This is a genomic window from Cupriavidus sp. 05N39, from assembly GCF_056397325.1.
This window is the reverse complement of the sequence record NZ_JBFTNE010000043.1, coordinates 1-57,671: the sequence shown is the minus strand read 5'-3', so window position 1 is coordinate 57,671 and position 57,671 is coordinate 1. Positions and strand designations below refer to the sequence as shown.

Here is a 57,671-nt window from a genome sequence, read left to right as displayed (position 1 = left end):
TCTCCAGCATCAGCGGCACCGTGGTGGAGCGCAACGTGGCGCAAGGCCAGGTGGTGCAGCCTGCCGACGCGCTCTACACCGTGGCCGACCTGTCGCGCGTATGGGTGGTGGCGGAGGTGCCGGAGCAGCAGGCGGCGCTGGTGGCCGAAGGCCAGAGCGTGGATATCGAGGTGCCGTCGCTGGGCAATGGCGCTGGCCAGAAGCAGATCACCGGCAAGCTCATCTACGTGGGCCGTACCGTGAATCCGCAAACGCGCACCGTGCTGGTCCGCACCGAACTGGAGAACCGCGAAGGACGCCTGAAGCCGGCCATGCTGGCCAGCATGCTGATTGCCAGCGCGCCGTCCGAGCAACTGGTGATCCCCGAATCCGCCATCGTGCGCGACGGCAACGACGAGCTGGTGTACGTGGAGCAGGCCGGTGGCCTGTACCGCCTGACCAAGGTCAAGCTGGGCGCCGAGAGCGACGGCATGCGCGTGGTGCAGGGCGGCGTGAAACCGGGCGACCGCATCGTGGTGGACGGCGCCTTCCATCTGGACAACGAGCGCAAACGCCTGGAACAGGGTTAATCGATCATGATGAAAGCCCTTGTGGAAGCCGCTATCAAGCAGCGGCTGGTGGTCTGCGTGCTGGCCGTTGTGCTGTTCTTCTTCGGCCTGCGCGCGGCGACCAAACTGTCGGTGGATGCCTTCCCCGATGTCACCAACGTACAGGTGCAGATCGCCACCGAAGCCACCGGCCGTTCGCCGGAGGAGGTCGAGCGCTTTGTCACCGTGCCGGTGGAAATGGCGATGACCGGGCTGCCCGGCCTGGAAGAGATGCGCTCGCTCAACAAGGCGGGCCTGTCGCTGATCACGCTGGTCTTCACCGATGCGACGGATGTCTACTTCGCCCGCCAGCTGGTGATGGAGCGCCTGATCGAAGTGGCCGGCCGCATGCCCGAGGGCGTGACGCCGGTGCTCGGTCCGGTCTCCACCGGCCTGGGCGAGGTCTACCAGTACACGCTGGACCGCACCGACGACGGCAACCGCGCGTTGACGCCCGAGGAGTTGTCCGAGCGCCGCATCGCGCAGGACTGGGTGGTGCGCCCGCTGCTGCGCTCGATTCCCGGCGTGGCGGAAATCAACTCGCAGGGCGGCTTCGTCAAGCAGTACCAGGTGCTGGTCAACCCGGACCGCATGCGCCACTATCAGGTCACGCTGCAGCAGGTCTACCAGTCGCTCGCGCGCAATAACGCCAACTCCGGCGGCGGCGTGCTGCCGCACTATGCCGAGCAATACCTGATCCGCGGCGTGGGCCTGGCCCGCGGCGTGGACGATATCGGCAGCATCGTGCTCAAGGAGATCTCGGGCACGCCGGTCTATGTGCGCGACGTGGCCAACGTGACCATCGGCCACGAGGTGCGGCAGGGCGCGCTGGTCAAGAACGGCGAGACCGAATCGGTCGGCGGCATCGTCATGATGATGCGCGGCGGCAACGCCAAGGAAGTGGTCAGCCGCGTCAAGGCCCGCGTGGCCGAGATCAACGAGCGCGGCATGCTGCCGGGCAAGCTGCAGATCGTGCCGTACTACGACCGCAGCGAGCTGGTGGATTCGGCGCTGTGGACAGTCACCAAGGTGCTGCTCGAAGGCGTGGTGCTGGTGGTGATCGTGCTGTTCCTGTTCCTGGGGGATGTGCGCTCGTCCGTCATCGTGCTGGCCACGCTGGTGCTGACGCCGCTGATGACCTTCATGGTGATGAACCAGGTGGGCTTGTCGGCTAACCTGATGTCGCTGGGGGGGCTGGCCATCGCCATCGGCTTGATGGTGGACGGCTCGGTGGTGGTGGTGGAGAACGCGTTCGAGCGGCTCGGCCATCGTGACAAGAGCGGCATGACCAAGACCGAGATCCTGGTCAAGGCGGTGCAGGAAGTGGCCACGCCGGTGATCGTCGGCGTGGGCATCATCATCCTGGTGTTCCTGCCGCTGATGACGCTGACCGGCATGGAAGGCAAGATGTTCGCGCCGCTGGCGTTCACCATCTCGATTGCGCTGGCGATTTCGCTGTTCCTGTCGCTGACGCTCTCGCCGGTGTTGTCGTCCTACCTGCTCAAGGGCGGTGCGGAGCACGATACCTGGCTGATTGCCTTCATGAAGCGCCACTACCTGCGCATGCTGCACTGGGCGCTGAACAATAGCCGCAAGACCGTGATTGGCGCGGTGATGGCATTCATGGCCACCGTCGCCATCGTGCCGCTGCTGGGCACGTCCTTTATCCCCGAGATGAAGGAAGGCTCGATCGTGCCCGCATTGGACCGCGTGCCCAATATCTCGCTGGAGGAGTCGGTCAAGCTGGAGATGGAGGCCAACAAGCTGGTGCTGTCGGTGCCGGGCGTGAAGTCGGTGGTGTCCGGCGTGGGCCGTGGCGAAAGCCCGGCCGACCCGCAGGGCCAGAACGAATCCACGCCCATCGCCAGCCTGAAGGACCGCGACGAGTGGCCCGACGGCTGGACCCAGGACGATATCGCCAACGCCATCCGCGAGAAGCTCAAGGCCATCCCCGGCGTGCAGATCGTGATGGCGCAGCCGATTTCCGACCGCGTCGACGAGATGGTCAGCGGCGTGCGTTCGGACGTGGCGGTGAAGGTGTTCGGCGATGACCTCGACAAGCTGCGCGAGCTGGCTGGCGAGATCGCCCGCGTGGCGGGCGGCATCCAGGGCTCGCAGGATATCCGCATCGAGCGCATCTCCGGGCAGCAGTACCTGTCGATCGAGATCGACCGCCAGGCCATTGCGCGCTACGGGCTCAATGCCTCGGACATCCACGACATCATCGAGATCGCCATCGGCGGCAAGCGCGCCACGGACATCTTCGAAGGCGAGCGCCGCTTTGCCGCGGCGGTGCGCCTGCCGGAAGAGTTCCGCGACAACGTGCAGGCCATCCGCCAACTGCTGGTGGCCACGCCCAACGGCGCCCAGGTGCCGCTGCAAAGCGTGGCGAAGATCGAAGTCACCGACGGCCCCGCGCAGATCAGCCGCGAAATGGCCAAGCGCCGCGTGGTGGTGATGATCAACGTGAAGGACCGCGACCTCGGCGGCTTCGTCGCCGAGCTGCAGCAGGCGGCGGACAGCAAGGTCAAGTTGCCGGAAGGCTACTACCTGGAGTGGGGCGGGCAGTTCCAGAACATGGAACGCGCCATGGGCCACCTGAAGATCATCGTGCCGGTGACCATCGCCGCGATCTTCTTCCTGCTGTTCCTGCTGTTCAACTCCGTGCGCTTTGCCACGCTGATCATCACCGTGCTGCCGTTTGCTTCCATCGGCGGCATCATCGGCCTGTTCATCACCGGCGAGTACCTGTCGGTGCCGGCCTCGGTGGGCTTTATCGCGCTGTGGGGCATGGCGGTGCTCAACGGGGTGGTGCTGGTGTCGTATATCCGCACGCTGCGCGATTCCGGACTGTCGCTGGACCAGGCGGTGATCCAGGGCGCGACCCAGCGATTCCGGCCGGTGATGATGACGGCCACCATCGCCATGCTGGGTCTGGTGCCCTTCCTGTTCTCCACTGGCCCGGGCTCCGAAGTGCAGCGTCCGCTGGCGGTGGTCGTGATCGGCGGGCTGATCACGTCGACCCTGCTGACGCTGGTGATGGTGCCTACGCTGTACCGCTGGTTCGATAACCGGAAGCCGGACCCGATGAAGGATGTGCCGGTGTAGTACAGGCACATCGCACAGTCAGGCAACGCCTCACGCGGTTTCGGTGGGGCGTTTTTCTTTGGGGCAAGCCGGCGCGCTAACGCATGACCCCGTCCATTCGATATCATGTGCGCTGCCGCGGACCAACGCGCAAAGCACGGCATGGCGTCGCACCGGGGCGGCGGGGCGCCGAAGCCTTTTACCGTAACGCCTCCAGGGAATCACGTGTCAGGGCCAGCATCAGCACAGATTGCGGAAGAATTCGAAGCCAGTGTGGAGGCAGCGCCGCCGGAAGTGCACGTCCGCCTCGACGGGCGCGTACTTCCGGAAGCCTGCGAACTCTGGCGCGCGGCGCTGGCGCCGCTCTTCGACGTCAGGATTGGCGCCGCGCAGGGCGCCTTCTCGGGTGAGTTGATGGCGTTGCATCTGGGCGACAGCCTGATCGCGCGCTGCGCCGGCTCCGTGGAGCATCGCTTCAAGCGCGGCATCGTCGAGATCCGGCGCAGCAATATCGACCACATCCTGATTCAGCTCTATGCCGCGGGCGGCGTTCAGGGCGAGTATGGCAACCGGGCGCTCAATGCTGGCGTGGGTTCGATCAGCGTGCTCGACCTGGGGCGGACGCTGGATAGCTGGACACCGCCGTTTGCCAATATCACCCTTACCGTGCCGCGCGATCGCCTTCCCGCGTCGCTGCGGAGCTGGAACCTGCACGGTACGGTGCTGGACGCCGGCCAGGGATCGGCGCGGCTGCTGGCGTCGCACCTGTCGCAACTCCTGCTGGCTGGCGACGCGCTGACAGGCGAGGAGAGGGCGGCATCGGTCACCGCGGCGCTGATCATGCTGGAGGGCAGTGGCGCCAGGCTTCGCGATAGCGAGCCCGACGTGCAAAAGGCGGCACGCCGCAGCATGCGCAAGCTGGTGCAGCGCTATATCGAAGAACACCTGACCGCGGAAGCGCTCTCGCCGGAACAGGTCGCCGGCGCTTTCCGCCTGTCGCGAGCCAGCCTCTACCGCCTGTTCGACGCCGACGGCGGCGTGAACGCCTACATCCAGGGCCGGAGGCTGGATCGCTGTTTCGATGAACTTGCCCGATCCAAGGGCAGCGGGCTCAGCATCGCCGAGCTGGCATATCGTTACGCCTATTCGAATGAGAGCACCTTCAGCCGTGCCTTCCGCCGCCGCTTCAGCCTGAGTCCGCGGGAGGTGCGCGCGCTCGCGGAGCATCCGCGCAACAGCTGGCCAGCGGCGCCGGCCGACGCAAGCGAAGCGACCACCATCAACAAATGGCTGGAGAGCCTGCGGGGCGAATTCACTGCCACCGGCAGCGGCGCCTGACGGTATCGGGGGCCGTCCGATGCCTGGCCCGGATGCCGCCTGGCGGCAAGGGCTCAGTCCTCGACTTCGATGACCTGCCCGCCGCACTGTATGTAGCACGCCTGGTAAGCGCTGTCGCAGCTGTAGGTCGATGCGTAGCTGGAGCAGTAAGCCTGCCGCTTGGTGCATTGCTCCTTGCCCTTGTCATTCGCGGAGGCGGCAAGGCAGGTGGCAAGGGTGTTGGCGCGCCGTGTTTCGCAGGCCTGCTCCTTGACGGCTGCGACCTGTTCCTTGCCGGTGATGCAGATCTRCTTGTTGGTTTCGCAGGTCGTCACGCATTGACGGCCCGCATCGGATTTTGGGGGGACGTACTTGTAGGATGTACATCCTGCCGCCAGGACTGCCAGGAGGAAGCCGCACAGGCTTCGGTATGGTCGTTGCATTTCCATCATCGGGAGCGCGCCACGGGGCGCCGGTGCATCGCGCCTGCCCGGCGCAAGTTCCCGGCTGGCGTTTCGGCGCCTGGAGCGCCCCGGCGCTTCTTCGGGGACCCCAGGCAGCCGTGGTTTTCAAACGAGGCAAAGCAGCGTGACTCCGGCCGTGAAAACCGCTCAGCGCACCTTGGGCTTGCCATACCGGATCGGCACATCGACCCCCGCCGCCGGCGGAAGCAGCGTCTTGAGCTGCTCCCTGGCAGCCGCCGCATCCTGGAAGGAAGCGAACGTCAGTTTGCTGATATTCATGTGATCGAAGTACTGGATGCCGGTGGCTGAGCGGCTTAGCTTGCCGACTTTCTGCTGGACTTCCTGGGTTGATACTTGCGAAACAATCACCTCGTTGTGGCTCTCGCCGACAACGCCCCGGTCGTTCACGACCAGCGTCACCGGGCTCCCCATGGCGCCCGCGCTCTTTGCCGTGGCCGAAGCCGGCAGCGTCTGGAACGACTGGCTGCCAAGACGAACGGCCGTCGTGCCCGCAAGGCTCTTCAATTCCGCGGGTGAAAGCTGCTGCCCGGCCACATAGGCCGACGCGCCCGCGTGGCACAGCGTGGCGGCGAGCGCCGCGGCGCCGCACAGCAAGACCCTGAGGGACAAGTTCTTTTTCATCATCATTCTCCTCGCCCCGTTATTTCGCGGCAATCACACGGTACTCAACAGCCAGGGGCTTGCTGAGCTTGACGCTGGCACCATCGGCTTCCGGCAGAAAGCTGCTGCATGCGCCGGGCGCGGCGGGGGCTGGCATCGCGCTGACTGCATACACCTCCCAATTTCCGGCGGCGTTCTCGCCATGGAATGCATAGCTGCCCAGCCCGTAGCTTTTCACTTCCGGCACGCCTGTGCTGTAGTAGCTGTTGTAGGGAACGGCGAGTGCGGAAATGGTCCCCGAGGGGGATTTGACAAAGATGCCAACGCTGCCGACGCAGATGGAGCCGCTCAGTCTCAGCTGCAGGGCATCCACCTTGTCATTGCCGCCGACCGTGAACTGCCCCAGCTTCTGGACCGAACCGTACTTGAGCTGCGCGCTATCCGCGAACGCCTTGGTGAAGCCGCCAATTTCCAGGGTTGCCGGCTTGTAGGCGCTGTATGCCTTCGCCAGCCTGACGGCGGCCGCGGCATCCGCCAGGCCGAAGCCGTACCAGTTCGAGTAGTAGTTGCCCGCGGCATTCTTTTGCCAGCCCAGATCCAGCCGCGCAGTCTGGCTGCCATCGACGAGGCTGGCATCATCACTGGCGGTAAATGTCCCCTGCTTCAGGTCAAGCCGGAAATTCCGGTTGTCGCGCGAGCCATAATTCGGATCGATTCTCCTGGCGGTCACGCGAAGAATCTCGCGGACGTCTCGCCACGTCAGGTTCGGATTTGCCGCCAGCATCAGCGAAACCACCCCCGAGATGGTCGGGGTGGCGGCCGAAGTGCCATTCATGCTGGAATAGTCGCAGTTCGGGTTATCTTTCTTGTTGGTCGCGGTGCCGCCAATGGTGAATGCATTGGCTAGTTCCAGGTAGTTGCGGCTATATCCTTTCGCGCAACTGGTCAGGTCGGTCGAGTAGATCGTCGGCCCGGAGCCGCCTTCTCCGTACTGCCCCTTCTCCCCATATTCACCACCGAGCCCGGTGATCCAGTTGACCGCTCCGGCGTTGGAGTAACTCGATTTGATGCCCTTGGCGTTGGCCGCGCCTACCAGGATGACGCCAGGCTCAAGCGCTTCCGTGTCGTTCGCGGGATTTTCGCAACTGAGGACGCCGCTTATCCCGTCGATATCGGGGCAAGACCTGGGTGTGTCGCCCCGGATGGCGTGGTACTCATTGCCCGATGCCTTCACCATGACCAGGCCCTTGCCGCTTCTCAGGTTCGGGAAGGCCCGGATGACGGCACTGGTCCCGGCTGCGGTGTCGTACTCGTCCGGCACCTCTGGATTCCCGCCATATGAGGCATTGATGATATGGGCATTCCGGGACCAGTCGGCGCCGCCGTAGGCCTGCAGGATGTCGGCACCCGCGGTGCCGATGAAGCGCGCGCCGCCCAGGGTGGCGCGGGGCGCGATGCCAATCACGCCCTTGCCGTTCTGCGCCGCGCTGATGATGCCGGCGACATGGGTGCCATGCGCGTCCGCGATGTTCATCGGGATATTGGCGGGCGTGGGGTTGCTGGTGCCGTCGTCAAAGTTGTAAGTCATCGACTTGTTCACATTGGCGACCAGGTCCTCATTGTTGATATCGACGCCATCGTCGAGAACCAGGACATTGACGCCCTGGCCCTTGATGCCCGCGGCATGCGCTTCTTCCACATTGAGGTCGGTGACGCCATCCGCCGTATCCGGGAATGACTTGAAGTAGCTGGTGGCCTGCCTGAGCGCCCATTGGTAGATGTACAGCGGCTCCGTGACCCCGGTCTGACAGGCAAACTTCGCATCGACACCGGTTTYGGTACAGCTCGACGCCAGGGGCACGGGTGTGGGCGCGGGCGCGGGCGTGGGCGCGGGCGTGGGCGCGCCGGGCGTCTGGGCGCTCGCAGCCGGGGTCTCCGGGTTGTCGCCCCCGCACGCCGCGAGCGCGGCGGCCGCCAGAAGCGTCAGCGATATCAGTTTCGTTCTTCTTTTCAGCATGAGATTACCCGCTCTAAAAATTGAGTTTTCACTACGCCATGACTGGTGCCGGGCGAATACCGCAGGAACTGCATGGTGTCGGCCAGCCGCGGCGATGCGATTGCGCGGACGCTGCCCGCCGCCATGCGGCGCTATGGACGAACGCCGAAGACGCGACCGGGCCGGCGCATGGAATTGCGCCGGACGCAAGCCGCGCTGCCTGGTTGCTATCGAGGGCCTTTTTTGGAATGGCCTGGTCGTGCGCGGCCTGCTGGTGGCAAGGGTGTCGTGCCCGCCATCGAAGGTCGCTTGCCAGTCAGGCCCGGGGCCGCGCTCTTTCTCTAGAGGGCTGGCGCGTACCTCGAACCGGCGCCAATTTTTGCAGAGTTATCGTTTCGGCACTTGACGCTGCGTCTCACAAAAACTGACGTTTCGTCTCACGTGGGGGTGTCGCGGGCGCTGGCAGGCAAGCATCGCCGGCACGGGACCCGGCGGGGCATGCGCGAGGGGTGCGCTCCGCCCCTGTCCGCTATGTCAGGAAGGGAACTTGCGCGGTATGGCGATAGGTTGATGCAGATGAAGCCAGAGGTGAGCCGAATCACCCGCCGCCGCGAAACACACGATACGAACCATCGACCTCCGGATCGTATTGATCGGCGCACCACTTCCAGACGTTGCCCAGCGTGTCGTAACGTCCCCGGTCATTGGGCCGCTTCCGACCGGCCTCTTGCGTGTTGCATCCGGTGTTTTCTCCATACCAGGCTATATCGGCGAGTTTTCCCCATGGTCTGGAAGGCTGGAAGTCTTTGGCAGGAGGTTGCAATACCGGACGGCATCAATCCATGATACGTTCTCCACCGGACATTGCGCGGCGGCATACGCCAATGGCCATTGGCACTGGCCCGGCACGTCCAGCGAACGCCTATCCGGCACCTTGTCGGCCGGGCTGAATTTATTGCACTTCTCTATCCCCAATATCATGAAACAAAAGCCCAAAGGGCAAAGCCCGCTGAAGCGGCATATCGCGGCAGGTTCGATCGTATTCGCAACGCTATTGGCAGGATGCGCCGCCCAGCCACCCGTGAGCGCCGTGCCCAACCCAGGCCCGCAAGGCAGCCGTGGCACGCCGGAGGGCTGCCAGGCCGACAAGCTTGCCGATGACGCGCTGATCGGCAAGAGCGAGGCCGATGCCGTCGCACTGCTCAAGGGCTGTGCCTGGCGATTTGGCGAACGCGAAGGCCAGCATCTGCCCGGCACCATGGACTACAACCCCCAGCGCCGCACGCTGGACGTCAAGGACGGCAAAGTGACCGCGGTACGCCGGGGGTGATCGGCCAGGCCGGACTGCGGCAGTGTAGTATCCCGGCGGCCCGTAAGGCGGACGCAGCAAGCTGTCGTTTCGTGGCCCAGGTTTCGTAGCCCAATTCAACAGTGTCATCGCCGATGCGTATCGAACAAGCCCGATCAGACGACGTGCAGGCGGTTGCTTCAGTCTTGCAAGAGGCGGCGCAGTGGCTTGCCAACACAGGCCGGCCACTATGGATGCCTTCCGACGTGAGCATCGAGCGTGTGCTTTGTGATACCGCGGCAGGGAACTTCTATGCGGCGCGCGACGGCGATGACATCATCGGCGTCATGCGGTTCGAACTGGAAGACCCGTTCTATTGGCCGGAGGTCGAGCCCGGTACATCCGCCTTCGTGCACAAGCTGGCGGTTCGCCGCTCGTGGGCCAGGCAGGGTGTCTCCACCGCGCTGCTAGCCTTCGCCYGAGAACGCGCACGTAGTCTCGGGCGCCGGCATCTCCGGCTGGATTGTGTCGCTGACAGGCTGGCGCTGCGAACGCTCTACGAGCGTTTCGGCTTTGGGCTGCACAGCTGCGTGCAGAAAGGCGCAGGGTCCGTTGCCCGTTACGAACTGGCGGTCACGGACTGAATGGGCTGAATGGACTGCCGTCCTTCAGCGTCGGCAGCAGTCATCCGGTACATATCTCCCCGGCATCCGCTTCCCGGTCATTCGCGTCCCGCGAGCTCGATGTGGTAGACCAGGCGCTGGATGAAGGTCTGCTGGCCGGGGCCGAGGGAGACAAAGGTGCAGCCAATGTGATGCATGGCGCGCTGGTCGCTCCACACCAGACCATGCCCGACCACCTGCAGGTCGAACTCCAGTTCGCCCTGGTTGCGAAAGTCCAGCCTGCATTTCGGCAAGATCGTGCCTGCCGGAAATGGGTCGGTATTGGCGATACTGGTGCGAAGGCCGACACCGGAGAGCGAAAGGTCGGCAATGTCCAGCTTCAGAACCTCGTCATCGGGCGTGCGCAGCTCGCAACGATAGCCCATGGCGGCGTCCGGGCGTGCGCGGGGGTGGCGGCGGCGTTCAAAATGGTAGAGCTGGGCCGGGAAGGCCGCGGCGCAGGCCATGCCGCCCTGATACCTGATGGGGTAGGGTCTTTTGATGACGAAGCGGATCTTGACATCGCGCAGCACCGCGGAGACGGCAATCTCGTCCGATGTCAGCAGCAAATCCCGCTCCGCTTCTGTGCGGCATCCGTCGAAGATGAAGGTACAGCCTACGGGGTCAACCTTCAGCAATGTGGTGGCAATCCTGTAGCCGTCGCGCGTGCGCAGCCTGACAACGCACTTCAGCCAGGCAAGATCGAGCAGCACGGCACTGATCTGTATGGGAAGGGTGAGCCGGTGGCGGGCATCGGGCGGGAAACCGTCTGGCGCTTGCGTGCTAGCGGTCTGGCGCTTGGCATTGGCGGGTTCGGGGCTCACGGGATCCTTCAACAAAATGGGAATCGAGGAGGGCTGCGTCTCGATTCCAGCGGCGCTATGTTCAGATGTGCGGGCGGCCCGGCGGGGGCGACGGGACGTTACCCGAGGAAGAATAACGGCAGAAAGCGGCGAGACTTTACCCCTGCGCTCGGAGGGGTAAGTAAGGCAATCCACCCAAGATAAGCAGCCATAGAATGGCACATTTTTTTCGCGCAAGGCATTGACGGGCAACGAGATTTGAGTAAGCACCACCCTGGTGCAAATATCTGCGCGCACGCAACCTGCACTCCCCATGCTGTTTCACCAGCTGCGCCGGAGCCGCTTCGGACCTGCGGATGAACCGCATCTGCGCCATCACCGCGCTCAAGGCGTATCCATCGCGTGCGACCGGATCGCGCCTGGCCTCGGCCGGTATCTTGGTGGATTGATTCCTATCCCCCACGTTTCGTGAGGTGGCTGCTGCGCTCGAAACGCCAGAATCTCTGCCGTTTGGACGAATAAGTCTTAATTAGTACTTGTCCTATTAAATGCCCGTGAATCATTCAATTCGGATTATTAATATAGGACTAGTCCTATATTAGGCCAGGCGTGCAACGCTTATAGCACGACTGGCCTCCACGCTTCAATCCCACTTCAGTAGGTTAAAGCCAGCTAACGGCGGGTCATCGCCCGCCAGCCCGCTTGTCGTCGCAGCTTTACTGCCGGCAGCAGACTTTTTTGTCCGCTTTCGAATGAATTAAGAGTCAATTGTCTGATTGACCATTTCGCCGGAAACAAAAAACAATGTAAATGCCTTCGCAAGGAATGACATTTCCCATTCGTCATTCCATCAAGTCCATTAAGGTGCCGTTCGCCATGGCGCCGCCAATCCAGGACCGAATCAAGCATGAATAAGGGTAGTTTCCGCCTGGTTTTCAACAGGCGTCGCGGCATGCTGGTCGCCGTCGAAGAATCGGCAACCAGCACAGGCAAGGGCCATCAAGGCGGCGCGCGGTCAATCCGGCGTGCGCGGCAGGGCCCGGCGCGCATCGCATCGCTTGCGGCTGCGCTGCCATCCGTGCCGTTCGCACTGCTGACCCTGCTGGCGCTGGCTGCCCCCGCCAGCGCCCGGATCGTGGCGAACCCCGATGCCGGCGCCAACCGCCCTGACGTGATCCAGACCAGCAACGGCCTGCCGCAAGTCAACATCACGCGGCCCTCGGGCGCTGGCGTGTCCACCAACGCCTACACGCAGTTCGACGTAGGCAGGGGCGGCGCAATCCTCAACAACTCACCCACCATCGTTTCGACCCGGCAAGCCGGCTTTGTCAACGGCAATCCCAACCTGCTGCCGGGCCAGAACGCGCGCATCATCGTCAACCAGGTCACCAGCGCGCTGCCCAGCCAACTGCGCGGCTACCTGGAAGTGGCCGGGGGCCGGGCCGAAGTGGTGGTAGCCAATCCCAACGGCATCCTGGTCGACGGTGGCGGCTTCATCAACACCAGCCGCGCCACGCTGACCACCGGCGTGCCGGTATTCGGCGGCACCGGCAGCCTCGACGCCTTCCGCGTCACCGGCGGGCAGATCTCGGTGCAGGGTGCCGGCCTGAACGCGGCCAATGTCGACCAGGTGGACCTGATCGCCCGCACCGTTACCGCCAACGCTGCGCTCTACGCCAACAACCTCAACGTCATCGCCGGCGCCGGCCAGGTGGACCGCGCCACGCTGGCGGCTACGCCGATTGCCGGCGCCGGGCCCGCGGCGGGGGTGGGCATCGACGTCAGCCAGCTGGGTGGCATGTACGCCAGCAAGATCCTGCTGGTGGGCACCGAAGCCGGCGTGGGCGTGAGCAACCGCGGCGTGCTGGCCGCGCAGGCTGGCGATCTCACGCTGAGCGCGCAGGGCCGGCTGGAACTGGCCGGCAAGACCAGCGCCAGCGGCAACCTGGCCATCGCCGCACGCGGCGGCGTGGACAACATCGGCACCACCTATGGCGCGCAGGCGGTTTCGCTCGATACGGCGGGCGCGCTCAGCAACAGTGGGACGCTGGCGGCGCAGCAAGCCCTGCGCGTCAACGCGGGCAGCGTCGCTTCCAGCGGCAGGCTCGGCGCGGGCGTCAATGCCGACGGCTCGGTCGGCCAGCGGGCCGACCTGACCGTCATCGCTGACGGCACCCTGTCGTCCAGCGGCAAGCATGTGGCGGGCGGCAATGCCAGCCTGAACGGCACGGCGCTGCAACTTGCCGGCAGCCAGACCACGGCGCTGGGCAACCTGAACCTGTCCGCCACCGCAGGCGATATCAACCTGAACGGCGCCGCCGCCAGCGCCGGCGGCGCGCTCGGCGCCACGGCCCGCGGCGCGCTGAGCAATGACCGGGGGCAGTTGTACAGCCAGGGCGCGACAGCCATCACGGCCGGCAGCGTGTCCAACCAGGGCGGACAGATGCTGGCGCAAGGCGCAACGACGGTCTACTCGGCCGGCGCCATCAACAATGCACTGGGCGAGATACAGGCGGGCGGCGCGCTGGGCGTCAAGGCGTCCTCGCTGGACAACGGCGCGGGCCGGCTGGTCTCGCTCAATGCCGATGGCCTGTCCGTCGCCGCCACGGGCGCGCTGACCAATACGGCGGGCACGACGGCGAACGGTGCCAAGGGCGGCGTGATCGGCGGCAACGGCAGCGTGCGGCTGAAGGCCGGGACACTGGCGAATCAGGGCGAGATCAACGCGCAGGCCAATGCCGGCCTGGATGCCCGGTCGCTGGACAACGACCGCGGCAGCATCACGGCGGGCGATGCGCTGACGGCTACCGTCGCCGGCGCAGCGAGCAACCGCCAGGGCACCATGTCGGCGGGCACGCTTGACGTCACGGCAGGCTCGCTCGACAACGGCGCGGGCCATATCGAGGGCGGCCGGGTCGGCATCCGCACGGCGGGCGACCTGGCCAACCGTGGCGGCGCGATCAGCCAGTTCGGCGAGGGCGACACGGTCATCAATGCCGGTGGCGCCTTCGACAATACCTCGGGCACGCTGGCCACCAGCGGGAAGAACCTGACGCTGGACGCGCAATCGCTGTCCAACGACAGTGGCCGCGTCGCGCATGCGGGCAACGGCACGCTGGCGCTGACAAGCCACGGCGCGCTGGGCAATGCCGCCGGCATCCTCCAGACCAACGGCGCGCTGGACGTGCAGGCCGCCGGTGCAGTGACCAACACGGGTGGGCGGATCGAAGCCGCCGGCACGCACGGCGCACTGTCGCTTGCCGCCCGGAGCGTGGACAACACGGGCGGGCGCGTCGTCAACGTGGGCGACGGACTGACCCGCGTGCGGGCGCGGCAGGCGTTGGTCAATGCCAATGCGGGCCTGATCGGCGGCAACGGCAAGGTGCAACTGGTGGCCGGCGCACTGGCCAACCACGGCCAGATCACCGCCAAGGGCGATGCCAGCCTGGATGCGCAATCGCTCGACAACGACCAGGGCCGCGTCACGGCGGGCACCGCGCTCACCGCCACGGTGGCCGGCGTGGCAAGCAATCGCCAGGGCACGCTGTCGGGTGGCGTGGTCGATCTGTCGGTGGCGTCGCTGGACAACGGCATGGGCCTTGTCGAAGGCGGCCAGGTCGGCATCCGCACAACGGGCGGCTTGTCCAACCGTGGCGGCGCCATCAACCAGTTCGGCAAGGCCGACACCGTCATCAACGCCGGCGGTGCCTTCGACAACACCTCGGGCACGCTGGCCACCAACGGGAAGAACCTGACGGTGGACGCGCAGTCGCTGGCCAATGACGGCGGGCGCATCGCGCACGCCGGCGGCGGCGCGCTGGCSCTGACRAGCCGSGGCGCGCTGGGCAATACCGCCGGCGCCATCCTGAGCAATGGCACGCTCGCCGTGCAGGCCGCCTCGCTGGACAACACCCGGGGCAACCTGTCCGCGCAAGGCGCCGCCAGGGTCGCCACCGGCGCAGTCCTGATCAACCGCCAGGGCACGCTCTACGGCCAGTCTGGCCTGTCGCTCACCAGCCAGGGCCAGGTGGATAACACCAACGGCACGGCGCAGACCGGCGGCGACCTGCTCCTCGCTGCCGATGGCACGCTGAGCAACGCCGGCGGCACGCTCACCGCCAACGGGGCGCACGGCAAGGCCACCGTATCCGCGTCCGGCATCGACAACCGCGGCGGGCGGATTGCCAACGCGGGCGATGGTGCCACCACCGTCACCGCAACCGGTTCGCTGGACAACACCGGCGGCACGCTCGGGGGCAATGGCGACGTCAGTCTCGCCGCCAGCGATCTCGACAACACTGGTGGCGCGCAAATCGCCGCGGCCGGCGCGCTGACGCTGGGCATCACCCGCAGCGTGGACAATCGCGGCGGCAGGATCTACGGCGGCAAGGGCCTGAGCCTGGACCAGGCCGGCGCCACGCTCGCCAATGACAGCGGCACCGTGCTTGGCGGCGCCGACGTCCAGATGAAGGTCGCGTCGATGACGAACCAGGGCGGCGCGGTACGCGCCAACCAGGACATCGGCGTATCCAGCGCTGGCGGCACCGTCAGCGGCAGCGGCGAGATGACGGCGGGGCGCAACCTGACGCTCAGCGTGGCGGGCGACTATCTCAACGATGCGGCCAACAAGCTCAGTGCCGACGGCGACATGCAGATCAACGCCGGCGGGACGCTGACCAACACCGGCACGCTGGCGGCGCGCGGCAGCCTGGCCGTGCAAGGCGCGAACGTGAACAACGCCGCTGGCGCCGGCATCAACGCGCAGTCCACCACCGTGCGGGCCGACAACGCCATCAACAACGCCGGGCGCATCGAAGGCCATGCCGTCAACACCCTGAGCGGCACCCTGGCCAACACCGGCGCGGTGATCGGCAACACGGTACAGGTACAGGCAAGCGACATCAGCAACACCGGCCCGGCCGCCGTCATCGCCGCCGCGCGGGACCTCAGGATCCATGCATCCAATGCCGTCTCCAACCTGGACGGCGCGCTGATCTACAGCGCCGGCAACCTGCAGATCGCCCGCGACGGCACGCGCGACCCGGGTACCGGCATGCTGGCCAACCAGATCAACGTACTCAACAACCGCTCGGCTGCGATCGAAGCGGATGGCGATATCGATATCGCCGCGCGGGCGGTCAACAACACGCGTACCAGCATCGTGACGGAGGCGGGCACGCCGCAGCAGACCGCGGCCCGGACACTAACCACGTGGTTCGCGGGGTTCACGGGCACCGAGCAGCGGAACCACAAGAGCATCACCTTCCCGAGCTGGAACTGGGCGGGGGCGAGCGCGCCTGTCAGCGCCAGCCTGATCAATGCCCTGCGCAGCCCGATCACGGTCGAGGTACCCAAGACCACGGTCGCCAGCTTCGACCCCAACACCAAGACGCTGTCGTTCACGCAGGCGCCGGTTGAGGCGTATTTCAACCCGCAACAGCCCGGCTGCGCGAATGACAATGACTGCTTCACTCCGCCGCCGATCCTGACCCGGCCCATCACCACCAGCAGCACGCAGTACTACCAGGACATCCAGGACACGGGGACGACCTACAAGATCACCTTCTGGCCCGACTGGGATCCGGCCAGGCACATCCGCCCGGACCAGGTGCGCGTGCGCTACGACCTCGGGCCGGACTATCACGACTACAGCGAGATATCGCGCACGACCGTCGCCACCACCGCGACCGACCGGCTGGTCAGCGCGACCCCCGCAGCCAGGATCCAGGCCCAGGGCACCATCCGCGTCAACAGCGACGGCGGCACCATCCTCAACCAGTCCTCCATCATGGCTGCCGGCGGCAGCCTGATCCGGCGCGCGGTTGCCAGCGAGGTACAGGACATCGGCACGGTGCTGCAGCAGACGGTCAGCACCACCGACACATCCACCTTCTATTGGCACCGGAAGAACGGTAGCAACAGCGATACGCAGGAAGTCCCGTATCCCACCACGCCACAGAACCCCACCACGGTGGCGGCGCTGCCAGCCCTTGCCACCGCCAACCAGTCGGTGCAAACCACCGCGCAGGACATCACCGTCGGCTCGGTCAACCGCGTCGGCCAGACCGTCACCGGCAGCGGCGTGGCGGGCGGCGGCGCCTCCGGCACGCTGCCCGGCAGTGTCGCGGGCACGGCCGGCGCCGCGCCAACCCTTGGCGCGGGCGCCGTCGCGGCAGCCACCGGCGCTACCAGCCGCCCGCAGACCCTGGGCACCGCCGCGGGCGGCATTCCCAACCTGACGCTGCCGGTCAACGGCCTCTTCACGCTGCGTCCGGCTCCCGCCACGCCTTACCTGATCGAGACCGATTCACGCTTCACCCAGTACAAGACCTTCCTCTCCAGCGACTACATGCTGGGCGCGCTCGGCCTGGACCCGCAGAAGGTGCAAAAGCGCCTGGGCGACGGCTTCCATGAAGAAAAGCTTGTCCGCGACCAGGTCACGGCGCTGACCGGCCGCACCTTCCTGGCGGGCTATTCCGACCAGTTGCAGGAATACCAGGCGCTGATGAACAGCGGCGTAACCTGGGCCAGATCCTTCGGCCTGTCCCCCGGCATCGGCCTGTCCGACGACCAGATGCGCCAGCTCACCACCGACATGGTCTGGCTGGTGGCGCAGGACGTAACGCTGCCCGACGGCACGCACCAGTCCGTGCTGGTGCCCAAGCTCTACCTGGCGCAGTCCAGCGCCGTGGACCTGAACCGCACCGGCGCGCTGGTCACGGGCAACAGCGTGGCGCTCAATGCCAGCGGCAATGTGAACAACAGCGGCCGCATCGTTGGCGACGTCGCCACGCAGGTGCTCGGCAACGACATCGTCAACCGCGGCACCATCGGCGACACCAGCGGCACCACCGTGGTCCAGGCGCTGCAGGACGTGCGCAACCTGGGCGGCCGCATCGGCGGCCAGGACGTGCTGGTGCAGGCCGGGCGCGATGTGGTCAGTGAAACGCAGACGATCAGCGAAGTCCGCACGATCGGGCCCAATGGCTATCGTGCGGGGGCCACGGGCGTCGGCTCCGTGGCGGCCATCTCGGCGACGGGCAACGCCGTGGTGCTCGCCGGCCGCGACGTCACGCTCAGTGGCGCTGTCCTCGAGGCCGGCAAGGGCGCACTGATCGGCGCCGGGCGCGACCTTACCGTTGGCGCCGTCACGCTGGGCACCACGCAGGATGCCGTCTCGCGCGGCGGGCAGAGCTATTCCCACGACCAGGCCAGCACCGTCGCGGGCAGCCTGGTCCAGGCTGGCGGGAACGTCGTCGCCGTGGCTGGCCGCGATGCCACGCTGGCCAACGCCGGCATCCAGGCCGGCGGCAATGCCTCCCTCGTCGCTGGCCGCGATCTCACCGTCACCGCAGCGAAAGACACTCACACCCACAGCGAAGGTTCGCTGGGTGGCAAGGGCGCGGCCTACACGCAAGCCTCGACCGACGAAACGGTCCGGGGCAGCACCGTGCAAGCCGGCAACAACGTCACCCTCGCGGCCGGACAGGCACCCTTGGCGGGCGCCGTATTGCAGGCCAACGGCATCAAGGCGGAAGCGCCCGCCACCGGTGCGGGCGGCAGCGGCGGCAACCTGGCGATACTGGGCTCGACCGTCGCCACCGGCGCCAACGGCAACGGCGGCGGCACCGCGTCGCTGGTAGCCGCTGGCGACATCACCGTCGGCACGGTCACGCAGACGCATACCCAGGAAAACTGGCAAGAACACAAGCGCTCCGGCTTCCTCTCCAGCGAGCAGAGCACCAGCAAGCGCAGCGCCGGGCAGACCTACGCGGTGGGCAGCACCGTGTCGGCCGACGCCGTCGGCGGCAGGGCCGGGCGCGACCTGACGGTATCCGGCTCCAACATTGTCGCCAGCGATGACCTGGCGCTGCGCGCGGACCGCAACCTGACGATTGGCGTGGGGCAGGACACCACCACGAGCAGCAGCGCGGAAGAGAAACGCAAATCCGGCATGTTCTCCGGCGGTGGCCTCTCCGTCACGATCGGCAAGCAGCAGCTCAATCAAGCGCAACAGGTCAGCACGGCCACCAACGTCGGCTCGATGGTCGGCAGCCTGAACGGCAACGCCAGCCTGAGCGCGGGCCAGGCCTACACGCAGACCGGCAGCACGGTCAGCGCCCTGCAGGGCGATGTCGGCGTCCGCGCCAAGCGCGTGGATATCAATGCCGCCACCGACACCGCCAGCTCGTCGCAGGAAAGCCACTTCCGGCAAAGCGGCCTGACCGTCACCGTCACCAACCCGGTACTGGCGGCGGCCCAGACGGCGGGCCAGATGGCGCGCGCACAAAGCCAGACCGACGACCCGCGCCTCAAGGCGCTGGCGGGCGCGGCAGCGGGGCTGGCTGTATCGAACGCGGCCGATGCCGTCAAGGCCGACCCCAAGGCCATGGGTGGCCTCAACATCAGTGTCAGCTTAGGCGGCTCCAAGAGCGACAGCCAGCAAACGCAAAGCAGCACCACGGCGGCAGGCAGCACCGTGCGCGCCGGTGGCGACGTGCGCATCCGCGCCGAAGGCGGCGGCACGGACAGCAACATCAACGTGGTCGGCAGCAATATCCAGGCCGGCAACAATGCACTGCTGAAAGCCGACAACCAGGTCAACCTGCAGGCCGCGGCCAGCACCGCCGAGCAGCACGGCAGCAATAGCAGCGGCTCGGGCGGCATCGGCATCGGCCTGAACCTTGGCGCGCAGGGCGCGAGCATCGGCCTCACCGCCAGCGCGTCCGCCGCGCGTGGCAACGCCGACGGCAACGACGTGACCTGGACCAACAGCCACGTCAACGCCGGCAACACGCTGGTGATCGACTCCGGCGGCGACACCAGCTTGCGTGGCGCCACCGCCACCGGCAAGCAGGTCATTGCCGACATTGGTGGCAACCTCAATATCGAAAGCCTGCAGGACACCAGCCGCTACAAGAGCAAGGACCGGTCCATCGGCGGCAGCCTGACGGTTGGCGCCGGCTTTGCCGCCAGCGCCAACGTTGGCCAGCAGAAGATCGACAGCGACTACGCCAGCGTGACGGAGCAATCCGGGATCCGTGCCGGCGCAGGCGGCTACCAGATCGACGTCAAGGGCAACACCGACCTCAAGGGCGCGGTCATCGCCGGCGGCACGGCGGACAAGAACAGCCTGTCCACCGACACCCTGACTGGCAGCGACATCCGGAACCACGCGGAATACAGCGCCAGCAGCGTCAGCCTTGGTGGCGGATACGCCCAGGGCAAGCCGATGATGCCGCTGGGCGGCGGCTCGGGCGGTGGTGGCGGCGTAGGCCTGACCCAGGGCGGCCAGGCCGCCACGGGCGAGGCGGTGCCTGGCACCAACCTGCCAACCAGCGGCGGCAACGGGCAGGGCGCCTCCTTTGCGCCCCCGATCGCGATGTCTGCCTCGGGCAGCGCCAGCAGTACCACCGCCAGCGGCGTTAGCGCGGGCAACATCACGATCCGCAATGAAGAGAAGCAGAAGGCGCTGACCGGCAAGGATGCGGCGGAAACCATCGCCAGCCTGAACCGCGAGACGGACAACACGGCCAATGCACTCAAGCCGATCTTCAATGAGAAGGAGATCCGGGCAGGGTTCGAGATTGTGGGGGCGTTGCAGCGGGAGGCGGGGGTATTCCTGAACAACCGGGCGAATGAGGCGGATGCAGCCAAGAAGGCGGCCGAGGCGGTAGCCAAGGATCCGAGTGCGACGCCTGAACAGCGGGCGGAGGCACAGCGGCGCGCAGATGATGCGGCCAAGTGGGGTCAGGGCGGGACATATCGCCAGGTCATGACGGCGCTGACGGCTGCCGCTGGCGGCAATGTGACCGGATCGGCGGCGCAGTTCGCGCAGGGTGCGGCGGTGGGGTACATCCAGGGGCTGGCGGCTGGTCAGGTCAAGGCCATGGCCGATTCCCTGGGCAAGGGCACACCGGAAGCCGAAAGCGCCCGGGCGGCGCTGCATGCCATTGTTGGTTGCGCTGGTGCGGCGGCGGCCAGTCAGGCATGCGGCGCCGGAGCGATGGGCGCGGCGGCTAGTTCCGTACTTGGCAGCCTGCTGGCGCCGACCGACGAGATGTCGGCGCAGGAGAAGCAGGCGCGCGAGAACCTAGTGCAGAGCCTAGTGGCGGGTGTGGCGGGCGCGAGCGGTGTGAACGCCACCACGGCGACGAACGCGGCGACGTTTGAGGTGGAGAACAATCAACTCGCTGCGCCAGCGCCGATGCCGCCAATGTGGACGCCGGGCCAGGCACAGACCCCTTTCAAGACACCGGGGAAGCCGGCTGACAAGAGCGAGCCAAAGCTAACTGGCACGCCGGACCAGTCTGAGAAGACGACGACAAAGCCACTCGTCAACCCGATCACGAATGTCGTGGCGGAGATAATTTCGTTGCCGGCGAATGTTGTTCACGGGCTTGGGTTAATCTTCAACATCGGGGGCAGTGGTTCTCCACAATCTACCGGCGCAAATACGGCAGGAACAGGTGAATCGGCTTCGGCGGTAAATGGCATAAAACAGGGTGGCACGGTTGAGCTATTCACGGATGCCAGCGGGCCGAAGGTTCCTGGTGCTGTAGGTGTGGGGCCAACCGATGCCACTGCTGTTGCAGTGGATGCCAGGAGCATGCCAAACATCCCGAGCAATAGTCAGGCTACGGTAGTTGCGAGCAATCCGTATATTCCAAAAGGTGCGGGCGGCACTTTTTCCATGATGGACTACCTGCCCGAGGCCACACGCATTACCCAGCCGGGAGGCGAGATTGTGATTAACGGGACAGCGGCAAATAAGTACCTTACGAACATGCCGACCCAGGCGCAGCTTGATGCTTTGGGGCTAGAGGTTAGGTACCAAGGGCCCTTGTTGCCAGAGTACCAAGGGCAAACATTTTTGCGCGCCGACGGCTCAAAATTGAATGATTCGATGCAATCAATTATTTTTGTGAAAAAGAAGTGAATTATGAAAATCATAGAAAATTGCTGGTCTCAGATTGAGACATATAATTGCCAGTATGGGGCTCATGTATTTGAGAACTCGACTGCGAAAATTTATGTCAACCATTGGCTAGATGTTGATCCGGAAATTGGAGGGTTTTTTTCTAGAAGAAATGATGATGGTTTTGTTGGGCATTGCATTCTTGCTTTTTATGGGGTAAAGATTTTTAAATTTAGTGTTAAGCAATGGGAGTTGGAAAATGGCAAAACAGTATGGCGTGAACCTGTCATTTTTCATTATGAGGGATCTGGAAATGAGGGGGCAATAAAGTACGATTTTGAAGGAAGTTTGCACGGATTTCCTTCATCTGTATCTATTGCCATTGAGGCTCAGAAATTTGAGCTTCACATCCTGGAAAAGGATGAGCCATCACGCCAATCATGAAGAAAAATTTTCAAAAAACCTATCGGGAGATGTTGCTCGAATAGTTGGGCAAGATCGTGAGGCGGCTGTGGCATTCATGGAGAGGCCGCGGACGCGAGCAAAAACCGACACAGCGTGAGCCCCGCTCACGCCATAAGCGCTTTTATGCAGATCAGAAGAAAAATGGTCGCCACCATGCTCACACTGGCAGGTGGCGCGGGTTACACCGACACGTCCTTGCGTGCCCAGGTCACCCCCGCAAATCCAGCTCAGGCCGCCATCCTCTCCGGCGCCGAACAACAACAACGCGTACGCCAGCAGCAGGAAGCCCGCGAACGCGCCCAGGCCGTCCAGGCGCCGAGCGTGCGGGCAGCGCAGCCGTCAGCAGAGGGGTTTCCCGAACTCCCGGCCGAGCAACCCTGTTTCCGCATTGAGCGCTTTGTACTCGAAGTGCCGGCGGAGTTGCCACCGGCACTGCACGCGCGCGGCGCGTCGGCGTTGCCGCAGGACCCGTTCGCCTTCGCCCGCGCCTGGCTCGATCACTACCAGGGCGCCTGCATCGGCAAGCAAGGTGTGGACTTGCTCGCCAAGGGCATATTGCAAGTCATCCTTGGCCAAGGCTATGTCACCACACGCGTATTGCTCCCCGAGCAGGACCTGAGCACCGGCACGCTGCGCATGGCGCTGATCCCCGGCGTGATCGGGCAGTTGCGCTTTGCCCAGCCGGATCTCTGGGGCACCTGGAAGAGCGCGTTCCCCACACGCCCCGGCGATCTGCTGAACCTGCGCGACCTGGAGCAAGGCCTGGAACAGATGAAGCGCGTGACCAGCCAGGATGTGGACATGCAGGTTGTGCCCACCAGCGTACCGGGTCAGAGCGATGTGGTGATCGCGGTCAGGCGGACCAGGCCGTGGACGGTGGTGGCGTCGATGGACAACTCGGGCACGCAATCCACCGGCAAGCTGCAGGGCAACCTGAGCGTGGGCATTGACAATCCGCTGGGCCTGAACGATCTGTTCAATGTGGGCTACAGCCAGGATCTGGGCTTTGGCGACCGGAGCCACGGTACCCACGGCTGGAACGGTTTCTATTCGGTGCCGTGGGGCTACTGGACCGGCACGGTGTCGGCGTATTCGAGCACCTACTACCAGCAGATTGCAGGGGTCAACCAGACCTTTGTCTCCAGCGGCAATTCGCAGACGGTGGATTTCAAGTTGCAGCGGGTAATCAGCCGCAGCCAGAACGATGTGCTCGGCGTGCAGTTCCGTCTGTCGAAGCGCTTCGGCAAGAGCTTTATCGAAGATACCGAGATCGAGCAGCAGCGGCGCAACAACACGGTGGTGGAGGTGGGCATTACCGATCGCCACTACTTCGGCGCGGCGCAGTTCGACGGCAGCCTGGTCTACCGGCAGGGCGCGGCGGGCCTTGGTGCGCAGCCTGATACGCTGGCTGCGTTCGGTGGCCCCACCTGGCGCTACCGCATGGCGGTGCTGGATGCCAATCTGTCGGTGCCGTTCAAGGTGGCCGGGCAGGCGCTGCGCTACGTCACCACCGTTCGCGGGCAATTCACCAACGACCGTCTGTACTACATCGACGCACTGACCATCGGCAGCCGCTACACCGTGCGCGGCTTCGACGGCGAAAGCCTGCTGGCGGGTGAGCGTGGCTTTTATTGGCGTAACGAACTGCAGGCGCCACTGGGCGGGAGCGGGCAGGCGCTGTATGCGGGGCTGGACTATGGACGGGTGTTTGGGCCTGCCACCGAGGGGCTGATTGGTACACAGCTGGCTGGTGCGGTGATCGGGATGCGCGGTGGGTTGGGTTCCACGCTGGGCGCGGTGTCGTATGACTTGTTCCTGGGCACGCCGGTCTATAAGCCGGCGGCGTTCCATACGGCGGGAGTGGCGGCGGGGTTGCAGCTTGTTTATCAGTACTAAAGCGGGCGGGGCGGGCGCGGGGAGTGAAAGACGGGAGAGAAAGCGCCTCGCTATCCATAACGCCTTCCCTCCCTCATAACCACGTCACACCTTACTGCATCGTCTTCAGGTCGCCGATCCGGATCAGCATTTCGGTAAACATCTGCATATCCAGGTCGAGGTCGGAGACTTCCTTGTACTCCTTGGCGTTGTGCGCGGTGTACTTCTTGCCGGGCATGGCCGGGCCGAAGTTGATGGCGTTCGGCATCAGCTTGGCCGTGGTGCTGCCGGCGGTGGGCACGGGTCTGGATTCGAGCCCCGTGGTATCGCCGAAGATATTGAGCAGGGTGGCCAGCCACGCGCCCTTGGGGTCGCGCGCCATCCAGTCGCCTTGCTCGTGGCTGATCGTCACCTTCTCGTGGTTGGCACCGGCCCAGGCGTTGATCTTGTCGGCCACCGCCCTGGACAGCGCCTGCGGCGTGTTGCCGCGCGGCATGCGCACGTTGGCGGTGACTTCCAGCTGGCCGTCCTTCTCGCGGACCAGGTTGGGCGACATCGTGAGCGGCCCCATGAAATCGTCCTTGTAGGCCACGCCCATTTTCTCGCCCAGGTAGCCGGTGCCGTACAGGTCGTTGAGGTACTTTGCCGCCCTGGCGTAGTGGTTGTCGGCCAGCGCGATCCCGGATTCCTGCAGGAACAGTGTCAGGCGGGGCAGGGGGTTCACGCCTTCCTCGGGGCGCGAGCCATGGGCGGAAGTACCGGTGACCTTGACGTCCACGCTGTCGGCGCCCTGGCTGATATCGATCGTGAACTTGCCCTGCGCCGCGTACTTTCCGATAAAGCCGGCGCGCGCCGCTTCAAGCCGCGCACGGGCCGCGCCGAGATCGCCACCCTTGAGCTGCGCGCTGGCGGTCTGCGGCACGGCGTTGGCGGCCGCCGCGCCGCTCATGGCGACGATGGCGGTGGTCTTGCCATCGGTGGCCTGCACGGGGAAGAACACTTTCAGGCTGCCCGATCCCTTCTCCGCCACAACGGCGGGGTATTTGCTGTCGAGCACGATGTTGTACTCGGGCAGCGAGGTGTGCTCGCGGTAGTATTTCATGCCGTCGCCGCCGGTTTCCTCGGTGGTCTCGATCATCAGGCGGATGGTGCGGTCGAGCTTCAGGCCGCTCTCCTTCACGGTCTTCATCGCGTACAGCACCGTGGCGATCGAGCCCTTGTCATCGATGGTGCCGCGGCCGTAGAGATAGTCGCCAACGCGCGTGACCTTGAACGGGTCGAGCCTGGTGCCGTCGTCCAGCACCCATTCGTCCGCCACCACGGGCACCACGTCGGCGTGGGTCAGCAAGCCGAATTCTTCCTTGCCCCGGCCCGGCAGCGTGACMTCGAACACGCGATTGTCCACGTTGCGGAAGGTCAGGCCGAAGTCCTTTGCCATGCCTTCCACCAGCTTGCCGAACGAGACGATGGCGGGGTTCTCGTGCTGGGGAATCTTGTCGTCGCGCACGGTGCGCAAGGCCACCATGCGCTCGATGGCGGAGATCACGGCTCGCTGGTTGTGGAGCCGGTTGTACACGCCGAGCAGGCGGCCGATATTGGTCAGGTCGTCGCCGCTCAGCACGGCCTGCTTGCGATACGCGGCGACACTGCCCGCCAGCTTGGGATTGGCCCTGACCGCTTCATCCAGGAAAGCGTTGAAATTCGCCGGCGGCTTCGCCTGCGCGGCCGCGACGAGGGTGTCGAGGTCGGGCTTCTTGAGCGTGTCGGCGATGGCTGGCTGGCCCAGGGCCAGCGAGAGGAGGGCGAGCGAGGCGAGCAGCGTCGGGCGGTTCATGGGCAGGGATCCCAAAAAGCGGAGATGTTCGCATGAGTCGGCCACTTTCGCACGCTTAATGACTCTTTGTTGGTACATCCAGTAACGCCAACGTCATATTCCCTCTCTACTATCGGCGGCGCACCGCGAACCCGTGCGCACCGAAATCCCCCGGTTCGCCGGCTTCGCACAGACGAGAGGATCCCCACGCATGTCGTACCTTACCGATAAGGCCCGCGCGCCGCGCCGTGATGCCGAAGGCGTAGTCACTGTTCCGGGCCAGATGCTCGAAGACATCGTTGCCGCCAATCCGGCGCGCCGCACTGTGTTGCGCGGTGGCCTGAGCGTGTCGCTGCTGTCCGTATTCGGCACGAGCGGCCTGCTTGCCGCCTGCGGCGGCGATGACGCGGCAGCAACGCCGTCCCCCGCGCCGGCACCCGCGCCGGCACCGGTACCCACGCCAGCGCAGCCGCTCGACTACAAGATCGGCTTTACCCCGGTGGCGGACAAGGTGACAGCGGATACCGTGACGTTGCCGGCCAACTACGCCTATGACGTCCTGTTCTCGGCCGGCGACCCGGTCGTCGCCGGTGCGCCGGGGTACAGCGGATCCTTCCAGACGTCGGCCGAGACCGAGTTGCAAGCCGGTGGCAACCACGACGGCATGCACTTCTTCCCGTTGCCGGGCGTCGACCCGCAGCAAGGCGGCCTGCTGGCGATCAACCACGAGACGCTCGACGCGGCCATCCTGTTCCCCGGCGGCACCTACAATGCCGCGACCGCAACGGCCGAACAGAAGAAGATCGCCCTGTCCTCGGTCGGCGTGTCGGTCATCGAAATCGCACTGTCCGGCGGCAAGTGGCAGGTCAGGAAGGGCTCCGCCTACAACAAGCGCTATACGGGCAACACGGTGTACAAGGTCAGCGGCCCCGCCGCAAGCGCCGTGGGTGGCACCGTAGTCGGCACGCTCAACAATTGCTCGAGCGGCCATACGCCCTGGGGTACTTACCTGACGTGCGAGGAGACCACCGACAACTACCTGGACCCGACCCAGCCGGAAATCGGCTACGGCTGGGTGGTGGAGATCGATCCGCTGAACCAGCTCGCCGCGCCGACCAAGCGCACCGCGATGGGCCGCTTCGACCACGAGAACACCGCGTTCATGACCGGCGCCGGCAATCGCGTCGCGTTCTACATGGGCGACGACAGCACGCCGGGCTGCATCTACAAGTTCGTCCCTACGAAACCCTTCGATCCGAACGACCGCAAGGCCAATTTCAACCTGCTCGACGAGGGCACGCTGTATGTCGCCAGGTTCAATGCCGACGGCGGCGGCCAATGGATCGAACTGACCCAGGGCAAGAACAACCTGCTGGCCGGCGCAACCGATCCGGGCAATACCACGCAAGGTCCGCAGACGCCGGTGGTTGTCAATTTCACCACGCAGGCCGATGTACTGGTCAACACCAAGGCTGCTGCGCGCGTGGCCGGCGGCACGCTGATGGACCGGCCGGAGTGGATCACGGTAGGGCCGGATAAAACCCTGTTCTGCACGCTGACCAACAACGGCGGCCGCAAGGTGCCCGATGCGGCCAACCCTCGCATGAGCAACTCGCATGGGCACATCATCCGATGGAAGGAAGCCGGCGATTCCCCGCTGGCCACGAGCTTCACCTGGGAGATTTTCCTGCTGGCGGGAGATCCCTCCATCGCCGCGTATAACCTGAAGGGCACGATCAACGGCAATACCTTCTCCAGCCCGGACGGCATCCGCGTGGATCCCAAGGGACGCCTTTGGGTGCAGACCGACGCCGGCACCGGCGCAAGCACCACCAACATCTTCGGTGCCAACTCCATGCACTACGTCGACCAGGACACCCGCGAGTGCAAACGTTTCCTGGTCGGCCCGCACGGGTGCGAGATCACCGGCATTGCGTACACGCCGGACCTGACCACGTTCTTTATCAACATCCAGCATCCCACCGACAAATGGCCGGACGCCGGCAAGCCTGCCAGGTCTTCGACCATCGTGGTCCGTCACAAGGACGGCAAGCCGATCGGCGCGTAGGCACGGCCGCGCAGATCCGTGCCGGCCTTGCCGGCACGCCGGGCCGCAGCCTCAAGGCTGCGGCTCTTTCGCTTCGCGATGCGAACTCGTCTTGCGATCTCAATTCCGTTCAATCACCACCTCAAGATACTCGCTGGGCAGCACCAGCGTCCCATCCCCCGAACGGTTCCGGCTGCCTATCAACGCCAGCAGATCCTGCTCAAAGGCAGCCTGTTTTTCAGCGTCGAGCGCGCCGAAGGCCTTGTTCATCGGCCCGTAGTAGGTACGGAAGATCTCAAGAAAGTGCGCTGGCGAGTGGTAGCGGAAGGTGAACGTGCGGGTAGCCGTGTGGATCGCGCGCGCGGTGTCGCCGAAGAGGGTATCGAGCGCTGCAGTCGTGCCCCACAACGCGGGCGATTTGACGCCCGGCGCGGGCGGAATGTACTTGCCGATCGTCTTGAACACCTGCCCGATGAAGCTCTCTGGCGTCCAGTTGGCCAGTCCGATCTTGCCGCGGGGTTTGCAGACGCGAGCAAGCTCGCTCGCGGCCTGTTCCTGGTTGGGGGTGAACATCACGCCAAAGGTGGACATCACCACGTCGAACGATGCGTCGGGAAACGGGAGATTTTCGGCGTCCGCTTCCTGGAATTTGATCGTATGGCCCTCGGCCTGTGCGCGCACGCGGCCGGCTTCCAGCAGCGCGGGCACATAGTCGGTGGAGGTGACTTCGCACCAGCGGCGCGCGGCCGCCAGCGTGGCATTGCCGTTGCCGGCGGCGACGTCGAGCACACGCGCGCCGGAGCGCAGGTCGAGCGCCTCGCACAGGTTCTCGCCGACGATCTGCAGCGTGGTGCCCACGACCGCGTAGTTGCCAGCGGACCAGGCGGCTTGCTGGCGGGTCTTGACCGCGGCGAGATCGATGACGGGGGCGGGATTGGAAAGGACTGCGGACATGGCAGTTCTCCTTATGGTCTTGCGATTGGGATTCAGGGAGCCGGGGCTTGCCGTGCCGGGCGCGTTACTCCGCCATGCCGACGCCGGAGCCGCCCATTTCCTTGGGGGTGTCCTTCATTTTCGGCAAGCCGTCCTGGATGCGCAGGTGCGTTTCCTGATAGTGCACATGAATGCCGGGACGGAAGGGAAAGCCGGGAATGACGGCTGTGTGCACGTCGGTGAGTCTCATGCCGGGATGCCATAGCGTGAACGCATTGACGGGGCCTGCGGACCAGCGCCGGCAGGACTCGCAATGGCAATCGCCCATGCCGGCGGGCTCGCCGCCGACCGGAACCGCACCGCACCGCAAAAGCAGGCGCCCTCATGGGTTTTCTCGTCGCTCATATCGCGTCTCCTGGATGGATTGCACTCGTCCTGCCGGTGCGGGGTTGCCCGGCGGTATCCATGCGAATGCCCTCCAGACAGGTGTTGTCGCGGATGGGCGTGGGTGTAGTATCTCCACGTTGCCTGTCTCGATGAATGCTCTGGCGTCCAGCGTTCTTGCGCGGGACGCCGGAATTGACGGACCCAATTGACGGACCCTGTTCATGGATGCCGTTTCCGACGTACTTCGCGTTGTCCGCCTGAGCGGTGCGGTCTATCTCAACGGAGAATTCACCGCGCCGTGGTGCGTGCTTGGCGAAGCGGATGCGGCGCTGTGCGAAGCCTTCCTGCCGCGCACCGAGCGTGTCGTGTCGTTCCACCTGGTCACTGAAGGGAGCTGCTGGGCACGCCTCGCGGACGATCCCATGTCGGCCATTCATCTCACTGCCGGCGAACTGCTGGTGGTGCCGCAAGGCGAGTCGCACATCATGGCCAGCGTGCTCGACCTGTCCCCGGTGCAGGTGGGGCCTTTGCTGGCCATGCAACTGGAGACGGCGCCGCGCCAGGTGATGAGGCTGTCATACGGCGGCGGCGGAACCGGCACGCGTCTCGTGTGCGGATTCCTGGCTTGCAACGACCTCTTGAGCAATCCGCTGATTTCCGCGCTGCCACGCATCTTCAAGGTCGATATGCGCAACGATCCACGCTCCGCCTGGCTGGACTCTTCGCTGCAGTTCGCGACGGCCGAGGCGGCGGACTGGCGGGCCGGCAGCGAGATCGTCCTTGCCAGGTTGTCGGAACTGCTCTTTGTCGAAGCGGTGCGCCGCTGTATCGACGGATTGCCGGCGGACAAGAAGGGATGGCTTGCCGGCGTGCGCGACCGTTTCGTCGGACGGGCGTTATCGATGATGCACGCGCAGCCCGCCCATGACTGGACCGTGGATGAGCTCGCGCGCAGCGCGGGGCTGTCACGCTCGGCGCTGGCGCAGCGTTTCACCGACCTGCTGGGACAACCGCCGATGCAGTATCTGGCGCACTGGCGCCTGCAGATCGCGGCGCAGGAACTCCTCACCGGAGGCAAGTCGGTTGCCGCGGTGGCGGAGCACGTCGGCTATGAGTCGGAAGCGGCTTTCAATAGGGCGTTCAAGCGCGAATTCGGCCAGCCGCCAGCGGGCTGGCGACGGTGCCGCGGAAAGGGCGCGGCGCCAGTCCCCGCGGCCGAGCGCTCGGGACTGGCATAGCCGCAACGGCCCGGCGGTACCCTCAGCCGCCCATTTCCTTCGGAAAATACGCTTCCTGGAACTGCTCCAGCACGCTGGTCATCTCCTGTACCGCCGCCTCCGCATCGCCCCGTTCGAAATGCGCCATGAAGCGGCGGCGCGAAGGAAAGATGTAGCTGGTGTCGTGCGGCCCGATCCGGATCACGAATTCCACCAGGACCTCGATCAAGCCGTTGATGAAGGCAATCATGATCGGGTTGTCGGTCATGCGCGCCAGGATGCGATGGAACTCGTGGTTAAGCGCGACCTTGGTCTCGAACTCCCCTGACTCGGCCGCAGCGACCGCGGCGTCGATGTTGGCATTCAGGGCCGCGATGTCACTGGCCGTGGCGCGCTGGCAGGCTTCCCGGATCACAATGGCTTCCACCCAGATGCGCGCCTGCGTGAGGTGCCGCGGCGCGATGCCGCCCAGGCGGTAGAGGTCGAGCAGGCCGCTCACGATGGCGACCGACGCGCCATTGTTGCCTGTGATGAAGATGCCGCCGTGAGCCCCCTTCTTGAGTTGCACCAGGCCGGCCTGTTCCAGCGAGCGCACCGCTTCGCGCAAGGTGTTGCGCGAAACGCCCAGCTCCGCCGCCAGGGCGCGCTCCGCAGGCAGTTTCGCCCCGGGCAGCAGGCGGCCGGAAGTGATCTCCTGGCGGATCTGGCGCGCAATGTCGTCGGCCGCGCGCAGTACCTGGACAGGCTTGAACTGCGGGCCCGGTGCTTCGGCCAGGGTCGCGGGGCTTTGCGCGTCAATCTCGTTGGTCATATTCGATGGCGTCGGGAGGAAGTCCGCATTGTAGAAGGCCGGCGGTGCGAAACCCTTGCCGATCCCGCTCCGGGTTTTCCAGTATGTTCAATGCTATGGCGATTTGTAGAATGGTTCAACCAATAAATCAGAGCGAAGCAGCGTCAAGCTGACGCGTGAGACGAAGGAGGAGACATGCGTATTGCCAAAGCACTGGCCACCCTGTGCGCCGCCGTGCTGCCGTGGTCCGGTACGGCCCACGCCGATGCCAAGGCAGCGGCTTATCCCGAACGGCCGATCAAACTTGTCGTGGTCTATCAATCGGGCGGTGCCAACGACATCGTGGCCCGGATCCTGGCCGAGCGCATGAGCGGGACCCTGGGCCAGCCGGTCATGGTGGTCAACAAACCGGGCGCAAATGGCGCCATCGGCGCGCAATCCGTGGCGAGCAGCCCGGCCGACGGCTACACGGTGCTGATGGGCGGGATGCCCCTGGTGGTGGCCCGGGCCATGTACAAGAACCCGGCCGTGGATTTCGAGCGGGACCTGGCGCCGGTCGGCAAGGCGGTGAACCTGAACCTGGTGCTGGTGGCGCGCAAGGGGTTCGCCGCGGACAAGTTCGAGCAGGTCGTGGCGATGGAGAGCAAGAAGCCTGGCAGCACATCCATGGCGGTGACGGCTTCCACTTATGAGTTCTACTACGCACGGATCAACAAGCTGGCGCGGATCGACACCTTGAAGGTGCCTTATGCCGGCGTGCCGGCCGCGATGAATGACCTGAACGGCAACCGTGTCGACATGCTGATGGACACCCTGGCGGCGCAAAAGCCCTTCCTTGATAGTGGTACCACCAAGCCGCTGGCGGTATTCGGGCGCAAGCGGCTTGCCGCGCTGCCCGAGGTGCCCACGCTCACCGAACTGGGTTTGAAGGGCTTCGAGGACCAGCCCTATGTCGGCATGCTGGTACCCAGGGGTACGCCGAATGCGGTCATCGCCAGATTGAACGGCGCGCTGAGGCAGGCCGTGGAGAATCCGGAGATAAAGGCCAAACTCGAAGCCATGGGGTTCAGTGTGGAGACCGGCACGCCCGAGGCATTCCTCCAGGAGATGAAGTCCGATTCCGGGAAGATGGTGGCCATCGGCGCGCAGGCCGGGATAGAAAAGCAATGACGAGGGGTGAGGGGATGCAGGATATGCAGCAGGGCAGGGAGCCGCTCTACGCGGGATCGACGGTGGCGGAGCTCTACCGCTCGGCGTTCAAATCCTTCGCGCAGCGCGAAGCGATCGTGGGGGACGGGGTACGCCTGAGCTATCAGGCGCTGGAAGCGCAGTGCCATCGCATGGTCCGGTACTTCGAGTCGATCGGGCTGCGCCGCCAGGATGGCATCAGCCTGCTGTCGGGCAACCGGGCGGACGCCGTGGTGGCGATCATCGCGGCGCAATTGATGGGCTTGCGCTACACCGCGCTGCATCCGCTCGCCGCGCAGGACGACCACGTGTTTGCCTTGCGCGACGCGGGCATCAAGGCCCTGATCGTGGACGTGCCGCGCTTCGCCGAGCGCGGCGCCGCGCTGGCGGCGCTGGGCGTGGTCGAGCATGTGCTGACGCTGGGGCCGGCTTCGTTCGGCGCCGATGTCAACGCTGCGCTGCCTGCGTTCGATGGAGCCGATATCCCCTTGCGCGTCCAGCCCGAGGATATTTCCAAGATCTCCTATACGGGCGGCACCACGGGCAAGTCCAAGGGCGTGATCCACCGGCAGCGCACTACTGTGACCATGACACTGCAGCAGCTGGCTTGCTGGGAGTGGCCGGCGGAAACGCGCTTCCTGGCGGCGACGCCGATCTCTCATGCTTCGGGCGCCATCATGCTGCCGGTGTTGCTGCGCGGGGGCACCTTGTTCTTCATGAGCAAGTTCAGCCCGGAGGATTTCCTGCAAACCGTGGTGGCGGAGCGCATCAGTTCGACCTTCCTGGTGCCCACCCAGATCTACGGTCTGCTCGATTGCGTGACCCTGGACCAATACGATCTCTCGCCACTGCAGATGGTGCTCTACGGCGCGGCGCCCATCGCCGAGGCACGGCTCGCGCAGGCAGTGCAGCGCCTGGGTCCGGTGTTCTGCCAGATCTACGGGCAAGCCGAGGCGCCGATGACGATCAGCTATCTGCGGCGGCATGAGCACGACCCGCGGCGGCCCCAGCTGTTGCGCTCCTGCGGAAGGCCGCTGCCCGGCAACCAGGTCAAGCTGCTCGATGCCAACCTTCGGGAAGTCGGCCCTGGCGAGGTTGGCGAGCTATGCGTGCGCGGGCCGCTGATCATGCATGAATACCTGAACCGGCCGGAGGAAACCGAAAAAGCCCTTGCCGGCGACTGGCTGCATACCGGCGACATGGCGAGGCAAGATGCCGACGGCTACCTGTATATCGTCGATCGCGCCAAGGACATGATTATCTCGGGCGGTTTCAACGTCTATTCCAGCGAGGTCGAGAACTGCCTGGCGCAGCACCCCGCGGTATCGCTGTCGGCAGTGATCGGCCTGCCCCATCCCAAGTGGGGCGAAGCCGTCACGGCGGTGGTGGTGCTGAAACCGGGATGCAGCGCCAACGCGCAGGAGCTGATTGCCTTTGTGGCGGAGCGCAAGGGCGTGGTCAATGCGCCGAAGACCGTGGTGTTCGAAGCCAATCTGCCGCTGACCGCCGTCAGCAAGCTCGACAAGAAGGCCATCCGGGCGATGTACGCGCACGGCAATGCCAATACCACGGATGGCACGGACAGCACGGACAACATGGTCAGTTCGCCGCAGCACATCGTCTGAACGCCTGTTTGCGCAGCCGGCCGGTGCTGCTGCGCGAACAGCCGGACCTCGGTAGAATCGCTCACGACGTCGAATGCGAGAAGCACGGCCCTTATTTGCCCCATGCAGGTGCAACAACGCTCGGCACGCCCCGCATGTCCGCACGGAACCAAGGAATCAGACCCCATGAGCGATGCGAGTTTAACCCCCTCGGCCGAGAGCAAGCCTGTGCTCGAATACCCATGCGGAGACGCGCCGGCGCCGGGCAGCGTGCGGGAAATCGTACCGGGCGTGCTGTGGATCCGCATGCCGATGCCATTCGCGCTGAGCCATATCAACCTCTGGGCGGTGCGCGACGGCGCGGGCTGGGCGGGGGTGGACGCGGGATTGCAAACCAGCGAGACCGCCGCTGCCTGGCGCGATCTCTTCGCGCAGGGCGGGGCGCTGGCGGACGGGCTGACCCGGCTGTTCGTCACGCACATGCATCCGGACCATATCGGCATGGCCGGCTGGCTGACCCGCAAGCACGGTTGCCGCCTGTGGATGACCCGGCTGGAATACCTGAACTGCCGCGTTCTCGCCGCGGACACGGGGCGCGAGGCGCCGGAGGACGGCGTGCGCTTCTATCGCCGCGCGGGCTGGGACGACAACGCCATCGAGGCATACCGTGTGCGCTTCGGCGGCTTCGGCAAGTACGTCCATGCCTTGCCCGACAGCTACCGGCGCCTGCGCGACGGTGAGAGCCTGGCGATTGGCGATCACCAGTGGCGGGTTGTCGTCGGCAACGGCCACTCGCCCGAACACGCCTGCCTCTATAGCGAGACGCTGAAGATCCTGATCAGCGGCGACCAGATCCTGCCGCGCATCTCCTCCAACGTGTCGGTATTCCCCACCGAGCCCGACGCGGACCCGATGGGCGACTGGCTTGCCTCACTTGCCAGGCTGCGCCGGGAAGTCCCGGACGATGTGCTGGTGCTGCCGGCGCACAACGAGCCTTTCCGCGGCCTGCATGCGCGCATCGATTACCTGGAGCGCAGCCAGCGCCAGGCGCTCGACCGGCTGCGCCAGGCGCTGTCCGAGCCAAAGCGCGCGGTGGATGTCTTCGCCGAACTGTTCTCCCGCCCCATTGGCGGGGAGCCCGGATTGCTGGGCATGGCGACTGGCGAGAGCATTGCCCACCTGAACTACCTCGTGCATCGGGGGGAGGCCGTGATGGAAGTGGGCCCGGACGGCATCGCGCGGTATCGCAAGGCCTGAGTCCGGCGGCGGTCAGATCCAGGCGTCGTTGACCGCCGTCCGCTCACCGCCCTCGCCGCCGGTATTCACCACGCCCCGGGGTTCGATCAGCAGCAGCTTCACCTCCGTTTCGGCAAAGGGCTTGTGCTCGACGCCCCTGGGCACCACGAACATCTCGCCTGCCGATAGCCGTACCTGTCCATCGCGGAAATCGATGCGCAGTTGCCCTTCCAGCACGATGAACGTCTCATCGGTATCGGCATGGCTGTGCCAGATGAAATCGCCCTCGATCCTGACCAGCTTGAACTGGTAGTCGTTCATCTCGGCGATCACCTTCGGCGTCCACTGCTCGTGGATCAGGCCGAGTTTCTGCGCGAAATTCAGGCTTTGGTACTTACCGGTGGCGRTTGCCAGATCGTTGTCCATGGCGTTGCTCTCCTTGCCTTGTCATGGGGGCTCACCTTAGCAAGGCGTACGGGGGGAATCTTGTACGATCGTGCAAGCCTCAGCGAGCCGCGGGCGCGGCCACGCCCTGCATGTTCATCCAGCGCGCAGGCGACAGGCCGTAGGCCTTGCGGAAGTGGCGCGTCATATGGCTCTGGTCCGTGAATCCCGCGGCCAGGGCGGCATCGGCCAGCGACTGGCCCCGTACCAGCAGCGACCGGACCTGGTCGAGCCGGCGCATGGTCAGGTAGCGGTACGGGCTGGTGCCGTACAGCAAGCGGAAATCGCGCGACAGGCTCCAGCGGTCTCGTCCGCTGTGCGCTTCCAGTTCGCCCAGCGTGACCGTGCGGTGCAGCGCGCCGTGGATATACTCGCGCGCCCGCTCGGCGGCCTGGTAGTCGTAGCCCTGGCGGCGGGCAGGCGCACCGGATACCGCTTCCAGCGCATGCGCAAGATCGAACAAGGCGTCGTCTTCCTCCAGCGGATCGATTGGGCTGTCCATGCCCTGGAGCAGGATACCGGTTGCCGCGCGCAGCCGCGGGTCCCTGGATATGCCATCCTTGATGAACGGGAGCGGCTTGCCGCCTAGCACCTGCTGGATCAGCGCCGGTTCGATATACATGATCCGGTACTTGAAGCCAGCGTCCGAACCGGCCTCGCCGTCATGGGGCTCATCGGGATGCAGCACGACGGTCCCGCCGGGCAGGCTGTTGCGCTGCCCGCCCCGATACTGGAAGCGCTGCACGCCGGAGAGCGTGCGCCCGATGGCGTAGGTATCGTGGCGATGCATATCGTAGCCGTGCCCCGAGAAGAACGCTTCGATGCGCTCCAGCCGGCCTTGCTGCGGCGCGCGAAGTACCCAGTCCCTGGGTGTGTCTTTCATGCGCATGTCGGTTCATCCCTCGCGGTTGCCCTGGCGCTGGCATCCCGGCGGGATCACCAGACCGGCACCTTGGGCAGATGCCAATCTTGCCACACAGCCAGCAGCCGCAGGGCGAAGCTGCCGGCACCGCCCGCCAGCGCCGCCAAGGTCGGCGGGAGGCCGATAACCCGGGCCGCTCTGCGGCGTTCGCGGTCTTGTGCAGGCCGGTGATGCGCGTTTGCCGCTCAGGTACCCAGGTTCAAGCCGAAGTTCACCTTGAACAGGATCAGGATCCCGAACACGGCGAACAGCGCCGCGGCGACGAAGCGCATCTTGCTCAGCGGGATAATGCGGGTCAGGCGATCGCCCAGCAGGACCGCGGGCACATTGGCCGCCATCATGCCCAGCGTGGTGCCGACCACGACCATGCCCAGGTTCGCGTACTGCGCACCCAGCGCAATGGTGGCGAACTGGGTCTTGTCGCCCATTTCGGCGAGGAAGAAGGCCACCACGGTGGTGGCGAAGGCGCCGGCCTGCTTGCCGTTTTTCCCTTCGTCGTCGAGCTTGTCGGGGATCAGGGCCCAGGCGGCGAATCCGAGGAAAGCGATGCCCAGCACCCAGCGCGTCACATCCGGGCTGACGTGCGAGGCAGCCCAGTCGCCCAGCGCGGCGGCAAAGAGGTGGTTGAAGATGGTTGCGACGAAAATGCCCGCAATGATGCTCCACTGCTTGCCGGGAAACCGGGACGCCAGGAGAAAGGACAGGAGCTGAGTCTTGTCGCCCATTTCCGCCAGGGCGACCATGCCGAATGAAGCAATGAGTGCTTCCATGAGATATCCAAAGGGGCTGGCAACACACGAACCAATGACTTCGCTGCCCAGTGCCAGCCCCAGCTGGTGGACAGAAAAGTCAAAGGTCTCGCAGAGCCAATCAGGCTGCCGGCGCCATGGTTTTTTGTACCAAGTATGTTGACGTCGGCTCCTCCAGGGGGACTGGAGGCTAGCTACTCCCCTAAGACGGCGCAGATGATAGCACAAGCCTGTGCTGGCGGGGATCCGGTGCGCCGGGCGATCAAAGGTTTGTCACGGCTGGCATCGGCGCCTGGTGCCCTGCCTGGTGCCCTTTGACGCACAGCCTTGCCGCGAACAATACTATAGGGCTTTGGGGTCACCCAGGCTCCAGCCATGCCAGACCATACCGACGCTACCGACGCTACCGATTCGCGATGACCCAGCCCGATATCCACGACCACGCCTCCCTGATCAGTGCCTTCCGGCGCGGCCACCGCCCCGCCTACCTGTTTTTCTGGGGCCACAGCGCCAGGCCGGGGGCCGCGGTGGGCAAGGAGTGCCTGTCGCAGTGGTGGCCCGCCCGGTTCAGCGTGGATGGCCAGGTGTTCGCCAGCGCGGAGCATTTCATGATGGCTGGCAAGGCGCGCCTGTTCGGCGACGAGCCTGCCCTGGCGCGGATACTGGCGGCGCCTTCGCCCGCCGCGGCCAAGCGGCTTGGCCGCGAGGTGCGCGGCTTTGACGAAGGGCGCTGGAATGCCGCGTGCCAGGCGCTGGTGACGCAGGGCAATATCGAGAAATTCCGCCAGAATCCGGACCTCGCCGGCTACCTGCTCGGCACCGGGCGGCGCGTGCTGGTGGAGGCCAGCCCGGTCGATCGCATCTGGGGCATCGGCCTGGCTGCCGACGATCCGCGCGCGGCCAATCCCGATCAGTGGCGCGGGCCCAACCTGCTCGGATTCGCGCTGATGGCTGCGCGCGAGGCGCTAGGAGATGGCGCGGCGCGTTAGAGCGGGACGAAGGGTCAGAGCCATCCGCCCGTTTGCTCCGGTCCGGGTCAGTCCTCGGCGACGAAGCCGGTAGCCTCCACGATCGGCTTCCAGGCAGCACGCTCCAGCTGGATGCGGTGCCGCGCTTCTTGTCCCGGCCCGGCGGCCACTTCCAGCCCCAGGGCCTCCAGCTTGGCCGCGGTCGCGGCATTGGCCGAGGCGGCAATGAACATCTTCTCCACCCTGGCGACCACATCCGCTTGCGTGCCGGCCGGCAGGAAGGCGCCGTACCAGCTGGTCGCGTATTCGAACTGGCTGAAGCCCTGTTCCTTCAGCGTGGGCACTTCCGGCAAGGCCTTGGCGCGCCGCGTGCCGCTCACCCCCAGGAATTGCAGCTTGCCGCCCTTGTACAACGGCATCATGCTGGCGACGGCATCCCAGCCGATCGACACCGTACCGCTGATCACGTCCACCAGCATCGGAGACGCGCCACGGTAGGCAGCGGGCGTAACGGAAATGCCGAGCTTCTTGCCCAGTGCCACCGTGCCGAGGTGGCCGGCGCTGCCGATGGTCGCCAGGCCCAGGCTGGCGCTGCCGGGATTGCGCCTGGCCCACTCGACGTATTCCTTCATGTTCTTGTACGGCTGCTGGACACCGGCGGCAATCACGGTGGGCACGTCGGTCAGCACGGCGGCCGGTACCAGGTCTTTGTCCGCGTCATATCCCAGCTTCTTGTAGGTCAGCGGGAAGATGGTGAACAGCGGCGAGGGGCCGATGAAGATGGTCTTGCCATCGGGCCTGGAGCGCTTGACGTAGTCGAGCGCCAGGCGCGCCGACGCGCCGGGTTTGTTCTCGACGATGATGGTGCCGTGCCCATCCTGGCGCAGTTGTTCGGCGTAGATCCGGGCCAGGCTGTCGGCCGCGCCGCCGGGCGCGTAGCCGACGATGATATGCATCGGGGCCGCCGCATCCTCTGCCGCGAAGGCCGGCCGGGGCAGGGCGAGGACAGCAACGGCACATGCCGGAAGCGCCAGGGCGTTGATCACAAAATTGCGGCGGAAAGCGTGGGTCATGGCGGGTGCGGTTTGAATCGATGAATAAACGGGGTGCGGCGCGTTATAGCTGCGGCCACTGGCCCAGCAGCCCGTGCGCGGCTTCGAACAGCGCGGACACGCGGAGCAGCTCGGCGTCGCCGCGGAACTGTCCCACCAGCTGGAAGCCGATCGGCAGCCCGTCGCTGCCGAAGCCGCAGGGCAGGCTGATGGCGGGATGGCCGGTCATGTTGAACGGCATCGTCCACGGGAACCAGTGCGCGCGGACGTTTTCGAATGCCTGGCCGTCGATGTCGATGGTGCCGAACAGGTCTTGTTCGATGGGTAGCGCCGTGCGTGTGAGCGTCGGCATGGCGAGGAAGTCGCCGCGCTGCAGCAGCGCCTGCACGCGCAGGAACAGTTTCGAGCGATCGAACATCGCCTGCTGGTACTCCACGCCGCTGACCTGCGCGGCGGAGGCCACCTGCTTCAGGAACGTGGCGCTGAGCTGGTCGCCGTGCTCCGCCGCGATGGCGGCAAAGCGCGCGCGCCAGACCGTATGGTTGATCGCGCGCCAGATGGGTTCCACGTCAAAGCCATCACCGGAGAAGGCTTCCAGTTCCGCGCCTAGCCCGGCCAGCTTCGACAGGCTCGCCTCGAATGCCCGCGCAACCTCCGCCGATACCGGACGCCCCGGCGGCGCCAGGCAGTAAAGAATCCGGCGGCCGCGCAAATCCCCTTGCGGGCGGGCGGCGCCGGCGTAGTCCGGCTTCGGCACGCCGATCGACCACGGATCGCAGGCATCTTCGCCGGCCATGACCTGCATCATCAGCCCGGTGTCCGCGACCGTGCGCGTGGTGGGCGTGACATAGGTCTGGTTGCCGAAGAGGTCCTGCGCCTGGCTGTGCGGGATCACGCCGTTGCTCTGCTTGATGCCGACCACGCCGTTGCACGCCGCCGGAATCCGCGTGGAGCCGCCGCCGTCGGTGGCGACCGCAAGCGGCGCGATGCCGCTGGCCACGGCAACCGCCGCGCCGCCGCTGGATCCGCCGCTGGTGCGCTCGCCGCTCCATGCATTGCGCGTGCGGCCGAACAGGGGCGAATCGGTCAGGCATTTGGAGCCGAACTCGGGCGTGGTGGTCTTGCCAATCAGGATGGCGCCCTGCTCGCGCAGGCGCGCGATGGCTACCGCATCCTGGTCGGGCACGTTGTCCCGGTATGGCGCCACGCCAAACGTGGTGCGCACGCCCTTGGTGTTGACGAGGTCCTTCGCGGTGAACGGGATGCCGTGCAGCAGCCCCAGTGGCTTGCCCGCGATGACCGCCTGCTCCGCCTCGCGGGCCGCGGTCATGGCTTCATCGGCGCATAGCGTGATGAAGCAGTTCAGTTCGGGCTGCAGCCGGGCAGCGCGGTCGAGCACGGCCTGCGTGAGTTCGACCGGCGATATTTCCTTGCGGGCGATGCGGCCCTGGAGTTCGGTGGCGGACAAAAAGCAAAGCGCATCGCTCATCGGCGGGGGTCTCCAGAAACGTCTCGGGTGGCCTGGACGCCACGCCATGCTATGCAGGGCTTTGGTTTTTGGATCCAGAATCCAGTGTTTGAGGCTATAGTAGACCCGTGGGCAGCCCTTGTAAACTGCGCCAACCTGTCTGGATCACCCGGTGCGGAGATGCGCCGGAATATGCGGAAATGCGCTGCGCCAAGAGGGGGCAAATGTCGGAAATGTCGGAAACATTCGAGTGGCAAGGCCGGGTGCGGCTGGTCGAGGAAGTCGCGCAGGTGCTGCGCCAGCGCATCTACCGGGGCGTCTACCCGCCGGGCAAGCCGCTGCGGCAGGTCGAGATTTCGGAGGACCTGAAGATCAGCCGCACGCCGCTGCGGGAAGCCCTGCGCATTCTCGAACGGGAAGGCCTGGTCAGCGCCGAGACTGCGCGCGGCGTCACCGTGGTCAGCGCGGATTTCCGTCAGTTGATGGATGCCTATGAACTGCGCGAGGTAATCGACGGCCTCGCCGCTCGCCTGGCGGCGTCACGCGCGAGCGAACTGGCCGGAGCGCCTTTGCGCGCCATCATCGAAACCCAGCAGGGGAGCCTCGAGCCCTGGCTGCCTGAGGTTTATACAGCGGCCAATGTCGAGTTCCATACTGCCATCATCGGCCTGGCAGCGAACGAGTACCTGGCGAGGCAGGTACCCATCGTGCATATGACGTCGCAGGTGTTCGCGCCACGGATCCTGTTTGCGCGGGACCGCGCGCAGGCCGCCATCGGGGAGCACGAGCAGATCGTCGCGGCGATCGAGCGCGGGGATGCCGGCCAGGCGGAAGACCTGGCCCGCTTGCATATCCGGAATTCCATGGCGCGGCTAAGGGCCCTCGCGCAGATGGCTGCGGATGATGCGCCGGCCATCGCCGAACCCTGAAATGCGCAGCGGTGCGGCAACCGGCCCGGATTATTGCTGCGGGCTCTTGGCGGTTTGCGGCGTGTCCTGCCGCAGCGCGGGATGATGCCGGCTCACGCTTCTTGCACCGAACAACAGCGCCCCGATAAAAACCACGATATACGCCCCGAAAGTGAGTGCTCCTTCCATGGCTGACCCCTCTGCTTTTGTGTGGTTATTCTTCTTGGTTAGGCAATCAGTATGCGCAAGATAAAGACCAGTCCGCTACCACTCGGCGGAGGGGGGGTGAGGAGGAAATCGGGGGGAAATCTACCTCGTTTGGGGTACAACCGCGGGGCATTGCGGCAATAGACAAGGCATAAGACAAAAGGGGGGCGATCGCTCCCCCGCGCTATCGCCCGGCATCCTGGTTGCCCTATGCCGCCGCAGCCTTCACGGCACCGCTGGCGAAGAAGCTCCGCAGGTTGTCGAAGACCAGGTCCGCCATCGCATTGCGCGTTTCGTGCGTGGCACTCGCGATATGCGGCAGCAGCACGACGTTGTCCAGCGCGAACAGGGCTTCAGGGACGTGCGGCTCGTTCTCGAACACATCCAGGCCGGCGCCGGCGATGCGCCGGTGCACCAGCGCATCCACCAGCGCCACCTCGTCAACCACGGTGCCGCGCGCGATATTGATCAGGAAGCCTTCGGGGCCGAGCGCTTCGAGCACGGCGGCGGAAACCAGGTGCCGGGTCTCCGGCCCGCCCGCGGTGGCAATGACCAGGAAATCCGCCCACCTGGCCATCTCGATCAGCGAGGGCTCGTGACGGTAGGGCGCATCCGCCGCGGGGCGCCGGCTGTTGTAGCGTACCTCCATGTCGAAGCCGGAGCCGCGCCGGGCGATCACGCGGCCGATGCGGCCCATGCCGATGATGCCCAGGCGCTTGCCGCTGACGCGCGTGCTGAGCGGGAACTGCGCCTTGGGCCATTCGCCGCGCCTGACAAAGCGATCTGCCGCGCTGAAGCCGCGCGCCACGTCCATCAGCAGGCCAAAGGCCGTGTCGGCCACGCAATCGTTGAGCACGTCGGGGGTATAGCCAACTGCGATGCCGCGCGCGCGCGCGGCTTCGAGGTCGATCTTGTCGAGGCCCACGCCAAAGCTGGAGATGACCTTCAGCGCCGGCATGGCCGCGATTATGGCCGCGTCGACGCCGATCGCGGCGCGTGTGGTCAGCGCGGCAAACTCGGCGCCGTGGCTGGCGAGGAAGGCGGCGGGATCGGTTTCGGCCCACAGGGGGTGGACGTCATAGTGTTCGGCCAGGCTGGCTTCGAGTGCGGCCGGCAAGCGTCCATGCTGGAGCAGGCGTTGTTTCATGAGAAGAGATCCGGTTGGTGAGCGCGATGATTGCGCGAGGCTGGCGATGTCAGTCCGCGCTGAGTTTGTTGTCCAGGATGATCCTGGCGTAGCGCTTGCGATCGGTGGCGATCAGGTCCGCGAACTGGGCCGGCGTGCCGCCGACGGGAATGGCGCCCTGTGCAATCAGCTGTTCGCGCACGGCGGGCATCGCCACCACTTCCTTGACGCCGGCGGCGATCTTGTCGACGATTTCCCTGGGCGTGCCCGCCGGAGCCAGCAGGCCGACCCACGATCCCGATTCGGCGCCGGCAATACCGGCTTCCGCCAGGGTCGGCACGTCCGGCAGCGCGGGGGAGCGGACCTTGCTGGTCACGGCCAGCGCGCGCAGCTTGCCCGATTTCACATGGCCGGCGGTTTCCAGGATGGAGGCGAACAGCATGTCGACATTGCCCGCCATCAGGTCGCTCATGGCGGCGCCGCCGCCCTTGTAGGGCACGTGCAGCAGATCGATGCCGGTGGCAGCCTTGAAGATCTCCGCCGACAAATGCGGCGAGCCGCCGCTGCCCGAGCTGGCGTAGGTCAGCTTGCCGGGCTGCGCCTTGGCCAGCGCCACCAGTTCTTTCGGCGTCCTGGCCGGCAGCTTGGGCGTGACGACCAGCGCGAACGGCAGCTCCGCCATCAGGCTCACCGGCACGAAGGCGGCCGGGTTGTAGCTGAGCTTCTTGTAGAGCGTGGGATTGATGGATTGCGTGCCGACATTGCCCGCGACCAGCGTGTAGCCATCCGGCCTGGCGCGGGACACGATGTCCAGCCCGACGTTGCCGGCCGCGCCGGGCCGGTTGTCCACCAGCACCGGCTGGCCCCACAGTTGCGACAGCCGCAGCGCTACCAGGCGGGTGCCCACATCGGTGCCGCCGCCAGGGGCGAACGGCAGGATGATGGTCACGGGCTTGGCCGGCCAGGCCACGCCGGGCTGGGCGTGCGCGGCGGGCAGCCACGCGCCGATAGCCAGGGCGATGAGTGCCGCGCGACGGCGCGGTTTCAGGGGGGTGAGCAAGCGCATGTTCTGTCTCCAGGAGTACTGCTTGAGTGCCGGGTGCGATGGCCCGGCGGCATGTGTGGGGTAGCGGCTGCCGGCGCGCCGCTCATTCGGGCTGGATGCCGGCGTCCTTGGCAACCTTGGCCCACTTGCCCATTTCCACCTCAAGGAAACTGGCGAATTGCGCGGGGGTGCCGCCCGCGGGTTCGATGCCGGCGTTCTGCAGGCGCTCGCGCACATCGGGCGATGCGAGCGCTTTGTTGATCTCCGCGTTGAGCTTGTCCACCACCGCCCTGGGCGTACCGGCCGGCGCGAGCACGCCGCCCCAGGTGCTGGTTTCATAGCCGGGCAGGCCGGCTTCCGCCATGGTCGGGACCTGCGGCGCGGTCGACGAGCGCCTGGCCGTGGTCACGGCGAGCGGGCGCACCTTGCCCCCCTTGACCTGCGGGCCGATCGCGGCAACCGTGTCGAACATCAGCGACACGCGGCCGCTGGTCAGGTCCGGATGCGCCAGCGTGCTGCCCTTGTAGGGAATGTGGACCATGTCGATGCCGGCCATGCTCTTGAACAGCTCGCCCGAGAAGTGCGGCGCGCCGCCCGAGCCGCTGGACGCGAACGACAGCTTGCCCGGGTTGGCCTTGCCATAGGCGATCAGTTCCTTGACGGATTTCACCGGCAGGGAAGGGGACACCACCAGCATCAGCGGCACCACGTGGGTCAGCACCACCGGCTCGAAACTCTTGATGGTGTCGAAGGGCAGCTTCTTCACCATGCTCGGATTGATCGCGTGGCTGCTGGCCACCAGCGCCAGCATGTAGCCATCCGGCGGGCTCTTGGCGACCAGGTCGGTGCCGATGATGCCGGTGGCGCCGGGGCGGTTGTCCACCACCACCGGCTGGCCCCAGGCCTCGGTCATCTTCTGGCCCACCAGCCTTGCCACAAGGTCGATGGCGCCGCCGGGTGAGGCGGGCACGACGATGGTGATGCTCTTGGCGGGGTAGGCTGCGTCGGCGGCGTGGGCGCCAGGCGTGGCGAGGGCCAGGGCGGCGGCGATGCCGGCCAGCGCCTGGACGATGGGTTTGGTGTTGATGTGCATGTCGTCTCCTGCGCGATTCAGTTCGCGCTTATTGGTTTTGTTCAGTGAGTAGTTCCCGGCGCTAACGTGATCAACTACGCAATCGATTACGCAATCGATTACGCGATCAATTCGCCGTTGCGCCCGACTTCTTCACCAGCTCCGCCCAGCGCGGAATCTCCTTGCCCATGAAGGCCGCCAGTTCGGCAGGGCTGCTGCCCACCACTTCCATGCCAAGCTGCTGCGTCATCCGTTGCTGCACGGCGGGCTGCTTCAGCGCGCGCACCACTTCGGCGTTCAGCCGCTGCACCACGTCCTTCGGCGTGCCGCGCGGCGCGTAGAGAGCCTGCCACGACACCATTTCAAAGCCCGGCACGCCGGCCTCCGCCATGGTCGGCACATCGGGGGCCAGCGCCGAGCGCTTGGGCGAGGTCACGGCCAGCGCGCGCAGCTTGCCGGCCTTGATCATCGCGTCGCCCGCCGTCAGCTGATCGAAGAGAAAGGGGAYGAGGCCGGCAGCCACGTCCTGTATCGCCTGCGGGCTGCCTTTGTAGGGCACGTGGGTCATCGGCACCTTGATCATGTCGGCGAACAGCTCGCCGGCCAGGTGGGTCGAGGTACCCGCGCCGGAAGATGCGAAGCTCAGGCCCGGATGCTGCTTCGCATAGGCGATCAGTTCCTTCACGTTATGGATCGGCAGCTTGGCATCGACCATCAGCACATTTGGCACGTAGGCGATCAGGCAGACCGGCTCGAAATCCTTCACCGGGTCGTAGGTGAGGTTCTTGTACAGGCTGGCATTGATGGCATGCGTGCTGATGGTGCCGCCGAACAGCGTGTAGCCATCCGCCTTCGCGCGCGCAACGTAGCCCGCGCCCACCGCGCCGGCCGCGCCGGGGCGGTTCTCGACCACGACCGGCTGGCCCAGCGACTTCGAGATTTCCTGCCCGATGGTGCGGGCGACGATGTCGGTCGAGCCTCCCGCCGCGAACGGCACTACCCAGGTGACCGGGCGCGACGGCCATTTGTCCTGGGCGTGGGCGCCCGCGCCGAAGAGCCCGATGGCGCCGGCGGTAGCCAGCATGCCGAGGGCGGCAACGTGGCGCAGCGCGCCTCGCTTACTGTGATTCATCTTGTCTCCATCCGTGGCGGCCTCGCCCCGCGGTTCGGGGCCGGCTGTCTCATGTGCTGGTTTGCGCTGCGCGCAAGGTGAGTGCTCAGCGGCCCGTGGCCTGCCGCCATGCGGCGAAGTCCAGCCGGCTTTGCTCCTGGGTCGGCGGATACAAGCCGATGATCGAGCGGCCCTTCATCACTTCCTCCGTGACGAAGTCCTCGAAGGCGGTCATCTCCACGGCTTCCGCCGCGATGTCTTCGGCCAGGTGCCGCGGGATGACGATCACGCCTTCCGCATCGCCAACCACCACGTCGCCGGGGAACACCGCGACGTCGCCGCAGCCGATCGGCCCGTTGATCTCGATCGCCTGGTGCAGCGTCAGGTTGGTGGGGGCGGAAGGGCGGTGGTGATAGGCCGGCATGGCGAGCCGGGCAATCTCCGGCGAATCGCGAAAGCCGCCGTCGGTGACGATGCCGGCCGCGCCGCGCTGCATCAGGCGGGTGATCAGGATCGAGCCGGCGGAGGCGGCGCGCGCGTCCTTGCGGCTGTCGATCACCAGCACCGCGCCCGGCGGGCATTGTTCTACCGCTTGCCGCTGCGGGTGGTTCGGGTCCTGGAACACCGTGATCGGGTTCAGGTCTTCCCGCGCCGGGATATAGCGCAGCGTAAAGGCCTCGCCGACCATATTGCCGCGCTCGGGATTGAGCGGATGCACGTCCTGGATGAACTGGTTGCGCAGGCCGCGCTTGAACAGCGCGGTGCACAGGGTGGCCGTGCTGACGGTCTTGAGCTGGTCGATGATTGGCTGGCTGAGCTTGCTGGCTTGGGTCATGGCGGGTCCGGAGTCGGTGAGCGGATTCGGTGATCAGTAGATGCTGGGCTCGCCCGTGGGCGCGCCGAAGTCGGTTTGCAGGAAGTCGAAGTCGCAGCCGTCGTTGGCCTGCCGGATGTGCTGGGAGAACATCCAGCCATAGCCACGCCCGAAGCGCGGTGGCGGCGGCGTCCATGCGGCCTTGCGGCGAGCCAGTTCCTCGTCGGACACTTCCAGGTGGATGCTGCGGCGGTCGATGTCGACCGAGATCATGTCGCCGGTGCGCACCAGCGCGAACGGGCCGCCGATATAGGACTCGGGCGAGACATGCAGGATGCAGGCGCCGTAGCTGGTGCCGCTCATGCGCGCATCCGACATGCGCAGCATGTCCCGCACGCCTTGTTTCACCAGTTTCTTGGGGATGGGCAGCATGCCCCATTCCGGCATGCCGGGGCCGCCTTGCGGGCCGGCGTTGCGCAGGATCAGGATGTGGTCGGCGGTGACGTCGAGGTCGTCGCGCTCCACCGCTTCCTTCATCGACGGATAGTCGTCGAACACCAGCGCAGGGCCAGTGTGTTTGAAGAAGCGTTTCTCGCAGGCGCTGGGCTTGATCACGCAGCCGTCCGGCGCGATATTGCCCTTGAGCACGGCCAGCGCGCCTTCCTGGTAGAGCGCGTTTTCCGGGGTGCGGATCACGTCGTCGTTGTAGACCTCCGCGCCCGCGATGTTCTCGCCCAGGGTGCGGCCGGTGACGGTCATGGCATCCAGGTGGAGTTTGTCGCCGATGCGGTTCATCAGCGCCGGCAGGCCGCCCGCGTAGAAGAAATCCTCCATCAGATACTTGTCGCCGCTGGGCCGGATATTGGCGATCACCGGCACGCGCCGGCTGGCCGCGTCGAAATCTCCCAGCCCGATGTCGTGCCCGGCGCGGCGCGCCATCGCGATCACGTGGATGATGGCGTTGGTGGAGCAGCCCATCGCCATGGCCACCGCAATCGCGTTCTCAAAAGAGGCGCGTGTCTGGATCCGTTGCGGGGTGAGGTCCTCCCACACCATGTCCACGATGCGCCGTCCGGCTTCGGAGCACATGCGGATGTGATTGGCGTCGGCGGCCGGGATGGACGAGGCGCCCGGCAGCGTCATGCCAATGGCCTCGGCAATCGCCGTCATGGTGCTGGCGGTGCCCATCGTCATGCAAGTGCCGTGGCTGCGGGCGATGCCGCCCTCGATGCCGATCCACTCGGTCTTGCTGATATTGCCGGCGCGGCGCTCGTCCCAGAATTTCCAGGCGTCCGAACCGGAGCCCAGCACGTTGCCCTTCCAGTTGCCGCGCAGCATCGGGCCGGCCGGCACATAGATGGCCGGCACGCCCGCGCTCGACGCCCCCATCAGCAAGCCGGGCGTGGTCTTGTCGCAGCCGCCCATCAGGACCGCGCCGTCGATGGGATGGGAGCGGATCAGCTCCTCCGCCTCCATCGCCAGCATGTTCCGGTACAGCATGGTGGTCGGCTTGACCGCGCTCTCCGACAGGGAGATGGCGGGCAACTCGATGGGGAAGCCGCCGGCCTGCAGGATGCCGCGCTTGACGTCGTCGACGCGCTGCTTGAAATGGGAGTGGCAGGGGTTGATGTCGGACCACGTGTTGATGATCGCGATGATCGGGCGGTCCAGCCATTCGTCGGGCGAGTAGCCCATCTGCATGATGCGCGAGCGGTGCCCGGAGGAGCGCAGGTCGTCGGGAGCAAACCAGCGCGCGCTGCGCAGCGTTTCGGGCGTCTTCTTTCGGGACGTCATTGTCTCTTCCATGGGTGTTGTCATCGGGATCGCCCTCCCTTGGAGGTACGACAACTGATCTCATGTGAGCCATTAAAGCACTAATATATTAGTGTGTCAAACGGGAAAACTTTCTATTAGAATGCCTGCAGGGGACGCGAAGCAGCGTCCTTATGCGCGATAAGGCGCATCAATGTCCTGAAACCAGACCACCAGATGGAAGCCACCCTGTCCCCTCCCCAGATGCATTTCCAGTTCGACCGCACCCGGCACGCCGCGCCGCAGGTGTTCGAGCATATGCGGGACATGATCATCTCGATGACGCTGACCCCCGGCACGGTGCTGTCGCGTACCGAGCTGGCCGCGCAATACGGCATCAGCCAGACGCCGGTGCGCGATGCACTGATGCGGCTGAGCGAGGAAGGGCTGGTCGATATCTTCCCGCAGCACGCCACCGTGGTCAGCCCCATCAGTGTTGCCCTGGCGCAGCAAGCGCATTTCCTGCGGCGTTCGGTGGAAGTGGAAATCGTGCGCACCCTGGCGCAAGAACCCGACCCGGCGCTGGTCGAGCGGCTGCGCCTGAGCGTGGCACGGCAGCAGGCGATGCTCGCGGCGCAGGATTTCGCCGAGTTCTCCCTGTTCGACCAGGCTTTCCACCGCCAGATGTACGAAGCCGCGCGGGTGCCGGACCTGTGGATGCTGGTGCGCCGCCAGAGCGGCCACCTGGATCGGCTGCGCCGCTTGCACCTGCCGATCGCCGGCAAGGCGAACGCCGTGGTGGCGGATCACACCGCCATTGTCGATGCGATCGCCAGGGGCGACGCCGACGAGGCACAGGCCAGCCTGCGCCGGCACCTGTCCGGCACGCTCGCCAATCTTGACGAGATCCGTGCACGCTTCGGCAGCTATCTCGAGTAGATCGGTTTGCCGGATCGCCATGCCGGAACGCATGGCTCGCGCATCCGCATAACCCGCCGGAGGCCACGCTATGCGCCTAGCTGGCCAAAGCCCGACGTGCGGGCCAGCACGATCGCCTGCGCGCGATTTTCCACTTCAAGCTTGGAGAACACACTGGTGATGTGGTTGCGCACCGTCTTCTCGCTCAGGCCAAGATGCGCCGCGATCTGCGCATTGTCGCGGCCTTGCGCGATCAGCTCCACGATGTCCCGCTCGCGCCGGGTCAGCACGGTGAAGACAAGGTCCGCGCTGGGCGGGGTAGCGGGCAGGAACGCATGCACCTCGTCGAGCCAGCGTTGCCATGCCGGCTCGGTTTCCAGCAGCAGGTGGTTATCGCTTTCGAGCGGGACGAAGTGCGCGCCGGGAATCAGGCTGGCAATCAGCCGGCCCTCGTCGAAGGGCACGCGCGCATCGCGCACGGCGTGCAGCACCAGGGTGGGGCAGGATACCTGGCTTAGTTGGGACACCACATCGATTTCATTGAAGATGCGCATAAAGCGCGCCGCGTTGGCGGGCGAGGTCGACACGCGCTCCAGTTCGTTGAACCAGCGATGCTGCTCGGCGCTGCCGCCGGGGATGAACTGCGTCGTGAAGAACTGGCGGAAGGCGGGGTTCTCCTGGCCCCAGCCGATCTCGGCGAGCCGGTTCATCAGCTCGGCCTCTTCCCGCAGGCGAAGGTCGAGCGCCCGCTTGAGCCTGCCGCGCGCATAGCCGCCATGCAGGATCAGGTGGCTGACCCGCCCGGGATGCGCCACCGCGTAGGCGACCGCGATCGATGCGCCTTGCGAGATGCCCAGCAGCGGGAAGTGATCGACGCCGGTGGCTTCGACAATGGTCTCCAGGTCCTGCAGCCAAGCGTCGAAAGACAACTCGACATCGCGGTCGGACAAGCCGCAGCCGCGCTCGTCATAGCGCACCAGCGTGTGGCAATGCGATAGTTCGTTGAGAAGGTGGCTCCACACAGGGCTCTCGACATCGAACTCCAGGTGGCTCATCCAGTTCGCCGCCTTGACCAGCGGCGGTCCCTGGCCGCTGATGGCGTAAGCGAGGCGCACGCCATCCGGGCTGGTGCAAAGGCGAATCTGTTGCTTGCGCGTGGGCATGGGCGTTCACGCGGGCGGGAGTAGCCGGCGCGACAGGCCAAAGCACGGCTGCCGCGTACGGTGCACCGCGTGCTTCACCTAGCTTAGCAAAGGAAATCCTGCGTGAAGGTACCGTGGGTACCGTGTTTGCCGGCAGGTGCCGGGCACGCCTTTTCCACCGGTGGTGTCATGCGCAGCTTGATGCCTTGGGGCTTTGGGGGCCACGCATGACGTCCACTCCTTGTTGCGAGCCGGCCTTGTCGCCAGCGCTTATCTCGGGCTATGGCGATGGTGCGCCGTCATGCCGTGCCCATGGGTTGCAGGGCGGACAGGCATTCCGTGCCGCTAGCATACGGATCGGCCTGGCCGGTGCGCGCACCGTCGCTGAATGCGTCGCGCGGACCGCTGCGCCCGCCATCGGAGTAGGGGTCGCGAGGCCCGCTGCGCATGCCGTCCTGGTAGGGATCGAAGGGGCGGGACGCGCACGCTGAAAATCCCTGGCGGCCGAGCGTTGCCAGGGGAGTGCCCCCGGCTTGTCCGGAGCGTGCCCCGTCGGTGAAGGCGTCTCGCTGGCCCATGCGCGCCCCGTCGGTGAAGGCGTCTCGCTGGCCCATGCGTGCCCCGTCGGTGAAGGCGTCTCGCTGGCCCATGCGCGCCCCGTCGGTAAAGGCGTCTCGCTGGCTGGTGTGCGCGGGTGCGGTGCCCGGAGCCAGGTCACGCACGCCCGCGTTGGCCTGGGCTGTGGTGAGAAGGCCGGCAGCCAACGCGGCACCGGTGAGCAGGGTCTTGGCAAGATACATATGCATATCGGTCTCCATCAGGCGTGCCGGTCCTGGCGTTGCCATATCCGGCAAGTCCTTCCTATGGGCAATCTCCTCGGTGGCACCTGGCTGCACGTGACCGCCCTGACCGTGCAACGGCGATATGCGCGAGGTGAACCGGCAGCCATCCCATCCCTGGCTCGGCGCGCTGCGCATGACAGATTCCCATGTTCCTTTCCGCTTTCCTTTTGCCTCCTCGCTTGTCCCGGGCAGCCTCAGTGCAGGCAGGCCAGGAGCAGGACAAGCCGCTGCGCGTACCCCGTGCCGATGCCGGGCAACGCATCCGCGCGTGCCTTGACGTCGTGCCACAGGGCCTGCGCGGCCAGGGGCCACGGCGCCGGCTCCACCGCTGCCTGCCCGCGCAGGGAACGCGCCAGCGACAGCGCCCGGCCCAGGTCCCGAACCGGCATGTCATGGTCGCGGACCACCCGGCTCGCCGCCGCGAGCAGCGTGTCCCACGTGCCGGCCTCGCAGTACAGCGCATAGAACACCAGGACAGTTCCGCCAAGCACGAGCGATGCGGCGGCCGCGCCATCTGCCGTCAGGCCGCCCGGCAGGCGCACAGACAGCCGGGCGTGCGCCGTGCAGTGGGTGTATGGCCGGTGGGCGTCCCGAAACCGCAAGTGATCCATGACTCCGACTCCTCCTTCAACGGCATCGCACGGTGCGGCGGTGCAAGCGTAAGGCGAGCAGGTATTGTCGGCCGCGGATCGTGCGCAAACCATGAGGCGAGAGTCCCGGTCAGGGTCCAAAGGGGCCGGGCGCGGTCCCGGAGGCCGGGGCAGGAGTCCCGGGCGCGCGCGCGAGGGAGAGCGGAAGCGAAAAAGAAGGGAAGAAAAGCGGAAAAAAGGAAGCGTGAATGTTCTACCGTCGAACACCGCAAGGGTGGGTGCCGGCGTCGCAGCCACGAATATGCCACAAATTCTTCAAGTTGCTGAAACATTAGGCAGTCCGAACGGATTGGCGGCAGCATGCCGGTTAGCGGGAAGCGAACCCCCTGTTATCCACAGTATTTGTGGATAACACGACCCAAAAAAAGGCGGGTTCCAGCACAGGGCTGATTGTGTTGTCAAGCATCTAGAGGCTTTCCTCGGTTGGCTGCCCTGGGTGCCTTTGCGTCAATGATCGGGCGGCATTGCATGGCATCCATCGGGCCGCCGTTGCGGTCGCCGTCATGGTCGGCGCACCCACTTCGTCCTTGTCCGGTCCATTGTCTTACCCTATAGTTCTATTAATAGAACTAATACGGCAGCTTGGAGGAGACGATGGCAATGACGGCAGGCGCCCTGTCCGGGGTCAAGGTGGTGGACATCACGGCGGTTTTCATGGGCCCCTCGGCCACCCAGATGCTGGGCGACCTGGGCGCCGATGTGATCAAGGTGGAGCCGCCCGAGGGCGATGTCACGCGCGGCATCGGGCCTTGCGGCGACGAGAAGATGGGGCCGCTCTACCTGGGCCTGAACCGCAACAAGCGCGGCATCGTGCTGGACCTGAAATCGGCGGACGGGCGTGAAGCCTTGCTGCGGTTGGTGAAGGACGCCGATGTGCTGGCCTATAACGTCCGGCCGCAGGCCATGCAGCGGCTGGGGCTGGACTATGAAACCCTGTCGGCGCTGAATCCGCGCCTGGTCTATGTCGGCATGTTCGGCTTTTCGCAACGCGGGCGCTACGCGCCGCAGGCCGCCTTCGACGACCTGATCCAGGCCGCCAGCGGCTTGCCGCAGGCGGTGGCGATGGGCAGCGGCGACATCCCGCGCTATCTCCCGATCACCATCGCCGACCGCTCGGTGGGCCTCTACGCCTTCGGGGTGATCTGCGCCGCGCTCTATGCGCAGGCTCGCACGGGCAAGGGCCAGCGCGTGGATGTACCGATGTTCGAGACCATGGTGCCCTATGTGCTGGGCGACCACCTGTACGGCGAGACTTTCGTGCCGGCCAGGGGCGGCTTCGGCTATCCGCGCCTGTTGTCGCCGGAGCGGCGGCCGTACCGGACGCGCGACGGCCATGTGTGCTGCCTGATCTACCACGACCATCACTGGCGCACCTTCCTCAAGGCGATCGGCAAGGCGGAGTTGTTCGAAGCCGATCCCCGTTTCGCCAGTATCACCACGCGCACGGCGCACATCACCGAGCTCTACGCGATGGTCAGCGACGAGATGGTGAAACGGACTACGGAGGAGTGGCGCGCGTTGCTAAAGGAAGCCGATATCCCGGTGTTCCCCATGCACACGTTCGAGACGCTGCTCGACGATCCGCATCTGCGCGATATCGGCTTCTTCCGCGAGACGGACCACCCCGGCGTCGGCCGCATCCGGGAGATGGCGGTGCCGAGCGAGTGGTCGGGCACGCCGCCTGTCAACCAGCGCCACGCGCCGGGGCTGGGGGAGCATAGCCGCGAGGTGTTGCGCGAGGCCGGCTATGACGATGCGGAGATCGACAGGATGATGGCTGCGGGTGCGACGCGCGGACCGGTGAAGGCATAGGTGGAGACAGAGAGCATGCGTGCAAACGTGAACGTAAAAGACGACAGCAGCGCCAGGACGGTCCGCATCGGCGGCGCCTCCGGCTTCTGGGGCGACAGCAGCGTGGGCGCACCGCAACTGGTGCGCCAGGGCGGGATCGATTACCTGGTGTTCGACTATCTCGCCGAACTCACCATGTYGGTTCTCGCGGCAGCGCGCCTGCGCAAGCCGGAACTCGGCTACGCCACCGATTTCGTGACGGTGACGATGAAAAGCCTGCTCGGGGAAATCGTCGACCGCAATATCCGCGTGGTCAGCAACGCCGGCGGCATCAACCCGCAAGGCTGCGCGCAGGCGCTGGCCGCCATCGCCGCCGAGCAAGGCATCGCCGTGCGCATAGCGGTGGTGGAGGGGGACGATGTCATGCCGCTGCTGCCAGCTTTGCGCGAAGCCGGCGTGCAGGACATGGATGCGCAAAATGGCAGGCCCCTGCCGGAGAAACTGCTGAGCGCCAACGCCTATCTCGGCGCGCTGCCGATCCGGCAGGCGCTGGACCAGGGCGCGCAGATCGTCATTACCGGCCGCTGCGTCGACAGCGCGGTCACGCTCGGCGTGTTGATGCACGAGTTCGGCTGGCGGGCGGACGACTACGGCCATCTCGCGCAGGGCAGCCTGGCCGGCCATATCATCGAGTGCGGCTGCCAGGCCACCGGCGGGCTGCATACCGATTGGGAGAGCGTGCCGGACTGGCCCAACATCGGCTATCCGGTCGTGGAATGCCGCGCCGACGGCAGCTTCCTCGTTGGCAAGCCGCCCGGCACCGGCGGGCTGGTCAGCACCGCCACGGTCGGTGAGCAGATCCTCTATGAAATCGGCGACCCCGCCGCTTACCTGTTGCCCGACGTGACCTGCGATTTCACGCAGGTCACGCTGGCGCAGGCCGGTCCCGGCCTGGTGGAAGTGCGCGGCGCGCGTGGCCGCGCCCCCACCGGTACCTACAAAGTGTCGGCAACCTATGCCGACGGGTTTCGCTGCAATGCGCAGCTCACCATCGTCGGGTTCGACGCGGTGGCCAAGGCCGAGCGTACCGCGCAGGCCATCCTCGCGCGCACGCGCCGGCTGTTTGCCGAACACGGCTGGGCCGACTACACCCGCACGCATATCGACGTGCTGGGCGCGGAGTCCTGTTTCGGCCCGCACGCGCAGACGCGCCACACCCGCGAGGCGATCATGCGGCTGGCGGTCATGCATCCCGAGAAGGCCGCCCTGGAACTGTTCGCCCGCGAGATATCGGCTGCGGGAACGAGCTGGTCTCCGGGCACCACCGGGTCCGGCAGTGGCCGGCCCAGCCCGTCGCCGTCGATCCGGCAGTACGCCTTCCTGCTCGACAAGGACGCGCTGGCGCCCACGGTGCTGATGGACGGGGAGCGCACGCCAGTGGCGATGCCGCCGGCGCGAGCGCGCGCGGCAGGGGACGCCGCGCTGCCACCGCGCTCCACGGCGTCCGAATCCGCGCCCGGCCATCCCGGCGGCGACCTCGTCGAAGTCCCGCTGATCCGCCTTGCCTATGGCCGCAGCGGCGACAAGGGCGATATCTCCAACATCGGCCTGATCGCCCGCCGGCCGGAGTACCTGCCGCTGCTGCGCGCCGAGGTGACCACGGCGCGCGTGGCGCAGTGGCTCGGCCACCTGGTGAAGGGCCCGGTCACGCGCTACGACCTGCCGGGCATCGACGCGATCAACCTGGTCTGCGAAGCGGCGCTCGACGGCGGTGGCATGGCTTCGCTGCGCAACGACCCGCTGGGCAAGGGTATGGCGCAGATCCTGCTGGCAATGCCCGTGCGGGTGCCAAGAGGCCTGCTGCCATGAGCGAGGCGAAGCGTACCGCTGCCACCTCACTCACGGATGCCGGGCCGCAAGCGCTGCCCGAAGACGGCACCGGCGGGGTGGCGCGCTATCGGCAACTGGCCAGCGTGCTGCGCCACCGGATCGCGTCCGGCGAATGGCCGGTCGGGCACCAGTTGCCAACGGTCGAGCGGCTGGCGCAGACCTACGGCATCGCCCGCGTCACGGTCAGGCAAGCCTTTGCAGTGCTGGCCGAGGAAGGCCTGGTCAGCAGCCAGCGGGGGCGCGGCACGCATGTGACCGCCTTGCCGCCGGGCCCGAGCGAAGGCATGCGGTCGGTGATCAACGACGAACTCGTCGGCGGCAGCGAACTGGAAATCCGCATCCTGGACAAGCGCAAGGATGTCAGCCTGCCGCCCGGATTGCCCACGCGCGGCGAACCGCTGGACCGCTATGTTCGCCTGCGCAAGCTTCACCTGCACGATGGCGAGCCGTTCTGCCTGATCGAGCTATACGTGGCGGCATCCGTCTTCAGCCAGTTCCCGCGCGGCAGCGAGAAGCATCGCAAGATCGCCAGCCTGCTGCGCGAGGCGGTGGGAGAGCGGCTGGGCATGATGCACCAGACCATGACGGTGGAGCCCGCCGACTACGCGCTGGCGCGCGACCTTGCGTATGGATTCGCCGCGCCCATCGCCAAGATTGTCCGCACCACGCTCGATGTCGACGGCAAGGTGCTGACGGCGGGATGCTTCTGGTATCGCGGCGATCGCTTCATCCTCGACGTGGAATTGCCGGCCCACCTGACCGCGCGCTACCCGGCGCTGGCGGTGCCGGATAGCCGTAGCTGAGGCGCTTTTCATTTCGGGCCAGCCACCCGTGATTCTTACCATCCGACAGATGCCGAAGGCACATGAGGAGACAACATGACTCACCCATTCAAACGGCGGGCGATCGCCCGGTTGCTGCCAATGCTGGTGCTGGCCGCGGGTCCTGCAACCCCGGCGCGTGCGGCGGACGCCGGCGATTATCCCGCCAAGCCAGTGCGCGTGGTCGTCCCGTTCCCGGCCGGAAGCGGCACCGACAGCAGCGCACGCTTCGTGGCCGAAGCCGTTACGGGCCAGACCAGCAAATCCGTCGTGGTGGATAACCGGCCCGGCGCCAACGGCTTTATCGCGRCCCAGGCCGTCGCCACGGCGCCCGCCGATGGCTACACCATGCTCGTGACCACCAACACCACGCACGCGGCAAACGCTTCCCTGTTCAAGAAGCTGCCCTACGATCCGATCAAGGATTTCGCGCCGGTCTCGCTGATCGCCCGCAGCGGACTGGTGCTGGTGGTGCCGCCCGACAGCCCTGTGCACACGGTGGCGGACCTGACCGCGCTGGCCAGGGCAAAGCCGGGCAAGCTCACCTTCGCCAGCGGCAGTTCCTCCACCCGCATCGCCAGCGAGCTATACAAGATGATGGCCGGCGTACAGGCGCTGCACGTGCCGTACAAGGGCGTACCCGTGGCGCTGAYGGACTTGATGGGGCATCAGSTCGATTTC

General features: G+C 65.9%; 44 protein-coding genes and 1 riboswitch (1 of these 45 running past the window's edge). Of the genes, 20 read left to right on the top strand and 24 right to left on the bottom strand.

Annotated features, from left to right (window positions below; genetic code table 11):
• The 3 genes from AC1DN0_RS21340 to AC1DN0_RS21330 form a co-directional block, all read left to right on the top strand.
• Positions 1–569 carry the final stretch of an efflux RND transporter periplasmic adaptor subunit gene (locus AC1DN0_RS21340; protein WP_477145979.1) on the top strand. Its footprint begins 592 nt before the window's first position, so the window shows 569 of its 1,161 coding nt (coding positions 593–1,161); the start codon falls outside the window, past its left edge; it ends in the stop codon at positions 567–569.
• A 6-nt stretch (positions 570–575) separates the two neighbouring features.
• Positions 576–3,695 carry an efflux RND transporter permease subunit gene (locus AC1DN0_RS21335; RefSeq protein ID WP_477104528.1) on the top strand — a complete coding sequence of 1,040 codons (3,120 nt, stop codon included), beginning with the start codon at positions 576–578 and terminating at the stop codon, positions 3,693–3,695.
• A 204-nt stretch (positions 3,696–3,899) separates the two neighbouring features.
• Complete coding sequence (locus AC1DN0_RS21330; RefSeq protein ID WP_441625865.1) at positions 3,900–5,012, top strand: helix-turn-helix domain-containing protein; 1,113 nt, start codon at positions 3,900–3,902, stop codon at positions 5,010–5,012.
• A 53-nt stretch (positions 5,013–5,065) separates the two neighbouring features.
• Here the strand turns inward: AC1DN0_RS21330 and AC1DN0_RS21325 are convergent, their stop codons facing one another.
• From AC1DN0_RS21325 to AC1DN0_RS21310, 4 genes are all read right to left on the bottom strand, one after another.
• The gene (locus AC1DN0_RS21325) at positions 5,066–5,326 is read right to left on the bottom strand and encodes a hypothetical protein (RefSeq protein ID WP_477145978.1); all 261 of its coding nucleotides are present in this window, start codon (positions 5,324–5,326) and stop codon (positions 5,066–5,068) included.
• A gap of 276 nt (positions 5,327–5,602) precedes the next feature.
• Positions 5,603–6,097, bottom strand: a complete 495-nt coding sequence (locus AC1DN0_RS21320) for a hypothetical protein (protein ID WP_441625861.1) — start codon at positions 6,095–6,097, stop codon at positions 5,603–5,605.
• 19 nt (positions 6,098–6,116) lie between these two features.
• Positions 6,117–8,093 carry a S8 family peptidase gene (locus tag AC1DN0_RS21315; protein ID WP_477145977.1) on the bottom strand — a complete coding sequence of 659 codons (1,977 nt, stop codon included), beginning with the start codon at positions 8,091–8,093 and terminating at the stop codon, positions 6,117–6,119.
• 577 nt (positions 8,094–8,670) lie between these two features.
• Entirely contained in the window at positions 8,671–8,895 is a 225-nt protein-coding gene (locus tag AC1DN0_RS21310) for an SUMF1/EgtB/PvdO family nonheme iron enzyme (protein WP_441625857.1), read from the bottom strand.
• A gap of 156 nt (positions 8,896–9,051) precedes the next feature.
• Here AC1DN0_RS21310 and AC1DN0_RS21305 point away from each other — a divergent pair, with 156 nt between their 5' ends.
• Positions 9,052–9,402, top strand: coding sequence for a hypothetical protein (locus AC1DN0_RS21305; RefSeq protein ID WP_441625855.1), 351 nt, complete (start codon positions 9,052–9,054; stop codon positions 9,400–9,402).
• 113 nt (positions 9,403–9,515) lie between these two features.
• Positions 9,516–10,004, top strand: coding sequence for a GNAT family N-acetyltransferase (locus AC1DN0_RS21300; RefSeq protein WP_477145976.1), 489 nt, complete (start codon positions 9,516–9,518; stop codon positions 10,002–10,004).
• Between the two features lie 77 nt (positions 10,005–10,081).
• On the opposite strand, the gene AC1DN0_RS21295 is transcribed toward AC1DN0_RS21300, so the two are convergent.
• Positions 10,082–11,122, bottom strand: coding sequence for a flagellar brake protein (locus AC1DN0_RS21295; RefSeq protein ID WP_441625851.1), 1,041 nt, complete (start codon positions 11,120–11,122; stop codon positions 10,082–10,084).
• 610 nt (positions 11,123–11,732) lie between these two features.
• On the opposite strand from AC1DN0_RS21295, the gene AC1DN0_RS21290 reads away from it, so the two are divergent.
• The 3 genes from AC1DN0_RS21290 (at position 11,733) to AC1DN0_RS21280 (ending at position 24,104) form a co-directional block, all read left to right on the top strand.
• On the top strand, positions 11,733–21,764 hold the full coding sequence (locus AC1DN0_RS21290) for a hemagglutinin repeat-containing protein (protein WP_477111133.1): 10,032 nt from the start codon (positions 11,733–11,735) through the stop codon (positions 21,762–21,764).
• Between the two features lie 3 nt (positions 21,765–21,767).
• Complete coding sequence (locus tag AC1DN0_RS21285; protein WP_441625847.1) at positions 21,768–22,187, top strand: hypothetical protein; 420 nt, start codon at positions 21,768–21,770, stop codon at positions 22,185–22,187.
• A 162-nt stretch (positions 22,188–22,349) separates the two neighbouring features.
• Entirely contained in the window at positions 22,350–24,104 is a 1,755-nt protein-coding gene (locus AC1DN0_RS21280) for a ShlB/FhaC/HecB family hemolysin secretion/activation protein (protein ID WP_441625845.1), read from the top strand.
• A gap of 91 nt (positions 24,105–24,195) precedes the next feature.
• Here the strand turns inward: AC1DN0_RS21280 and AC1DN0_RS21275 are convergent, their stop codons facing one another.
• Positions 24,196–25,917 carry a dipeptidase gene (locus tag AC1DN0_RS21275; protein ID WP_477145975.1) on the bottom strand — a complete coding sequence of 574 codons (1,722 nt, stop codon included), beginning with the start codon at positions 25,915–25,917 and terminating at the stop codon, positions 24,196–24,198.
• Between the two features lie 190 nt (positions 25,918–26,107).
• Between AC1DN0_RS21275 and AC1DN0_RS21270 the strand changes: the two genes are divergently transcribed.
• Entirely contained in the window at positions 26,108–27,964 is a 1,857-nt protein-coding gene (locus AC1DN0_RS21270) for a PhoX family protein (protein ID WP_477114773.1), read from the top strand.
• A gap of 99 nt (positions 27,965–28,063) precedes the next feature.
• On the opposite strand, the gene AC1DN0_RS21265 is transcribed toward AC1DN0_RS21270, so the two are convergent.
• Positions 28,064–28,897, bottom strand: a complete 834-nt coding sequence (locus AC1DN0_RS21265; RefSeq protein WP_441625839.1) for a class I SAM-dependent methyltransferase — start codon at positions 28,895–28,897, stop codon at positions 28,064–28,066.
• 64 nt (positions 28,898–28,961) lie between these two features.
• Positions 28,962–29,126 carry a hypothetical protein gene (locus AC1DN0_RS21260; protein WP_441625837.1) on the bottom strand — a complete coding sequence of 55 codons (165 nt, stop codon included), beginning with the start codon at positions 29,124–29,126 and terminating at the stop codon, positions 28,962–28,964.
• Positions 29,127–29,484: 358 nt separating this feature from the next.
• On the opposite strand from AC1DN0_RS21260, the gene AC1DN0_RS21255 reads away from it, so the two are divergent.
• A complete protein-coding gene (locus AC1DN0_RS21255; RefSeq protein ID WP_441625835.1) occupies positions 29,485–30,501 on the top strand; it encodes an AraC family transcriptional regulator in 1,017 nt (338 codons plus the stop codon).
• 22 nt (positions 30,502–30,523) lie between these two features.
• Here the strand turns inward: AC1DN0_RS21255 and AC1DN0_RS21250 are convergent, their stop codons facing one another.
• Positions 30,524–31,291, bottom strand: coding sequence for a FadR/GntR family transcriptional regulator (locus AC1DN0_RS21250; RefSeq protein ID WP_045242159.1), 768 nt, complete (start codon positions 31,289–31,291; stop codon positions 30,524–30,526).
• Positions 31,292–31,465: 174 nt separating this feature from the next.
• Between AC1DN0_RS21250 and AC1DN0_RS21245 the strand changes: the two genes are divergently transcribed.
• From AC1DN0_RS21245 to AC1DN0_RS21235, 3 genes are all read left to right on the top strand, one after another.
• Positions 31,466–32,440 carry a Bug family tripartite tricarboxylate transporter substrate binding protein gene (locus AC1DN0_RS21245; protein WP_441625832.1) on the top strand — a complete coding sequence of 325 codons (975 nt, stop codon included), beginning with the start codon at positions 31,466–31,468 and terminating at the stop codon, positions 32,438–32,440.
• Positions 32,437–34,083 (top strand): AMP-binding protein, encoded by a 1,647-nt coding sequence (locus AC1DN0_RS21240; protein ID WP_441625830.1) that lies wholly within the window; start codon positions 32,437–32,439, stop codon positions 34,081–34,083. Before AC1DN0_RS21245 ends, AC1DN0_RS21240 begins: the two co-directional genes overlap by 4 nt.
• Before the next feature lie 165 nt (positions 34,084–34,248).
• Positions 34,249–35,319, top strand: coding sequence for an MBL fold metallo-hydrolase (locus AC1DN0_RS21235; protein WP_441625828.1), 1,071 nt, complete (start codon positions 34,249–34,251; stop codon positions 35,317–35,319).
• Positions 35,320–35,331: 12 nt separating this feature from the next.
• Here AC1DN0_RS21235 and AC1DN0_RS21230 read toward each other — a convergent pair whose 3' ends face one another.
• The 3 genes from AC1DN0_RS21230 to AC1DN0_RS21220 form a co-directional block, all read right to left on the bottom strand.
• Positions 35,332–35,724 carry a cupin domain-containing protein gene (locus AC1DN0_RS21230; protein WP_477145974.1) on the bottom strand — a complete coding sequence of 131 codons (393 nt, stop codon included), beginning with the start codon at positions 35,722–35,724 and terminating at the stop codon, positions 35,332–35,334.
• Between the two features lie 79 nt (positions 35,725–35,803).
• Complete coding sequence (locus AC1DN0_RS21225; RefSeq protein WP_441625824.1) at positions 35,804–36,631, bottom strand: AraC family transcriptional regulator; 828 nt, start codon at positions 36,629–36,631, stop codon at positions 35,804–35,806.
• A gap of 218 nt (positions 36,632–36,849) precedes the next feature.
• Entirely contained in the window at positions 36,850–37,434 is a 585-nt protein-coding gene (locus tag AC1DN0_RS21220; RefSeq protein WP_441625822.1) for a TMEM165/GDT1 family protein, read from the bottom strand.
• A 5-nt stretch (positions 37,435–37,439) separates the two neighbouring features.
• Positions 37,440–37,630: riboswitch (yybP-ykoY riboswitch) on the bottom strand.
• A gap of 199 nt (positions 37,631–37,829) precedes the next feature.
• Here AC1DN0_RS21220 and AC1DN0_RS21215 point away from each other — a divergent pair.
• Entirely contained in the window at positions 37,830–38,402 is a 573-nt protein-coding gene (locus AC1DN0_RS21215; protein WP_428179557.1) for an NADAR family protein, read from the top strand.
• A gap of 47 nt (positions 38,403–38,449) precedes the next feature.
• Here AC1DN0_RS21215 and AC1DN0_RS21210 read toward each other — a convergent pair whose 3' ends face one another.
• Positions 38,450–39,454 carry a tripartite tricarboxylate transporter substrate-binding protein gene (locus tag AC1DN0_RS21210; RefSeq protein ID WP_477111136.1) on the bottom strand — a complete coding sequence of 335 codons (1,005 nt, stop codon included), beginning with the start codon at positions 39,452–39,454 and terminating at the stop codon, positions 38,450–38,452.
• 43 nt (positions 39,455–39,497) lie between these two features.
• On the bottom strand, positions 39,498–40,922 hold the full coding sequence (locus AC1DN0_RS21205) for an amidase (protein WP_441625817.1): 1,425 nt from the start codon (positions 40,920–40,922) through the stop codon (positions 39,498–39,500).
• 212 nt (positions 40,923–41,134) lie between these two features.
• On the opposite strand from AC1DN0_RS21205, the gene AC1DN0_RS21200 reads away from it, so the two are divergent.
• Entirely contained in the window at positions 41,135–41,830 is a 696-nt protein-coding gene (locus AC1DN0_RS21200; RefSeq protein ID WP_441625815.1) for a GntR family transcriptional regulator, read from the top strand.
• Between the two features lie 30 nt (positions 41,831–41,860).
• Here the strand turns inward: AC1DN0_RS21200 and AC1DN0_RS21195 are convergent, their stop codons facing one another.
• The 7 genes from AC1DN0_RS21195 to araD form a co-directional block, all read right to left on the bottom strand.
• Positions 41,861–41,998, bottom strand: coding sequence for a hypothetical protein (locus tag AC1DN0_RS21195; RefSeq protein ID WP_441625813.1), 138 nt, complete (start codon positions 41,996–41,998; stop codon positions 41,861–41,863).
• Positions 41,999–42,224: 226 nt separating this feature from the next.
• Complete coding sequence (locus tag AC1DN0_RS21190; protein WP_441625812.1) at positions 42,225–43,163, bottom strand: 2-hydroxyacid dehydrogenase; 939 nt, start codon at positions 43,161–43,163, stop codon at positions 42,225–42,227.
• A 49-nt stretch (positions 43,164–43,212) separates the two neighbouring features.
• The gene (locus tag AC1DN0_RS21185) at positions 43,213–44,208 is read right to left on the bottom strand and encodes a Bug family tripartite tricarboxylate transporter substrate binding protein (protein ID WP_441625811.1); all 996 of its coding nucleotides are present in this window, start codon (positions 44,206–44,208) and stop codon (positions 43,213–43,215) included.
• An 82-nt stretch (positions 44,209–44,290) separates the two neighbouring features.
• Entirely contained in the window at positions 44,291–45,280 is a 990-nt protein-coding gene (locus AC1DN0_RS21180) for a tripartite tricarboxylate transporter substrate binding protein (protein WP_477111137.1), read from the bottom strand.
• A gap of 106 nt (positions 45,281–45,386) precedes the next feature.
• Positions 45,387–46,391 (bottom strand): Bug family tripartite tricarboxylate transporter substrate binding protein, encoded by a 1,005-nt coding sequence (locus tag AC1DN0_RS21175; protein ID WP_477145973.1) that lies wholly within the window; start codon positions 46,389–46,391, stop codon positions 45,387–45,389.
• Between the two features lie 85 nt (positions 46,392–46,476).
• The gene (locus AC1DN0_RS21170) at positions 46,477–47,205 is read right to left on the bottom strand and encodes a ribonuclease activity regulator RraA (protein WP_441625806.1); all 729 of its coding nucleotides are present in this window, start codon (positions 47,203–47,205) and stop codon (positions 46,477–46,479) included.
• Between the two features lie 33 nt (positions 47,206–47,238).
• Positions 47,239–48,978, bottom strand: a complete 1,740-nt coding sequence (araD, locus tag AC1DN0_RS21165) for an L-arabinonate dehydratase (protein WP_441625804.1) — start codon at positions 48,976–48,978, stop codon at positions 47,239–47,241.
• Between the two features lie 195 nt (positions 48,979–49,173).
• Here araD and AC1DN0_RS21160 point away from each other — a divergent pair, with 195 nt between their 5' ends.
• The gene (locus AC1DN0_RS21160; RefSeq protein ID WP_441625802.1) at positions 49,174–49,875 is read left to right on the top strand and encodes a GntR family transcriptional regulator; all 702 of its coding nucleotides are present in this window, start codon (positions 49,174–49,176) and stop codon (positions 49,873–49,875) included.
• Between the two features lie 68 nt (positions 49,876–49,943).
• Here the strand turns inward: AC1DN0_RS21160 and AC1DN0_RS21155 are convergent, their stop codons facing one another.
• The 3 genes from AC1DN0_RS21155 to AC1DN0_RS21145 form a co-directional block, all read right to left on the bottom strand.
• Complete coding sequence (locus AC1DN0_RS21155) at positions 49,944–51,017, bottom strand: alpha/beta fold hydrolase (protein WP_441625800.1); 1,074 nt, start codon at positions 51,015–51,017, stop codon at positions 49,944–49,946.
• A gap of 278 nt (positions 51,018–51,295) precedes the next feature.
• A complete protein-coding gene (locus tag AC1DN0_RS21150; protein WP_477111138.1) occupies positions 51,296–51,841 on the bottom strand; it encodes a copper resistance protein CopQ in 546 nt (181 codons plus the stop codon).
• Positions 51,842–52,032: 191 nt separating this feature from the next.
• Positions 52,033–52,449, bottom strand: a complete 417-nt coding sequence (locus tag AC1DN0_RS21145) for a hypothetical protein (RefSeq protein WP_441625796.1) — start codon at positions 52,447–52,449, stop codon at positions 52,033–52,035.
• A 633-nt stretch (positions 52,450–53,082) separates the two neighbouring features.
• On the opposite strand from AC1DN0_RS21145, the gene AC1DN0_RS21140 reads away from it, so the two are divergent.
• The 4 genes from AC1DN0_RS21140 to AC1DN0_RS21125 all read left to right on the top strand — a co-directional run.
• Positions 53,083–54,300 (top strand): CaiB/BaiF CoA transferase family protein, encoded by a 1,218-nt coding sequence (locus tag AC1DN0_RS21140; protein WP_441625794.1) that lies wholly within the window; start codon positions 53,083–53,085, stop codon positions 54,298–54,300.
• A gap of 15 nt (positions 54,301–54,315) precedes the next feature.
• On the top strand, positions 54,316–56,148 hold the full coding sequence (locus AC1DN0_RS21135; RefSeq protein WP_477145972.1) for an acyclic terpene utilization AtuA family protein: 1,833 nt from the start codon (positions 54,316–54,318) through the stop codon (positions 56,146–56,148).
• Entirely contained in the window at positions 56,145–56,972 is an 828-nt protein-coding gene (locus AC1DN0_RS21130; protein ID WP_441625790.1) for a GntR family transcriptional regulator, read from the top strand. The genes AC1DN0_RS21135 and AC1DN0_RS21130 overlap by 4 nt, the downstream gene beginning before the upstream one ends.
• Positions 56,973–57,047: 75 nt before the next feature.
• Positions 57,048–57,671 (top strand): Bug family tripartite tricarboxylate transporter substrate binding protein (locus tag AC1DN0_RS21125; protein WP_477145971.1); only part of this gene is annotated, 624 nt, incomplete at its 3' end.

Coding starts and splice junctions, on each gene's coding strand:
- AC1DN0_RS21220 (WP_441625822.1), bottom strand. CDS start 37,434: ATGGAAGCACTCATTGCTTCATTCGGCATGGTCGCCCTGGCGGAAATG.
- AC1DN0_RS21130 (WP_441625790.1), top strand. CDS start 56,145: ATGAGCGAGGCGAAGCGTACCGCTGCCACCTCACTCACGGATGCCGGG.
- AC1DN0_RS21145 (WP_441625796.1), bottom strand. CDS start 52,449: ATGGATCACTTGCGGTTTCGGGACGCCCACCGGCCATACACCCACTGC.
- AC1DN0_RS21285 (WP_441625847.1), top strand. CDS start 21,768: ATGAAAATCATAGAAAATTGCTGGTCTCAGATTGAGACATATAATTGC.
- AC1DN0_RS21225 (WP_441625824.1), bottom strand. CDS start 36,631: ATGCGCATGAAAGACACACCCAGGGACTGGGTACTTCGCGCGCCGCAG.
- araD (WP_441625804.1), bottom strand. CDS start 48,978: ATGACGTCCCGAAAGAAGACGCCCGAAACGCTGCGCAGCGCGCGCTGG.
- AC1DN0_RS21140 (WP_441625794.1), top strand. CDS start 53,083: ATGGCAATGACGGCAGGCGCCCTGTCCGGGGTCAAGGTGGTGGACATC.
- AC1DN0_RS21335 (WP_477104528.1), top strand. CDS start 576: ATGATGAAAGCCCTTGTGGAAGCCGCTATCAAGCAGCGGCTGGTGGTC.
- AC1DN0_RS21185 (WP_441625811.1), bottom strand. CDS start 44,208: ATGCGCTTGCTCACCCCCCTGAAACCGCGCCGTCGCGCGGCACTCATC.
- AC1DN0_RS21170 (WP_441625806.1), bottom strand. CDS start 47,205: ATGACCCAAGCCAGCAAGCTCAGCCAGCCAATCATCGACCAGCTCAAG.
- AC1DN0_RS21235 (WP_441625828.1), top strand. CDS start 34,249: ATGAGCGATGCGAGTTTAACCCCCTCGGCCGAGAGCAAGCCTGTGCTC.
- AC1DN0_RS21160 (WP_441625802.1), top strand. CDS start 49,174: ATGGAAGCCACCCTGTCCCCTCCCCAGATGCATTTCCAGTTCGACCGC.
- AC1DN0_RS21200 (WP_441625815.1), top strand. CDS start 41,135: ATGTCGGAAACATTCGAGTGGCAAGGCCGGGTGCGGCTGGTCGAGGAA.
- AC1DN0_RS21210 (WP_477111136.1), bottom strand. CDS start 39,454: ATGACCCACGCTTTCCGCCGCAATTTTGTGATCAACGCCCTGGCGCTT.
- AC1DN0_RS21280 (WP_441625845.1), top strand. CDS start 22,350: ATGGTCGCCACCATGCTCACACTGGCAGGTGGCGCGGGTTACACCGAC.
- AC1DN0_RS21245 (WP_441625832.1), top strand. CDS start 31,466: ATGCGTATTGCCAAAGCACTGGCCACCCTGTGCGCCGCCGTGCTGCCG.
- AC1DN0_RS21190 (WP_441625812.1), bottom strand. CDS start 43,163: ATGAAACAACGCCTGCTCCAGCATGGACGCTTGCCGGCCGCACTCGAA.
- AC1DN0_RS21150 (WP_477111138.1), bottom strand. CDS start 51,841: ATGGCAACGCCAGGACCGGCACGCCTGATGGAGACCGATATGCATATG.
- AC1DN0_RS21305 (WP_441625855.1), top strand. CDS start 9,052: ATGAAACAAAAGCCCAAAGGGCAAAGCCCGCTGAAGCGGCATATCGCG.
- AC1DN0_RS21270 (WP_477114773.1), top strand. CDS start 26,108: ATGTCGTACCTTACCGATAAGGCCCGCGCGCCGCGCCGTGATGCCGAA.
- AC1DN0_RS21215 (WP_428179557.1), top strand. CDS start 37,830: ATGACCCAGCCCGATATCCACGACCACGCCTCCCTGATCAGTGCCTTC.
- AC1DN0_RS21320 (WP_441625861.1), bottom strand. CDS start 6,097: ATGAAAAAGAACTTGTCCCTCAGGGTCTTGCTGTGCGGCGCCGCGGCG.
- AC1DN0_RS21155 (WP_441625800.1), bottom strand. CDS start 51,017: ATGCCCACGCGCAAGCAACAGATTCGCCTTTGCACCAGCCCGGATGGC.
- AC1DN0_RS21260 (WP_441625837.1), bottom strand. CDS start 29,126: ATGAGACTCACCGACGTGCACACAGCCGTCATTCCCGGCTTTCCCTTC.
- AC1DN0_RS21240 (WP_441625830.1), top strand. CDS start 32,437: ATGACGAGGGGTGAGGGGATGCAGGATATGCAGCAGGGCAGGGAGCCG.
- AC1DN0_RS21255 (WP_441625835.1), top strand. CDS start 29,485: ATGGATGCCGTTTCCGACGTACTTCGCGTTGTCCGCCTGAGCGGTGCG.
- AC1DN0_RS21195 (WP_441625813.1), bottom strand. CDS start 41,998: ATGGAAGGAGCACTCACTTTCGGGGCGTATATCGTGGTTTTTATCGGG.
- AC1DN0_RS21250 (WP_045242159.1), bottom strand. CDS start 31,291: ATGACCAACGAGATTGACGCGCAAAGCCCCGCGACCCTGGCCGAAGCA.
- AC1DN0_RS21265 (WP_441625839.1), bottom strand. CDS start 28,897: ATGTCCGCAGTCCTTTCCAATCCCGCCCCCGTCATCGATCTCGCCGCG.
- AC1DN0_RS21205 (WP_441625817.1), bottom strand. CDS start 40,922: ATGAGCGATGCGCTTTGCTTTTTGTCCGCCACCGAACTCCAGGGCCGC.
- AC1DN0_RS21180 (WP_477111137.1), bottom strand. CDS start 45,280: ATGCACATCAACACCAAACCCATCGTCCAGGCGCTGGCCGGCATCGCC.